This window comes from Streptomyces sp. OfavH-34-F (assembly GCF_022347745.1).
In the GTDB taxonomy this organism is placed as follows: domain Bacteria; phylum Actinomycetota; class Actinomycetes; order Streptomycetales; family Streptomycetaceae; genus Streptomyces.
Window position 1 is genome coordinate 1 of the sequence record NZ_JAKRGC010000015.1, and the last position, 50,234, is coordinate 50,234.

The following is a 50,234-nucleotide window of genomic DNA, read 5'->3' on the forward strand; positions in this document are numbered from 1 at the left end:
GTGGGCCCCGGCCCGCCGGGCCGCCAGCGCCGCCACGTACGGCGGGCCGGGGTACTCGCGCGAGCCGCCAATCACCATCACCAGCCCGCCATCACCCTTCACTCCCCCGCCGGCCACGGCAACGGCCCGCAGTGCCAACTGCCGCGCGCACGAACGCTCCACGCGCACAGCTCCGCCGCCGCCGGCCCCGCGAACCTGGCCGTATGACGCCGCGTCAGTCGCTAGGCTCGGAACAGACACCCGCGCCGACACCCGGCGCCGGGCCGCTTCGAGGGGAACCCCGTGACCGCACCCACCCGTACCTGGCCGCACCTGCTCGCCACCCTGCTGCGCGGCGAGGACCTCACAGCGGACGACACCAGGTGGGCGATGCGCGCAGTCATGGACGACGACCACGAACCGGTCGCCCTGGCCGGCTTCCTCGTCGCGCTGCGCGCCAAGGGCGAGAGCCCCGCCGAGCTCGGCGGCCTGCTCGACGCCCTCATGGAGCGCGTCGTCCCGCTGCCCGTCGACGGCACCGGGGTCCTCGACATCGTCGGCACCGGCGGCGACGGCGCGCACACCGTCAACATCTCCACCATGGCCGCGATCGTCACCGCCGCCGCCGGAGTCGCGGTGGTGAAGAATGGCGGCCGCTCCGTCTCCAGCAAGAGCGGCTCCGCCGACGTCCTGGAACAGCTCGGCGTGCCCCTCAACCTCAGCCCCGCCCAGGTCGCCCAGTGCGTCCACGACCTCGGCATCGGCTTCACCTTCGCCCCCGCCTTCCACCGCGGACTGCGCCACGCCTCCCCCGTGCGCCGCACCCTCGGCGTGCCCACCGCGATCAACTACATCGCCCCGCTGACCAACCCCGCCCGCCCCGGCACCGCTCTGGTCGGCTGCTCCAACCTCCAGCTCGCCCCCCACCTGGCCACCGTGCTCGCCAGCCGCGGAACCCGGGCACTGGTCGTCCGCGGACAGGACGGCCTGGACGAGATCACCACGGCCGCCTGCACCGACGTGTGGCATGCCGACGACAGCGGTGTGCACCGGACCACGTTCGACACCGCCCGCTTCGGCCTCGCCCGCCCCGGTGCGGACGCACTGCGCGGCGGGGACGCCGTCTACAACGCGGACGCCGTCCACACCGTGCTCTCCGGCGCCCCGGGAGCCGCCCGCGACGCCGTCCTCGCCAACACCGCCGGAGCCCTCGCCGCCCACAACACCACGGCCGACCTCGAGGACGCCTTCGCCGATGGCCTGGACCGCGCCCGCGTCGCGATCGACAGCGGAGCCGCCGCAGACCTGCTCGCCCGCTGGACCAAACTCGCCACCGCCCTCGCTCCCCCTCGCTGACCTCGTCACCCCGCTCACCGCACTGCCCCACCCGTCAGCAGCGGAACCCGCCGCGACCACCGCTCCACCGCCTCCCACCGCCGACCGGTGCCCACCGCGGTGATGTCCCGTACGAGCTCCGCGAACGCCGCCCCCCGCTGCGCCGGCACCCGACCCGGAAGGCCGTCCACTGCGGCCCGTCCCTTCTCGGGATCCGGGTAGGCCGCCATGACCGCCGCGAGCGGGGCCTGCACGACCGACTTCGGTACGCTCGGGCTGGACGCGTGCGCGGATGCCACCAACGCGGCCCGTTCCCGCCAGGGCAGGAACACCGCGAGCTCCCGGACCACATCCAGCGGGTCGTCGCTGGTGTGCACCATGGTCAGCAGCCGGTTGGGGCTCCCCGCCACCGAGCGCAGCGTGTCCGCCCCCCGGCCGGCCGGGTCGTTCCCGCCCTTCAAGCGCGTCAGCCGTCGCGCGGCGTCACCGCCGGGGTGGCGGTACAGCACCAGCAGCCCCGGCCCCAGCCCCACCACGGTGTCCAGCAGAAGCAGCCGCTCCGCGGTCGCGCGACGGAGCTGCCACCACCACAACACCCGGACTCCGGACCGCTCCAGCCGTACGACGCTCGCGCCCACCGGTGTGAAGCCGGCGGCCTCCACCCTCGCCAGCACGTCCGCCGCCGCGCCGACCGCCATGGCATCCGGCCGTACCCACAGCAGTGCGGTCTCGGAGACGAACCGCTCCGCCCCGGCCTCTCCGAGTACACCCACCAGCGTCGCCCACCCCTCCCGCACCAGCGGGTCAAGGGCATAGTGCTGCGCCTTCTCCGGCACCCGGGTCAGGCGGTCCGGGGCAGGGACGGGCATGTCCACCCACCCCTGCCCCATGGCCGCCTCCGCCCTGACTGATGTCGTCACCGCGATCCCTCCGCTCCTGCCGACTGTGTGCCTCGACCAGCACACCGCAGGAGGACGAACCACCACAGAGGTCAAGGTCGTGAACGCCGTGAACACCAGCCCGCCTGTGTGAATTCGCGTGAAACCAGAACCCGCACCAGAAAGGGCTGGACCCCGCGCAGCCGGTGACGCAGTGCGGGCCGAACAGAAGATGCGGGGCGAAGGCCAGGGCGCAACACGCCGAGCCGGCGCCCGTGACCACCACGGACACGCCGACTTCCAAGCAGACCGGCGCCTGACCACCCCCTGGGGCCGAGTGCGAAACCCAGCACGCCCGCGCGTACGGCTCCTGCAGACCCCGACAACCCCTGGCACGGCTGAACACCCGTCGAACCAGCCGACCGAGCAGCAGCGGCGGCCGCCCGCGCGCGGCCGCCCCGCTCCGACTACGTGAGGGAAGACCATGACCGCGGTACCGAGGACCGCGTGAAGCACGGAAGACCAAAGCGCGCTCTCGTCCAAACCGCTGCACTGGGCCAGCCTCGCGCGCAGACCGCTCTCTCCCACTGAAGTAGAGGCCCGGCACGATGGTCTCCTCGCTCGTCCGCGCCTGGCCAAGGCGGAGTGAGGGCCCGGATACCGCCACCGTACGAAGGCCGGAAGGAGCCGCGCTGTCCGCGGGCGGAGCGAGACTGAAGCGATCTCACACATTCGAAGGGTCCGTCTCGGCCCGGCGCCCGGCCATCAGCTCGTGCGGAACCCCCGGGAACTGTGGCCCCGGGAAACGTCCGACTTCCACCCGTGGCTGATCGAGAATCTCGGTCTTCTCGGAGCGTGCATGGGTATCGGACGGCTGGAGTTCACCGGCCGCGAAGTCCTCGTCGGGGAGCAGTGGACCCATTCCGACCGCCACGGAACGCAGAGAGCGGTCGGCGGACTGCGGCTGGACATCAGCGCCCGGGACGAGCACGGACGTGCGGTGGTCGTCGAGGCGCAGTTCGGCCCGGCCGACCACGGCCATCTGGGCCAGCTCGTGACCTACGCCCACGCCTGCGAGGCGGCCGTCGCCGTGTGGGTGGTCGCGGACACCGACCCGCTGTTCTACACCGAACACCTCACGGCGCTCGCGGAACTCAACGAGCTCTTCGCGGGACGGCGGCAGTTCTTCGCGGTGGCGCTCACGCTGGAGTCGGAACCGCAGCCGGCGCCGGCACCGGACGGTTTCCTGCGCCCCCGGCTACGTCGTATCGACCTGAAGACGGGCCGGGGCGAAGACTAGGTCTTCGGGCCGTCTGGCCGATCATGCTGCACGGCGGGTGCTAGCGTGGGCCGGTGACACCGAATGGCGCTCCCGGAGCGGTAGTTGACCCGTCCCGGCTGGCGGACGGCTCGCACACGGCTAAGGCCCTCACCGAGCTGGGCTCCAACGGCGAGCGAGCACTGGACCACCTTCGCACCGCCGCGCAGATGCTTCAGGAACCCGAGCGCTGGCCCAGGCCGTTCGAGACCGTCCAGGCGTCCTGCCGGTCCGCTCTGGATGCGCTCCTCAAGGAAGCCGGGGAGGACTTCGAGGGTTCCCGCGATGCTCAGAAGCAGGTCAACGACGAGGTCGCGGGCCTCATCAAGCGGGCCGGGAAGCAGGGGCAGACCCCGCTGGGCACGTTGCTTACTGCTCTCGACGCCGCCGACGTGCCAGACGTCCTGGAGCCGAAGGCCGGCCTGGGCGCGCAAGTCGAGCGGCTGCTCCGCATCCCCGAGCCCTATCTGCCGGTTCTGCCCGACCCCCTGCCGGAGTACGAGACGGTCTGCGGGCTCCTTGACCTGGTCAAGGAGCTGCCGGCGCTTCCCCCCGAAGGGGATGCTGCCCATCAGCGAGTCGTCGAGACCCTGCGCCGCGTGCGCCAGGCCCGGCAGGAGTCCGGAGCGGCCGAAGCGGCCGCCCGGCCGGATGACCTCGACGGCCTGCGGAACGCCTGGGCCTACCACGAGCGCGAGAAGCAGAACGGCGGCGGCTTCCGGCGGCGCCAGCTGACGCACCTCCTCGTCCAGCGCAACGGCGACGTTCCGGGGGACGGGGAGGAGGAGGCGCTCCGGGCCTGGTCGAAGTTCTACCAGCGCACCTCCGGCACCCTTCACGGCGGAGGTACGGACGAGGCGAGCACCCGCCGTCTTTTCGCCGACCTTCTGGCCCATGTCGAGCAGCTCCTGCTCGACCTGCCCGCCCTGGCTCCGCTGCTGGTCCGGCTCGCCCGGACCGAAGCACCCACCGCCGAGGACGCCGCCGCCGTGGCTGCCTTCCACCAACCTCGCGCGATCAGATGGTTCTTCTCCAACGCCGTCAGCCCCGGCTGGCTCGGCCTTGTCAGTACGGCGCGGCTGCTGCCCCAGGCGGAGTACTGGTCGGCCCAGTCGTACCTGGAGCGCGTCGCCCGGGAGGATCCGCAGCGGGTCCTGGACTGGATCCAGCTGCACCAGGGCGCGTTCACCGGCGTGGACCCGGTCGTGCTGGGCGGTCTGCTGCGGGTGGCTCGTGCCATCGGCAAGGCCTCCGCCTCCGTGGTGCGCGCCGTCGTGGACCAGGACGACGCGGTGGAGGTGCTCTGGCGTCAGCTGGTGGTGTGGCTGGTCGACATCCCGGCCGGCGAGCGGGACGTCGACTGGGTGGAGACGGCCAAGCGGGTGCTGCTGCATGTGGCGGAGCACCCGGACGGGCAGTACTGGGAGCTCCAGGCGCTGCTGAGGGATCTCCAGTGCGCCGCGTACGGCCCGGACGGCGCCGGGGAGGCGGTCGTGGTGCGGGCCGTGCGCTCCGCGGTGAAGGCGGTCGTCGAGGCTGCCGTGACGTCCGGGGCGGAGCGGGCGGACCTTGACCTGGCGGACGACCTGCGCCAGGTCGTCGCGGCCGACGACTTCGGCGGTGCTTCCGCTACCCGGATCGCGGTCCGTGCCCGCCTCGACTTCGCCCGGACCGAGTTCCAGCACGGCGTCACCCTGGCCGAGCGCACCAGCGGATGGCCGAGTCTGCCGGGGCCTTCCCGGTGGGCGGACCGCGTGCTGGCCGCGCACCTGCTGGAGGCCCTCCCCCCGCAGCACGACGACTCCGAGGCGTCCCAGAGCTGGCTCGCGGCCGCCCGCGGTCTCCTGACTCGCGTGGGTGACGTCAAGATGGTCGGCGCCGACATCTTCGACCTGGTCGCCACCTCCCTTGACCGTTGCCCGCCCGCTGCCCTGCCGGAGCTGGAAGAAGATCTCGCGGCCGCGTTCGGCCCGGCCCCGACCGGGGCCGCCCTCGACGCGGGCCGCAGCGCTCTGGCCGACGGGACTGTGCCGGCCCCGGCGCGCTGGTACGTGGTGTGGTCGCTGTCCCCGCTACTGCCCGCCTCGGTGCTTGCCCCGTGGCGGCCCGCCGTCGACGCGGTGACCTCCCTGCTCGGGCCCGCTCCGGCCAAGCCGGAGCCGCGCTTTCGGATCGTCCCCTACCTCGACACCCTCACCGCCGCGGGACAGGAACTCGCGGCCTCGGCCACCAGCCAGGGCGCGCCGGCGGCCGCCGCGCTCCTGCTACAGCGGCAGCAGACCGGTTCCCTGTCCCCGGACTACGCCCGGAACGTCCTGGGCCGGCTCGTCGCCACCGACGCGGCCCTGTGGGCCGCCGACGTCCCCGCGGTCACCGCGGCCCTCGTGGACCACACTCTGCAGCACGCCTACCTGGCCGCGCTACGCCCCCTGCTGGACGCCGACCCGTGCCCGCTCCCGGACCGCGAGGCCACCACGAGGGCGGTCATCGCGGCGCTGTGGGACCTGTTCGGAGCCCCCGGCGTCGAGGCCTCGGTCATGCTGCAGGCGCAGCAGACCCTGTGCATGGCGCTGAGTAAGGCGTGGACGCACCACGTCGACCTCGGGGACATGTCGGTTGCGCTCACCGGCTGGCTCGAAACGGCCGTCGCCGCCTGGACCGAGCCGACCACTCCGGCGGACGGCCCGCTGTCGGTCGCGCTCTGGGAGACCGGCGGCCTCGCGCTCGACGCCCTCATCCGATACGGCCTCACGTTCGCCGTGGCCCCGGCCGAACTCACGGTGGCCGTCGAGACCCTGCTCGACGGCATCCTCGCCGAGGGAACCGACGGCCGCGCCCTGGCCGTCGTCGGCCAACACCTCCCCGCTCTGATCCAGCACGCGCCCCGCTGGACCGACCGGCACCAGGCAGATCTCTTCGACCTCGACAAGACGTTCGTGCCTGCCGTCTTCGGGCTCAACTCCCGGCGGCCCCTCGATGCGGCCGGCATGCGAATCCTGCAGCGCCTCGACCCGGTCAAGCTCGCCGCCTACCTGGCCCGCACCAACGGCGACGACCCGACACCCACGCCGCTCTGGGCGTACTGCGCGGCCCTGCTCCTGGCCAGGCCGGCCGACCTCGGAGGCCGTTCCGAGTTCCTCGCCGTCCTCATGACCTGCGACGGCGGCCCTCCGGCGATCTCCCGGCTGCTGGGCGACGCCGAGCGCCTCCTGCCCCGCACCGCCACTCCAGAGAGGGCGGCGGACGTCGAGCAGGGCGTTGAGCTGTGGCGCGGCATTCTCGCGCTCGACCTTCCCGGCTCGGCCGGCCACCTGCACGCCGCCGGGAACTTCGCCCACACCGCAGCGCTGGACAACGCGGTGTGGCTGGAGCTGACCGCCCAGACCCTTGAGCGCACCACGGACATCACCCGCATCACCGCCGTGGCACGGCGCGCGGCCCGGCATCCAGACCGCGAAGCCGCCCACCGGATCCTCGCGGCCCTCGTGGTCTGCGATGCCTCCGTCGGCTCCGTCACGGGATCGCTCCGCACCACGGAGATCAAGAACGCGGGCATCGCGTTGTGGCAGACCTCCCAGCCCGGCACACCGGGCCGTTCAGAGCTCGGCCAGGCCCTCGCCCGCCACTACGACTTCCTCGAGGGCGCCGCAGAGCAGTAGGCGGGGAAGCCACCGCTTGCCGGACCGCACGCGGCGGACGGGGGCTACCCGGGGCTTGAGGAACATCCTTGTCAGATCGTGCGCTAAACCCTTGCGGGCCGGCAGTGATCCGCCGCGAGCGCGCAGAGCTCTCGAGGGCTTCTCCATTCCGGTGCCCGGTGCACTTGCACGGGGAGCGGAAAGGTGATCTACCGATTTCACCCGTCAGAGTGGTTCGCAAGCTGGCGCAGGCTGCCTCCCGTCTTCCGCCGCAATACTTTCCTCTCGCTTTCCGTGCAGAATCGGCCGAAATCTGACGACGAGGGGACCGGATTGGCCTAAAGGTCGGCCCGCACCCGCGAGAAGCCGAACAAGATCATTCCACTTTCATGGACTTTCTCGAACTGGTGCGGTAACCGATGGCCGCCTACGGTATGTGTCGGGGAAACGCAAAAGGGCTTCGAGGCGGGCGGTCAACTCCCTCGAAGCCCTCACGCGTCTGCCCTGTTCCACCCCAGAGAAGGAGAACAGAGTGATTGAACGCGTAATCCAGAATCCCGTAGGCGGTTTTCTGGTGTGTCCTGACTTTACCATTCCGGTTTCCCACTCCGGTCAAACCTCGCTGGTGAATATTTTCCGCTTCACCCTGCGCTGGAGTTCCGTACTGCTCAGTTCCCTGGCGGTCGGCACCGCGCTGAGTGGCGAGGCGCCGTCGTACGCGGCCCTTGCGGTCCTCGGGCCTCTGGTCTGGGCCGACCGGACGAGCTTCACCTGGGTGAGGAGTCGTCGCTCCTGACCGACGGCGGGGGCGGGCCGTCCGGCTCGCCCCCGCCTGTTCGGTGCAGTCGAGCAGTTGGTGTTGATCACAGACGGAGGGGCGATGGAGTGGCACGCAGAAGGCACGCTAGGTGCGGGGATGGTGGTGCGCAGGTGTGCGCTGTCGGAGTGCGGACGGCAGATCACTGACCGGCAGGCAACGGGCCGGCCGCGGCGCTACTGCCAGGTGAGCTGCCGGCGCCGCGCGCAGTACTTGCGCGACCTGGCCAGAAAGGCCGAACGCTCAGGCCCGGCGCGTCCTTCGCGCGCCGAGGGACGAGCGGAGGTGAGCGAGGGCCGGCGGCCTTTCGGGCAGGCGCTCACCAACCTCTTCCGCGACAGCGGGCTGCCGGTGCGGGACGTCGCCAGGCTCACGCGGATCGTCACCGAAGCCGGCAGAGCGGCCGGAGAGGAATCCGCACCGCCTTGGCGCGGTGACGTCCAGGAGCAGACGGAGTTCCTGGACGACTGGGAACGGGTGAGCCAGCTCGTCGAACGATGCGGCGTGAGTGCTGAACGGTTTCGGCCATTGTGGGACATGGCCCGCCGCGCCGCCTTGCGCGACCTTGACCGCGACCACGTCGGTGAGGGCACAACGCCCGGGGCCTCATGAACACCAGTCCCCTCCAGAGCCCCTGCCGCACGCTGGAGCGGCATGTGCCCCACGCGCCGGTCCGCGAGGAGGTGCTGGAGCTGAGGCTGCCCGTCACGTTCACCGCGTTCTGCGTGAGGCGGCTGCCTGCCTACGTGCGCTTCGCGACGGCGTGCACGGGCTGCCACCGCACCGGCAGGAACTTGGCGCAGGACGCGCTCGGAGATCTGGCGACCATCTGGGAGCACGCCTTGCGCAGCGCGTCGCCTGCGGCGATCTCCTGGAACCTGATCAGCGAACGCGGCAGCAGTCATGCGCGGCTGCGCAGCAGCTCGGTGTACCGGGTGCTGTCCCGCCCGCACGCCGATGCGGTCGTCCTGCGCTACCGCCTGGGCATGACAGCGGCAGAGGTCGCAGAGCTCATGGGGATCGACGAAGCGGAACTCAAGGGCATGCTCCACTACGCGACGCGGCTGGCCGTCCGGTGAGTTTCCGTGCGCCGGCGGGCAGTGACCGAATTCAACTTATGCCTTCTGCATATGCCAGCCAACGAACAGTGACTCAAAGTAGCGGTTTCAGGCTGGTTTCGTCCCTCGGTGTAGTGAAGCTGCTGGTCATCTTGGAGAGAAACCCCGTAACATAGCCCCTCCCGAAAGGGAATCCGACGCTGCGCCGGGGGCGTGGCGCGGACGGGACGCGGGGAGAAATGTCATCCTGCCTGATTTCAGTACGCCCAGCGTGGCGCGAATGTATGACTTCTTACTTGGTGGACGCGACAATTATCCGGTCGATCGCGCTGCGTGCGAAGAGCTTTTGGAAATGGCTCCCAGTACGCGCGAACTGGCTCTGGTAAACCGGGCCTTCCTTGCCCGTGCGGTGCGTTACCTGGCCGAAGAATGTGGAATTACCCAGTACATCGATCACGGATCGGGCCTGCCGACGCCGCCGAATGTTCACCAGATTGTCCAGGAGATCCATCCAAGGAATACGCGGGTGGTGTACGTGGACAACGACCCGATCGTTCACGGTCACGGAAAGATGATGCTGGAGGAGAACACCGCGTCCACCGCGGTCATACTCCAGGACATGCGGGACACCAACGCCGTCTTCCGTAGCGATGAGGTGCGCCGGCTGATCGACCTCGGCAAGCCGGTCGCGTGCCTCTTCGTCTCCGTGCTGCACTGCCTGCCCGAGAAGGACGACCCGTGGAAGCTCGTACGGGACGTGGCGCGCCGGCTGCCGCCCGGCAGTTACATGGTGATCTCGCAGCTGGCGAGCGATGATGAACAACTGCGCTCCGACATCACGCAGTTCATGCACCGGATCACGGGCGGGAAGTGGGGCGAGGTCCGCTCTCTGGCCGAGGTGAACCGGTTCTTCGACGGGCTGGAGCTGGTGGAGGCGCCGGCACCGTGCGAGGTTTCGCTCTGGCGCCCGGCCGGTGACCTCGGCCCGAGGCAGCGGACGAAGGAGTGGGTGGAGTACGGGGGTGTCGCCCGCGTTCCCTAGTCCTTGCCGACGAGACGCTGGATGTGCTCGTCCAGGATGCGCAGCGTCTCGGTCTTGTCGGCAGCCCCCATGAACAGGGCGGTGAGCCGCTGGCGGTGCTGCTCGACGCTCTCCGGGTCTTTGAGGTACGTGCCGCTGACGTTGCTGGACTCGATGTAGACGAGGTCATCGCCCTGGCCCGGCTGCATCGTCAGCAGCGTGACCGACCCGTGCGCAGGTGCGAGATCCGCCGGGGCGTCGAAGGGAAGAACCCTGACGTGGATGCGTGCGCTGTTCTCCGCGACGCTCAGGAGATGGCGGAGCTGCGCACGCATCACAGGCGTCGAGAACTTCGTCCGGCGCAGGACATTCTCGTCCACGACGGCGTAGTAGGCCGGGGCTCCGGGCAGGGCCAGGTGCATCTGGCGCTCAAGGCGGAAGGCTATGCGCCGGCGCAGTCTCGCCAGGTCGGCTTCGCACAGCACGCCCTGGGCGGTGGTCACCGCCTCCGCCATGATGGCCTGCGCGTACTCCGGGGTCTGGAGCAGACCGGGGACGTGGTGGTTCTCGAACGTGCGGATCTCCTGGGCCGAACGCTCCTGGCTGAACAAAAGGTTGCTGTGGCCGGGGATGACGTCCTGGAACCCGGCGAACCATTCCTCTGCCGTCGCCTGGCGGGCCATGGCGAGGCAGGCTTCGAGGTCGCCGGGGTCGCCTTTGGTGTAGAGCTGCACCAGTTGCCGGACGTAGCGCTCCTGAACCGGCACCTTGGCCGTTTCGTACTTGCTGAGCATCGACTCCGAGCCGATCGCCCCGGCGGCCACCACGTCCCGCTGGAGCATGCCGGCGCTCTCGCGGAGCCGCCGCAGGTGCCTCCCCAGGAGGTCAGCCGCGACGGCCGGCGATCTGACGCCACCACCGACCGGAACTACATGCAGATCCGACATCACCACTCCTCCTACCGGCCCGGCGGCCAGTATTCCAGAGCGAAGAGTCAACGGTGGCGCGTCAGCGTTCGTCTATCTCGTTTTCAGACAGTCACCCGGTCGAACTCGCCGCCCTTCATGCCATCGGAGAAGGCGGCCCACTCGCCGGGGGTGAAGACCAGGGCGGGACCGTCCTTGTCGCGGGAGTTCCGGAAGGCCACGTGCCCTTCCGGCAGGGCTGCAACTTCGATGCAATTTCCTCCGATGCCGTCGCTCGCAGACGCCTTGAACCACTCGACGTCCTGGATCGACGTAGCCGGGATGCCGTTGCTGTACATGTGGACCACCTGCCCTTTCAGTCCTGACCTGCAGATTTGAAGCGGGTCGGGCCATACCCACAGGGTGGGAGGCCCGGCCAGACCCACACTTTCACACACCCATGAAATTTCACGGGCAAGCGAGGGATGACGGTGATCATATCCCTGGAAACGGATATCGAGCGTCACCCGAAAGAGCGCTCCTGCGGGATGAAAATATGAATGCTTTTCCCGTCGTCATCGTGTGCATGCCAGGCGCTGCTCCCGTTCGAAAGATTGGCCGACTTGAATACCGTGGCGAGCCCTGGCTAGGCATGGCGATACCGCTGGCAGATTCGCTGGGCCTTGCCGTAATGGCAGCGAAATGCCCAGGCCGCTCATGCCTGTGCTTTCCCGCCCGGTAGCGCCAAACTGGTGGGCATCAGCCATGAGCCGACCTCGCGAGCGCCCGTGCCCGGCTGCCCGGCCTGGTCGAAGCGTCCAGCTGTGCCGTGTCGGTGCTTCGATGCGGAGCCGACGTCCCGGGCCGCCGGCCCTGGCCTGGAGCTGTTCGTCCGGTGCAGGGCCGGAGGCGACGGCGAGCCGCGCGTCCGGTGCCGCTTCGGCGCGGAACGGCCGGCTGCGCAGGTTGTGACGGTGGCGGCCAGGTGATCGATCTGGCGGTCGGCAGGTCTCCCCGGGACGCCGTCCACACCGTGCTCTCCGGCGCCCCGGGGGCCGCCCGCGACGCCGTCCTCGCCAACACCGCCGGAGCCCTCGCCGCCCACAACACCACGGCCGACCTCGAGGACGCCTTCGCCGATGGCCTGGACCGGGCCCACGTCGCGAGCGACAGCGGAGCCGCCGCAGACCTGCTCGCCCGCTGGACCAAACTCGCCACCGCCCTCGCTCCCCCTCGCTGAGTTCGCCACCCCGCTCACCGCACTGCCCCACCCGTCAGCAGCGGAACCCGCCGCGACCACCGCTCCACCGCCTCCCACCGCCGACCAGCGCCCACCGCGGTGATATCCCGTACGAGCTCCCCGAACGCCGGCACCCGCTGCGCCGACACCAGACCCGGAAAGCTCTCCACTGCGGCCCGTCCATGTCCGCGTGCAATGAGGGCGGGTCTGACATCTCCGCTTGGCGGCAGGCCAACCTCGGCACGAAGACCGGCTACTCCGCGTCGGCCGTCAGCCGTCTCGAGACCGCAGAGTCCTGGGTCGGACGCGGCCGCGCCCCCGGTCCGCGCGCACGTGCAGCCCGCTCGCCCGTGCGGCGGCCAGCTGCACCGGCTTGTACTCGGCGCGCGCCATCGCGGTCGGGTGGTTCACCCACCGGCACTCCAGCGCGGACAGAACACCTCCGAGACCGCCTCGGGCCTGATATGCGGCGAACCTCTCCTCCGGACCGGACATCCCCTCGGGGAAGCGGAACGCCCCAGGGGCGCGGTAGTACACCGCGCCAACCTGGGACATCTCCACTATCCGGTGCTCGGTGATGAGTTCGCCCGTCCAGGAACGCCCCTGGTCGATGCGTCCGGCCAGGGTGAGGCGCTGCGCGAAGTCGGCGGTGTCCATGCGGAACACCTCGACGCCGCGGCGCTCCAGCTCGACGACCACCTTGTCGGTGGGCAGGTCGTCGGAGGCGGCGATGATCAGGACGGGCGGGGTCATCAGTCCTTCGCCCCCTCATCCAGCGGCGGCGGGTTGGTGGTGGTGCCGTCCGGGACCGTGGGGCTGTGCGTGCCCGCCATGACGGTCAGCATCCCTCCGTCGGATGCCATGCTGACCTGGAGGACCGGGTCGTAGGAGTGCGCCGGGATGACGGACGCGTTGGTGGAGTCGGGGACGCGGGCGAAGCGCAGCCCCCACGGCCGGGTCTCCGGCGCCGACGGCGCCTCGTCGCTGACCGGAGTGCGGCCACCGGCCGGCGCGAGGGGGAATGCCTCGCGGAGCAGCGTGCTGGTTGTCACGGTCTCTCCTTCTTGTCGAGCGGGATGAGGGTGGTGCAGCCCGGCGCGGGTCGGTGGTGCGCCCGTGCCGGGGGTTTATGGGAGCCTCAAGGGCTGTCGGGTGGTTGGCGGCACGTAGAACCCTTCGGCTGGCTGGTAGGCGAGGTGTCCTTCCCTGGCCAGGGGATCAAGCGCGGACCGTATGGTGGGCCCGCTGATTCCGTACTCCCTCTTGAGGGGGACGGAGATGCGCTGGCCGGGTTGGATCAGGCCCGTAGCGATGCGCGCTCGTACGATTTCCCGTATCTGCTCCTCTCCCAGCGCGGGCATGTAGATGCCGGTCTCCGGGTGCAGGGCCAGGTATCCGTCGACGATCAGGGGGGCGAGCGCGGACTGCACGGCCCGGCCGGAGACGCCGAATTCGCGCGTCAGGTCGTCGGAGAGGAACCGGCCGGGGTGGATCAGGCCCGTAGCGATGCGTGCCCACACGATCTCGCGGAGCTGCGCGTCCCCTATTACTGCGAGCATGCGGATGCCGTCTTGCGGATTCCACTCCAGGAACCCGTCGTTGATCAGGGGCAGGAGCATGGCCGGCAGCTTCCTTCCCCGGAGGCTGAACTCCCGCTCCGGCCCGGAGATGCGCTGGCCGGGCTTGATCGTGCCATTCACGATGCGCGCCCACACGATCCTCTGGAGTCGCGCTCCCGTCATCGGTTCTGGGCGGGGGGCCGAGGTCGCAGGCACGGTGATACCTCCGAGTCCGGCGACCAGAAGCCCTTCGGAAACCAGCGGGGCGAGCGCGAGCCGGGCCTTACGACCGGTGATGCGGTACTCAAGCACGAGCATTTCCGGCACCGGTTCGCCGGGCTTGATGCTGCTGTCCTTGATGCGTGCGCGTACCTCGGCGGTGAGATCCTCAATGCTCGGGCCCGTGTAACGCTCCGGCGGGCCTTCGCCGGACGGCAGGTAGATGCCGAACCCCGGCATATTGACGAGCAGCCCCTCCTGGACCAGGAGCTTGAGCCCCTGCCTGGTCCTGTGCTCCCCCACGCCGCACTCCCGCGACAGGATCGGTACGAGGGCGACATCGCGCGGGAGCGTGCCGGCCTCGATGCGGGCACGGGCGACAGCGGCGACGCGGTCCCGCAGCAACGGCCTCACGCGCACGCCGCTGGGAAGGCGGTCCGGAGCCGACACAGCATCCGGCAGGCGGTTGGCGGACAAGCTCGGCGAGTCGCCGGGCAGCTCTGCCGGGCGGCCCGGCCGGTTTCCCGTATCGGACGTCAGGGACGTGTCGCTGCGCGGCAGGTAGGTGCCCCAGCCCGTCCGGGCGACGAGCAACTTCTCGCGGACCAGAGGCGCGAGCCCCATCCTGACCCGACCGTCGGTGGTGTAGAACTCCTCCGCGAGGAGCGCTACGAGGGGGATGCCGCGCGGGAGGGTGCCGGCCTCGATGCGGGCCCGGACAACCGCGGTGATGTAGTCCCTGACCGGCACTCCGGGGGGCACGCGGTGGTTTCCCGTACCGGACGTCGGGGACGTGTCGCTGCGCGGCAGGTAAACACCCCGGCCAGACCGGGAGACGAGTACGCCTTCACTGATCAGGGGTCGTAGCCATCTATAGACGCATGTCTTGCTGGCGCCGAACTCCTGCATCAGGAGCGGTACGAGGGACACGTCGTGCGGGAGTGCGCCGGCCTCGATACGGGCGCGGAGGACTGCGGTCATCCGTTCTTGGGCCGTGAGGGCACGCGGTACGACGGGGAGAGGGTGGTCGGGGTCCAGGATCAGAGTCGCCTGGGATTTATGCATGCGGACGCGCCCCTCCTCGTGCAGCACGCGCAGGGCTATTTGCACCTCCCACCCGGTGACCTCGAACATTTCGGCCAGCTTCGGGACGGAGGGAAGCCTCGTGCCCGGCGGATACCGGTCGCAATGGTGGTCGAGCAGGAAGACCAACCCGTCGTAGGCCATCTTCGGCTTGCGGCCTAACCGCGGCGGTGTACTCATGCGGGCTCCGGCGGGGTGCTCGGTGCGACGGCTGCGGCGAGAGCTGGGGCCGTGTGCGCGCTCAGCGCGCCGAGCTCGGCGGCCGGGGCCGCAGTGGCGTGCGCGCACAGGCCCGGCGTACGGTCCTCCGGCCGGGGCGGGACAACAGCCTCGACGGTGACCAGGCGCAGCTCCCGTACGGCGTGCTGTGCCACGACGTACCGGGCGTCGGGCGAGTCGTAGCGGACCGCGACGTCGTCCTCGGGCGGGCCCGGCTCTCCGGTGCGCGGGTAGAGGGTGCCGCGCACCCCGATCATCGGTGCCTCGCGCACCCGCAGCCGGACGTACCCGTCCCGCAGCCACGGGCACTGCAGCGTCACCCGGTCCGCGCACTCCTCGCAGGAGGGCGGCACGGTGGTCTGCACGTCCTCCCACGACGTGCCCTCGGCCGGCGGGCCGTCGAGCAGCGGGAGCAGCCACAGCATGCCCTCGGCGGTCCGGCCCGCCGACCGGCCGCACGTCGCGCACAGCAGCAGCCGCATCGCCCGGTGCTGACGGTCGGGCTGCAGCCGGGTGTAGATGCGGGCCCCGGTCTGCCTACCGCCCCACGCCTCCCACAGCACGCCGTCGTCATCGCGGTGCGCCCGGTCCACGTCGGGGTCGACGTAGGACACGCCGTCGTGGTCAGTTCTCAGCGTCGCGGGCAGTACGGTTTCGCCCGCCCACGGCAAGACGAACGGAGGGGTTCTCATCGGATCGGGACTTCCTGTGGATCGGTGACGACGGATATGAGGCGGGGGTCGGGCCGGCGCGCCCCGCGCCCCCGCACGGAACGCGGCCGGGGCGCGGTCCCGCGCCGCCCCAGGCATCTCCGGAACGCAGTCGCCCGTCGGGCGACTCCGGGGCCCTCGGATCTGGGTGGGCACGCCGCGCTCGCGCGGGCGGTCAGGCGGCCGCCGGCTCCTCTTCACCCAGCGGCAGCCGCACGGCGAAGGCTGAGTAGGCGTCGGCCAGGGCTTCGTTGACGGCCGTGAGCCGTCGGTGACCTCGGACGGCCTCCGCCTGCCGGCGGGCGGCGAAGTGCTCCCAGTACCGGCGCACAGGAGCCATCTGCATCAGCTCGAACGCGCAGTGCCGCATCTGCTGCTTCGAATCCAGGCCGTGCCGGTAGCGGGCCGCGAGCGAGCACAGCAACGAGTTGGCGCCCATCAGCTCGGCGTACTGCTCGCCGGTCATCCCCTCGGGCGCCCACACCTCGGCGATGTCCGGACGGGTCATCATCAGGGTCAGCCACCGCTCCTGACGGTCCTCGAACCGCGCGCTGATGATCTGGCGCTGGTGCCGCTCCTTCTGCACGAGGTGGGCCCCGGCCAGCACAGTGAGCGCGAGGAGGGCCAGGCGCGGAGTGGTCTTCGTCATCGATAGGTTCCCTTCGAAGCGGTGCTCGGCTGCATGGCCGGTGACAGGTAGCTGAGGAATCCGCAGGAGCGGTCGAGCCGGCGCAGGATGTGTTCGTAGGTGTCGCTGCTGGCGGGTATGTCGTGGCGGCTGGTCGCGAGGATGCCGTCGGCCAGTCCGAGCTTGACGTTCGCGCAGGCCCGCTCCAGCTCCGGCCGTGGCTCCGCCTCGGCTCCGGTGACGGGGTACTCGGTGAAGTGGGCGCGGCAGACCCTCCACCCCCGCTTCTTGGCGAGCTCGGCGAGCCGGGCATGCGCGGCCTGCGGGGCGACGCCCGGCGTCACCAGGACGTACGTCACGACGCGGACCGGCCCGGCGCGCGTCGCGAGACGGGCGAAGGCGTCCGCGGCGTAGGTCCAGCGCAGGTGCGCGAGCCGGCTCTCGCTGGTCTGCCGCGTCCGAGGGGGACGGGGTGGGCCGTAGCACGGACCGAATGGCCAGTCGTCCTCGATCTCGTCGGGGGGCATGATCTCCAGCACGGGGATCCTCCAGCAGGGCAGGCCCCTGGTACCGGGGCCGAGGCGGCAGCCCGGCACCAGGGGGTCGAGCCGTGCCCGCCGACGGGCGCAGGGAGGGGGCGTCCTGGTGGACGCGCCGTCGGCGAGCACGGAGTTCAGGGGGATGAGGGGGATGTACGGGTGAGGTGGGCGGCGAGGGCCGCGTGGGGGGCCGGTTCGGGCCGGGTCTGTATCAGCACCTCCCGCAGTGGACCGGCCGGCACCAGTCGGTCAGCGCCCTTCGGCCGCAGCCAGTACGGGCCCGGAGGCGCGTGCCGGGTCAGGGGCGGCAGCGTGATCGTGTGCGGCCCGCCGACGCACTCCGCGTACGGGTGCCGTTCCCACCGGCTGCGGGTGCCCGGCGGGACCAGCCAGTACAGCCAGCCGGCCTCCGGGTCCTCGATGACCGGCCCGCACCCGCCCTGCTGCTCATCCATCCACTCCACCGCCGCGAGAGCCTGCACGCTGGAGCTGGTGACGACGACCTCGAACCCGTTACCGCCCAGCCGCACTCGCGCCGGGCGTTCGGCCTCGATGTCGAGCACGGCCCGGACAAGCACGGCCAGGTCCACCATGTCGGCGACGGGCTGGCGGTCCGGGCCGGCCGCCGTGTCCAGGCGCTCGACGATCTCGCCGGACGTCGGCGCCTTGAGGAGGGTGAGGGCGCTCACGGTGCTACCGGGGCCGGGCGCAGAGTGGCGCGGACGATCTTGCCACGGCCGGTCCACCCGGCAGGCCGGGGCCAGCCTTCAACGCGAGCGACTGCCAGCGCGACGTAGTTGGCCAGCAGTGCAAAGCGCGTCTCACGTAGGACAGCAACGAGTTCCATCATGAGGCCCTTCGAACAGGGACAGGAGGAGAAGCTTCGCCGCCGGGGCCGCGAACCGCTCGTGCAACTAGCCTGCTTCACAAGGCAATTAGGATTCAACGGAATCCCCCTGGAATCCTCCGCGAGGACTAAAGTGGCAAGTGCCAGAGCGTGCAGATGGCCCGGTGCGCCGGTCAGATGGCCCCTAGTGCCGATCGCATGACGCGAACGGCCGATCACATGGCCCACTGAACCGAGCAGATGGGCTGGTCTGCCGAGCAGATGAGCTGCGACACTCAGCGCATGCCACATGAGGCGCGCGCCTTCGCCAAGGAGGTAGGCACATTGGCCGGTCCAACACGACCGACTGCACGCAAGATTGCGCTCGGTCAGGAACTGCGACGGCTCCGCGTCTTGAGCGGCATGAGGATCGAGGACGCTGCCGTCCGCGTGGGCTTTTCGGAAGCCATGCTCCAGCGCATCGAAACGGGGCTCTCGGCTCCCCGCCTGGCCCAGCACCTCACAGCCCTCCTGGAGGTCTACGGGATCGAGGAGCCGAACCCTCTTGTCGAAGAACTACTTGCCATCCAGCGCGAGGCGTCCAGCCAGGAGTGGATCTCCGAGTTCAAGGACGGCATGACGCCCACCCAGATGCCGAAGTTCGTCGGCATCGAGGAGGTGGCGAAGACAATCCGCGCCTACCACCCGTTGTTGCCGTGGGGCAGCCTCCAGACAGAACCCTTCGCTCGCGCTCTGTTCGCCATGCAGCAGCCGGTACTGGAAGCCCCGTCCGAATCCGTGGAGAAGGCCGTACAACTGCGGATGCGCCGACGAGGGTTCATCACCCGCGCGGAGGACCCCGTCGCGCTCGTTGCCATCATCGGGGAATCCGCGCTTCGGCAGGTCATCGGCGACATAGACGTGATGCAGGAGCAGTGCGCCGAGCTGATCAAGCTGTCAAAGCTCGACAACGTCACCATCCAGATTCTTCCGACGACCGGAAAGCGATATCGCTTCACGGCCGACTTCAGCATCCTGGACATGGGGGACGAGCTGCCCCCGCAAGTCCAGGCCGACAACGCGTGGGGAGCCCTGGCCATGTCCGGGAAGCCCCGCGATGTAGGGGTCTTCACCAGACGGTTCGAGAGGCTTACCGCCTCCGCACTACCCCCGGAGGAGACCGAAGAATATGTCCGCAATCTAGCGCGAGAGATCAAATGACCAACACCAATGACCGACTCTCCGTTCCCGAGAACCCCCAGTGGTTCAAGTCCTCCTACAGCGAGGGCAGCGGGAACGCCTGCGTGGAGGTCGCACTTCACCCCCACGCAGTCCGCATCCGCGACTCCAAGGACGTGTCCCTCCCTCACCTCCATCTGTCCGCCTCGTCGTGGTCGGCGTTCCTGAACCACACCACGCACTAACCTGCACCGCGATGCGATGGGCCCCCCTCTGGGAAGAAGAGGGGGGCCCATCGGCGTTCAGCATCATCGCCATTCGAACACAGCGAATCATCTTCGTGCACTCAAGACCAGCCCGTGTCAGACCCTGGCACTACTGGGTAAAGGGCGGATGCTTTCTCTCGCCACACAACACGCAAGGGACACCAGTGGTGCCAGAGCCGAGAACGGACTCGACTTAGAAACGCGCAGCCGGCCGCCCCACCAGGTTCACCTGCCCTGGCCCTGGCCTAGGGTCTGTCGTTTGAATCATCGTGCGGACCGGGGGAAGGGTGGGCTCCGCCGTGTCGGGGGGACGGCAGCGGGACGCAAGCGGGACGGTAGCCGGGCGTGAGCGGCGGACGAGATGCTTCACATGTCAGCAGGTCAAGCGGGGTAGCGGCACCCTGCGTGTTCCGGGCCGAGGCTGCACCTCCGTACTCGACCGCCACACATCCGGGGAATTCACATGCGTACGACGTTCCACTTCCGCAGGCGCACCGCCACCATCGGCGCGGCGCTCACCGCCGTCCTCACCCTCGCCCTCACCGCCTGCAACGGCGACGGCACCGCGCTGGGCGGCGGGCAGGCCGGCTCCACCGCGTCGGCGGACAAGGCGGGCGGCACCGGCGGCTCCGGCGGGGCGGGCAAGACGGATCAGAACTCCAGCACCGGCGGAAGCAGTCAGGGCACCGGCTCCGGCACCGGCGGGAGCGGCCAGGACACCGACCCCGACGACATCGGCAAGGGCATGGCCGACGTGTGCCGCTCCGTCGTGCTCGACGCCTCCGCCGTCGACAACACCTCGGACGAGACGATCGGCATCGTCACCGTGACCTTCAAGAACTTCGGCAGCGCCGGCTGCCGCATCAACGGCTTCCCGGGCGTCGACATCAAGACGTCCCTGGGCGACACCTTCTCCGTGGACCGCAACGGCGAGCAGGCCGCGCCGCAGGTCCTCCAGGAGGGCGAGACCGCCGCCTTCAACATCACGTACCCGGTCAACAACACCGGCGGCACCGGCGTGAAGCTGACCGACCTCGTGGTGACGCCCCCGAACGAGGTCGAGTCCTTCACCCTGAAGTGGCCGGCGGGCACGATCCCCGTCACCTCCTCCGTCCAAGGCGAGAGCGACGGCGGCGTGAAGATGGAGGTCAGCCCGGTGCGCAGGGTCAGCTGACCCCGCCCCGCGATCCGGTCCGGAACCCCAAAGAGCCGATGTCGATGGCGGCCGTCACCGGTCACCCCGAAGGATGCCGCGCTGGTGACCGCGACAGGTTGATCTTGACGAGCTCCCGGGCCTCACGCCGGGTTAAGCCGGCCTTGCGGTGGGCGGGGCGCGCCGGTAGAAGGGCGGCACTGGGCACGCGTGGCATGCGGTTGGAGACCTACCACCTTCGAGTGACCTGCGTTCACGCCGGGCAGGGCGAGGGGGCCGATCGTGAGGTGATCAGGCGAGCCGGGGGACTCCAGCTCGGCAGCGAACCAGAGCCGGTGCTCGGGCGGCCAGAAGGTCAGCGTGCGCGGCATTCCCTCGCTGCCGTAGATGGTGCCCTGACGACGGCTGTTTGCGCGCGAGCGAAGGGCTGTCGATGCGCGTGTTTGGCGGCAGCGGCCGGGCATACGGTGTCCACTACGGGGAGATCCCTGTTTCTGTGGAGGGTGTGCCATGTCGTCGGTGGGCCGCAGGCTGTTCGATCTGGAGGCGTACGAGGCCAGGGCCCGTACGGGGCCGTGCTTCGTGTGCGCGTTCTTGAAGGGTGAGCCCGGCTACGAGCACGAGCTGGTCTATGAGGACGCGGATCATGTGGCGTTCCTGGACCGGTGGCCGACGCTGCCGGGCAAGCTTCTCGTCGCGCCCAAGGCGCATGTGGAGGATGTGGTCAGCGGGTTCTCTGACGAGGGCTACATGCGGATGATGCAGGCCGTGCGCCGCGTGGCGCTCGCGGTCGAGGAGGTGCTGGCGCCGGAGCGGGTCTATCTGCTGTCTCTGGGCTCGCGGCAGGGAAATCCGCATGTGCACTGGCACGTCGCCGGCCTGCCGCCCGGCACCCCGTACGAGCAGCAGCAGTTCCGCGCGCTCATGGCGGAGAACGGGGTTGCCGATGTGGCGCCGGCCGAGACCGCGAGGATCGCGGCGGAGTTGCGCCAGCGCCTTGTCTGATGTCCGGCCCTCGGGGTCAGTGGCCTTGCCGGCGGGCCGTGATCGCGCTCTGGGCCGCAAACGCGGCGGTGAGGTTGCGGGCGGAGTCGGTTTCGGTCGCGATGCGGATGGCGTCGGCGGCGTGGCGGGCCGCTTGGTCGAGGTCGGCGGAATCTTCCAGCTCACCACCGACCGGCCCCCGCGGCCGAGCCCAGCCTGAAGGCGCTCATGGCCGCCGCCCGTACAGCCGGCCCCGTACGCCCCTCCACCCTCTCCGGCATCAGCCAGCACCGTCCCTGGCTGGATCAACACCGTCGACGAACGAGCGCAGGAGGCCGGGACCGCCTGACAACGGCCCTCCTGCGTCAGTGTCACTCGATCGGGTCGTCTCCTAGGCTTTTTGCGGCGAAGGGCTGGACGCCACGGCACAATTCGGCTTCTAGTCCGTCTTCGGTGCAAGAGGGCCGCGTTTTCAGGGGAGTTCATGGGTGTGGGTCGCTACCGCTTGATCGACTATGCGGCGGTGTTCGACCCTGCCGATCCTCCGCGGGCGGGTCGGATGGTGTTCTTTCGGCCCGTGGCGTCGATGGGGGTGCCCGAGAAGGTGACCGTTCCTGATGGTGCCGTGCTCGGGGAGCGGGAGACAACGGTGTTGCGGGCGGGCCGCAACGGGGTCCGCTCCGCCCGGGCACCGTACTGGTGGATGCCTGTGGACGCCGCGCTGCCGGTGCTCGCGCGCAGCCGTCTGGACGGTGACGGTGAGGAGAGCTGCCGGTTCTGGGGGGCGGCCGCGTTGTTCGCCCTCCAGTTGCTGGCGCGCGGCCGACTGCGCGCGGATGTCACGGCTGCGGGCTTCGACACCTGGCGCAGTGCCGCTGAGCTTCCGGATGAGGAGGAGTACTTGGGTGTGCTCGCCAAGGCGATGCCTCCGCAGGCCCGTGCTCTGCCGTTCGGTACGACGGGCTATCCGCCTGCGGTTCCCGAGCGCTCGTTCCTGCTCAGAAGTTTCCTCGACGCGGCTGCCGACTCCTTCAGCCGCGTCGAGGGCGGCTCCGGTCCGTACGCGGCACTTCCTCCGCAGCATGTCCCGCATCTGGTGTTGGGAGCAGGAGGGCAGGGGCGGTCTGCGGGGGCCCCGGTCAGTGTGCAGATCTCGTTGCGGCTGGAGATCGAGGACGTCAGCGACACCGGTGTGCGGGCCGTCGTCCAGGTGCAGGACGTCGACCCGCCCCAGGACCTGGTGGATGCCGGCGCGCTGTGGCGTCGCCCGGCGCCGCCGGGATCGTCGGACCTGGCGCGGCAGGAGGGCACGATGGTTGCGCTGCGCGGTGCCGCGCGTGCGTGGCCGCCGCTGCAGCGCCTCCTGGACGCGCCGGTGCCGGACGCTCTGGAGGTGTCCGGTGAGGAGGTCGACGATCTCTTCGGCGACGCGGTCGATGCTCTGGTCACGGCGGGCTGTGCGGTGCACTGGCCCCGCGATCTGGTTCGCTCGCTGACGATGCGGGCCGTCCTGGGCCCGAAGCAGGCGGGCGCCGCACCGTCGGGCCGGCTGAGTCCGGACGCGCTGCTGGATTTCCGCTGGCAGGCGGCGCTCGGCAAGGACGGGGATCTCACCGAGGGCGAGATGGACCGGCTGGCGGAGGCCAAGCGTCCCTTCGTCAGGCTGCGTGACCGGTGGGTCCGTGTCGACGCGGCGGTGCTGCGCAAGGCCCGTCACCGGAAGCTGGCCGACCTCACCGCCTTCGACGCGGTCGCGGCGGCGCTGACCGGTCAGGTCGACGTGGACGGCGAGGTGATCGCCGTGGAGCCGGCCGGGTGGCTGGCGACGCTGCGCACCGTCCTCACCACCCCGGTCCCCGACACGGCCCCTCCCAGGGCCCTGGCCGGGACGCTGCGCCCCTACCAGCGGCACGGCCTGTCGTGGATGCGGCAGCTCACCTCGCACGGGCTGGGCTGCTGTCTCGCCGACGACATGGGCCTGGGCAAGACGATCACCTTGATCGCGCTGCACTTGATCCGGCAGGAGAGCGAGGCGACCGGCGGGCCGACGCTCGTCGTCTGCCCGGCCAGCCTTCTGGGCAGCTGGGAGCGGGAGATCGGCCGGTTCGCGCCGTCGACGGGCGTGCGCCGCTTCCACGGCCCGGGCCGCACCCTGGAGGGTCGCGACCAGGCCGGTTTCGTCCTGACCACCTACGGCACTGCCCGGCTCGCCTCCGAGCAGCTCGGCGGGGTGGACTGGTCGCTGGTCGTCCTGGACGAGGCGCAGCACGTCAAGAACGCTTCCTCGTCCACTGCCCGCGCCCTGCGGACGATCCCCTCCCGCGGTCGCGTCGCGCTCACCGGCACGCCGGTCGAGAACGACCTCTCGGAGCTGTGGTCGGTGCTGGACTGGGCCACCCCCGGGCTCCTCGGCCCGCTCAAGACGTTCCGTACCCGCTTCGCCCGGGCGATCGAGACCCACCGCGATCCGGTCGCCACCGCGCAACTCTCCACGCTGATCCGGCCGTTCGTGCTGCGCCGGCGCAAGTCCGATCCCGGGATCGCGCCGGAGCTGCCGCCGAAGACGGAGACGTCCCAGTTCGCGTGCCTGACGCGTGAGCAGGCGGTGCTGTACGAGGCGGTGGTCCGCGAGACGATGACCAAGATCGAGGCAGCCGAGGGCATCGCGCGCCGCGGCCTGGTCCTCAAGCTGCTCAATGCGTTACGGCAGATCTGCAACCACCCCGCCCAGTACCTGAAGGAGGCGAACTCCCCGCGGCTGGCCGGCCGCTCGGGGAAGCTCGACCTCTTCGACGAGCTGCTGAGCGTCATGCTCGCCGAGCAGCAGGCGGTGCTGGTGTTCACGCAGTACGTCGAGATGGCCAAGCTCGTCTCTGCCCGCCTGGCCCAGCGGCACGTCGATCACCGCCTCCTGCACGGCGGCACGCCGGTCGCGAGCCGTCCCGCCCTGGTCGACTCCTTCCAGGGCGGTGACTTCCCGGTGTTCGTGCTGTCGCTGCGGGCCGCTGGAACGGGCCTGACCCTGACCCGGGCCCAGCACGTGGTCTTCCTGGATCAGTGGTGGAACCCGGCGGTGATGGGGCAGGCCGCCGACCGCGCCTACCGGATCGGCACCCGTCACCCCGTCCAGGTCCACACCCTGATCAGCGAGGGCACCGTCGAGGAGCGGATCGCCGAGCTCCTGGCCTCGAAGAAGGACCTCGCCGACGTGAGCGAGGGGTTGACCGAGCTGGACGACGAGCGGCTCTTCGACCTGATCGCGCTCCGGAGCAGCTGATGCCCCTCACCGACAACACCCCCGCCCGGATGCGGTTCACCCCCTTCGCCCCGCTCCCGGACGGCGAACTGTGCGAGCGGGCCGGGGGCCGGCTGTGGCTGGACGCGCTCGCGCCCCGCGCCAAGAACACGAAGGGTCCGTTCACCCGCGCCCGCGCGTACGCGCGGACCGCCGCAGTGAGCCACCTCGTGATCGAGCCCGGCACCGTCCGGTGCCTGATCGACGAAACCAGCGGCTCCGCCCCGTCCTCGCGCAGCTACGCGACGCAGCCCCACCCGACGCTCCACGTTCCGGTGCTGGACGAGGGGCAGTGGCGCGACCTCACCGTCATCACCCGCCACCTCGCCGGCCGGTTCGCACGGCTGCCCGCCGAGGCCGTCCTGGAGGAGGTCGCCGCCACGGGCGCCCGCAACGGCATCCACCTGCTGCCAACCTTCGACCAGTGCCGCACCTCGTGCGGCTGCTCCAGTCGCAGCGACCTGTGCAAGCACATCGTCACAGTCGTTCTCCAGGCGGCCCGCTGCCTCGACGAGATGCCTCTCGCCCTGCTCCTGCTGCGCGGCCGCTCTCCCGTCGCCTTCTTCTCCGGGCTCCAGGACTCCGACCACCCCAGCCTCCTTGGCGGGCCGAGCCGGCTGCCGGATCCGCCGGCGGCCTCCGCCCAGACCGTCTACGACCGGTGGCAGCACGCCGCCCGGCCCCTGCCCCCGGTCCCCGATGCTCCCGAACAGCCGGCCGTACCGGTGCTCCCCGCCGGTGTATTCGAACCGGGGGTTCTGGCAGGGCTCGCTGCCGGGACCGTCCAGCGGGCCCACTCCCTCCTGCAGTCCCTGACCGGAGCCGAACCCGCGGCAGCGACTCTGCCGGCGGGGCGACCCGAAGAACCCAGCCGCGCCGACGCCGCACCGGCCCCTCTCCAGCGCGCTGAGATCCCCCTTCAGCAGCGTCTTGCGGAGCTCCAGCAGGCCACGGGCCTGACCAGGGCGCAGCTCGCCGAGGCGGTGCGGGACTGGGGTCTCAGCGACTGACCGGTGCTCCTGGCTGTCCCGGGCCGTTCCAGCCGGGCAGGGGGTCGCCCGGCGCGGCCAGAATGGCAGCCAGGTGATCGGCGGTGGTGTAGGCGACCTGGGGGTCGGCGAGGAATGCGGCCGTTTCGACGGTACGGGTGACGATGAGTGGAACGGCCCTCCAGGCGAGGCGGCTGTCGGCGCCGCACAGGTCTGCGGCGGCGGCCGCGTTGTCGCGGATGACGGCGGTTTTGGCGAGGAGTTTGTCGATGTAGGGCCCGAACCGCTGGATGCGTTGGAGGAGGTGGTGGATGGCCGTGCCCTGTTCGGGGTTCTTCGCCTCGATGATCCACAGGCGGGCGGTGGCGGGGTCGGCGATGAGGAGGTCGATCTCTCCGGGAAGGTGGTGGATGCCGTGCTGTGCGGCAGTCTTCTCCAGCAGCCGGGCGCGGTGGGGCAGGCCGGCGGCGCGGGCGACGTCTTCGATGTCGATTTCGAGCTGCTGGTCGAGAACTCGGCGGTGGCGGCGCAGGGCGTCGCGGACCGGCGCGGGCAGGTCGGGATGGGGGAGTCGGCCGTTGTCGAGGTAGGAGCCGTACAGCTCGGCCGAGGTGGTCAGCAGCCAGGGCAGGAGCAGGAGACGGCCGTCGTGCTCGATGAGCGGATGGGTCATGGTGCGGGCGCGGCGTTCGACCTCGGTGTAGGGGTGGGGTCGGTCTGTGTCGGCGTTACCCGGGTGAAGGCGTAGTCGGTCGACGGCGGCGGCGAGTTCGGCCTTGGGCAGCTGGGACCACACCGCCGCTTCGGTGGTCAGCTCGGCCGGAGTGACGGTCGCGGTGCCGTCGGGACCGGTGGGCCAGTCTGCGGCGGTGGAGAGAACGGCACGCAGTGCTGCGAGGCCGAATCCCCAGTGCTGGTGGAGGAGTTGGTCGGCTCGGTGCAGAGGGCTGCCGGTGATCAGGGTCGGCGCGCTGTACGGCAGCGTTGTGCGCCGGCCGGCGGGGGCGAGCGCGTCAGGTGCGACCGGGTCTGCGGGGGTGTCGCCGCGGGCGCGGACGCGGGCGAGGAAGTCGGCGTCCCGTGCACGGCCGTGGGCGTCGGCGTCGAAGCCGAGATGAATCAGCACGTCCGCATCGTGCTGGGTGGGCGCATCGTCCCCCTGGCCGCCATGGTTCTCGTCAGCGGTGAGGGTGACGATGCCGGTGGGGTGGATGGTCAGGTGGAGGTCGTGGAGGCGGCGGGCCGCGGCGACTGCGGTGATGCCGCAGCGAAGGACGAGCTCGGCGAGCGCAACCAGGTCGGCCACGGCCAGGGTGTCAGGCGGCCGGTTGCCGTTCGGTGGGTGAGCAGTCGCGTGTTGGAGGAGCAGTTGGAGCGCGGTGGTGACCGTGGCGTACTCGTACTGGCGGCGTCCGGTCTCCTGATCCCAGTTCTCGTCCCAGGGCAGAGCGAGGTTCACCACGGCCTCGTGCCTGCGGCGGGTTCGCTGTGCGAGGGCGGCGTTCAGCTGCCGGGCGAGTTCGGGGACGAGGTCGGGCCGGTGGCTGCGGATCTGCTGGTCGAGCAGGGTCTCCAGAGTGTGCAGGAGCTGGTCGCCGGGGCCGCCGGCCCGGTAGGCGTCGGGGCCGTGCCAGGTGCCGGCGGCAATCCGGGCGTCGCGGACGGCGCCGGCCACGATCCGAAGGGCGCGTACGTGCACGTGAGGCGAGCGCGGCAGACCGAAGGCCGGTGTGGCGGGAGGCTGGGTGGTGGGGCCGGTGAACAGCCGCAGCACGGGCAGGGCCGCATCCCAGGCGGTGGTGAACTCCAGCCGGCCGATGCCGGGCGGGGCTGAGCGACCGGCGCGGACGGTGGTGGTGAGGTGATGCAGCAGTTGGCCGAGAAGCTGGTGGCCCGGGCGCCCGTCGCCGGTGAACCCGGCGATCAGCACACGGTCGAGCACAAGGCCTATCCGGGCGGTGTCCGCATCGGCGCAGACGTGCACCGGCCACCGCTCCCCCGCACCGCTCCCCCCGTCCTCGGGGCCCGGCCCCTGAGCGGGCCCGGCTGGTTCGGCCCACTCGTAGGAGGGCGGGGTCTCGGTGATCTGGATGGTCAGCGGGGCTCCGTCGGGAAGGGTGGTGTGGGCTGCCAGGACCGGATGTGGGGCAAGGGTGGAACGGATGCTGTCGGCGAGCGCGGCCATGGATGGCGCGTCCAGGAGGGTGCCCGGCTCGGGGCAGGGGGCGGCCTGGACCACCAGAGGCGGTGCAGTGCTGACCCGGACCAGCATCCCCCCGCCCCCGGCAGAGGTGTCGCCGGGCTCCAGCAGGTCTGCGTACGGGCCGGCCGCCCCAGGATCGGGTTCGGTCAGCCGTGCGAAGCGCCAGTCCAGGGATGTGGGGAGCCCGGCGGCGGCCAGCACATCATCGACCCGTGCCCAGTCGGCGGCGCGCTGCCAGGACATGTCGTGTCCGGCAGCCGGGACGACGGCCACCTCGGGGCGGTACGGGCCGGGGAGCAGGAGGGTGCCGTCGCGGTGCCACTTCTTCCAGGCGTCGAGCGGCTCGTGACAGGCGATCGCGTCCACGCCCGGGTGCGCGGTCAGCTCTGCGACGAACAGGGCCAGCAGAGACGGGTCGCCTTGGGCATCGGCCAGGACCTCGGCGAGTTCCTCGACGTGCAGGTAGGCGGTGTCGGTGATCACCTCGGGCCCCAGAGTCTCCGGCCCGCCGTAAACGACCAGCCGGCCCCTGCCCTCTCCGGCCGGGGGCAGGATGGTGCGGGCCTCCTCGATCCGGACCGGCAGACCGCCGGGAAGCCCGGATACGACCGCGGTGTCGTAGCGGAGGCTGTCGGAACCGATCACTTCGACCGGCTCGGGGTGCACCGGGGCGTGGGTGAGACCGAGCAGTTGGGCGGCGCGGTCGACGGTGAGCTTGTGCAACAGCTGCTGCGCGGCGCCCGCGTCGGGCAGGTCAGTGGTCAGTCCGGCGGCGGCCGCGGCGAGGGTGTCCAGTGCGGCGGAGACCGGGACGAGACGGTGGCGGCCGTATGCGCGGACGGCGAGGACCGGTCCGAGCAGCGGGGTGCCCGGGTGGTAGCGCAGCGGCATCCGGTGCAGGTCGGCGGTCAGCCAGGCAAGGGCCCGCCGGGCTCGTTCCGGTTCCCGGCATCGGCCGGCCAGAACTTCTGGGTCCAAGTCGGCGAGCGCTCGTGCCGCGGCCACCTCGGCGGGCAGGACGCCGCACGCGAAGCCGTCCGCGCGTTGGTCGCCTTCGGGCCGGGGCCACGCCGGAGCGAGCGCTTGGACGACGTGGTCGGTGTAGTGCAGTACCAGCTCCAGTACGTCGGTGAGGGTGAACCCGCGGATCGCGGCGAGCTGGTCGTCGACGGCGAGCGCGGTTGTACGGATCTGCCGCAGCACGATCAGGGGGTGGTCGAGCTCGCCGGGGTGGACCAGCAGTCTCCGGCCGGCGACCTCGAAGCGCACCAGGGCGCGCGGGTCGCGCGGCTCTGCCTCGGTCATAGTCATCCGCCCCGGTGCCGCGCGCATGGCGGCCTCGACCAGCCTCGGCAGGTCCTGAGCGTCGGCCTCGATTCCTGGATGCGCCGTCCCGCGCAGCACCCGTGTCCACAGCAGGAGCAGGTGGTCGTGGAAGCGGGCGCAGTTTGGGGAGGCGAGCGCCGCGTCCAGCAGAGTCAGCAGCGAGGTGGTCGAGTACCGTCGCAGCACCTGGTCGACGGGCTTCCACCGCACCGCCCGCAGCTGCCCGGACGTGGGCCGCTCCACCGTCGTCATCGCATCCCCTCACATTCAAGGCTGGTCTGGTGCTGATCGTGGCAGGAACAAGGTCCGGGCGTCGGACGTTTCGGGCGACAGCGCCTACCCGGGTCCATGCACCTCCTCGTCCCCGTCGTTCTGCTCCCGCGCGCCCGATGTGAGGTGGCCGGTGAGAATCAGCAGGTGCGCCTGTCCCCTCCTCTGGAACCGATGCTCGCCCGGTCCGTCACCGCACTGCCGGCGGCCGGGTCCGAGGGCCGCTGGGAGCACGCCGCGGACCAGCGCGAGAAAGAGGAAGCCGCGGCGTTCGACCGGCGGCAGACCCATCTGGACGGCGTTCCCCCGGCGAGCCGGAAAGTCCGGCGGAGGCCGACCTCACCTCGGCCGAGGCCGCCACGGACGAACCCAGCGTCGACCCGGATGCCGCGGCCGGCCCGGCGCGCGCACGTGAACACCGTCCTGGACTGGGCGTCAGGGCCCGCGACAACCGTCCCACCGTGCGGACCCGTAACTGTTCGGGGCGCTGTGTGACTTCTTCACCCGGGCCATCGATCTCCCGGCCAGATGGACCCCGGCGACGGACAGCGCCACGCCAGCGACCCCTCACGGGCACTGTCCACCTGCTTGTCCAGCACTTGGAGGAGGCCTGGACCTGGAGGACCTGCCCGAGCTGGAGTTGCCGCAGACGTGGGTGGCGCCGGTCGGTGACGCGGTGGCCGAGTGCGTCGCCCAGGCGCTGCGCTCCAGCCGCTGGTTCACGGCCGCCGCCTCCATACCGGGCCCGGTCGGTCGGCAGGTCGGGTTCCTCACTGTGTTCGGCGGGAGAGGCTCTCCGCCTGGGTGACGTGTCCGGGGACGGCGCGCAGGGGTAGGGGCTGAAGGGACTCAGTGCGGCAACTTCCGCAGTGCGCATCCGGCGCCTGGAGACCCGGTTCGGCGGTCGGACCGTCCGCTACTGGTCGTAGACCCACCCGTGGCCGATCCGTCGGCACCGGCGTGTAGAGCCGGCCGTTCGGATGGTCGATCTCTTGGTGGATCAGCCGGGCGAGGCTGCGCTCGTGTACTTCACGGTGACCGGCCTCGATGCCACCGAGGTACTGCCGGCCGCGGTCGCGGGGCAGGTGCGCGGCCAGCGAGGCGGTGACCGCGTTCGCAGTCAAGTGGCGAAGCCGTCGCCCCGCCGCCCGGCCTCAGGCCGGGCGGCGCTGGCCGACCTTCTTGCCGGGGTGCGCCACGGGGTCCTGAGCGGGGCCTGACCTGCCGGAACCGGTTGATCCCGTGGCCGGTGCAAGGCCGGCCGGGCCAGCACGACGCTCGCGGTGACGCCCCCGGCCCGCCGTGACGCTGCCGGACGCCCCTGTGTCATGCTGCCCCACCCCGGCGCTGACGTGCAGTTTCCTCCCTCAGCTCCTGACCGTGCGTACGCTGGTGACGCTCCGATGCCCCATCTCTCCGGTCCTTCTCTTTTTCTTCCCTCTTCTCGTTTCAGAGAGATGAGGCTTGAGAGCGTCATTGCGTCATTGCTATGCCGGGATAGTGCGAAAGATGCAGGTCATTGCGGGTGCTGGCGGGAGTCGCGGTGCGTCATGGGCAGCGTCAGAACTGCGTCACCGGCAGCGCCGCCGCCTGCCGTTGGGCCAGGGCTGGAACCGTCGGTTCGAGGCGGCCGATTCGGTCCGGGAGTTCCGCTGGGCCAAGGGCGGGGAGGGTTTCGCCGGTCTGTACTACTCGGTCACGGTGGGCGCCCATGTGGGCTACAACTCGTGGCTGGAGCGGATCGGCTGATCCTGCTGGGCCGCGATCCCGAAGTGGTCGGGAACGCGTCGCAGCCGTTCTGGCTGCACTGGCACGACGGGAAGCGGCGGCGCCGGCATGCGCCCGACTTGTTCGTGCGGCTGTCAAACGGCCGGGGCCGGGTCGTGGACGTGCGGGCCGGCGACCAGATCGACCGGGGCGGCCGCCGAGACCTTCACCGCACGCCTCGCGTGCGGTGAATTGCCTCGAGCCCTTCTACCTGCGTGCCTACTTCTGCGACCCTCCCATGACGGCCGGCCCCGTCAGCTGGTCCCGCCTCGCCGCCGCGACCGGACGGGACCTCTTCGAACTCCAGGGCGTCCTCGGACGCAGACCACCGCCGCCAGACCTCCCGCTCTGCGAGTCCTGCGGCCGCCCGCCCCGGGCGAACGTCGAGGCCGGCCCGCGGTCAGCCCACGTAGTGCCTGTTCACCCCGCTGCCACGGCCGGAACGTTCGTGCACAACAAGCCGAGCTGGCCCTCTATGAGAACCCGGACGCGATCGAGGACGACGTTCCCGAAGCGCACCACAACGCGGCATTGACAGCATGACGCTGTGTCTCGATTCTTCGGGCTATGACGAATCCTCAGCACGCCCGCGCGGTTCCCGGTGTCCTTGGTGACGACCAGGCCGCCGCGCTGGCCCGCCTGCTCGACCGCCATGGCGCCACACTCGACGACGAGCGCCGACACCGGGCGAATGCGAGCATCCCCGTCGCCCTGCAAGCGGTCATCACTGCCCAGGCCCGCCACATCCTGCAGCGAGAACCGGTCCACCGCGCCGATGAGTCCGATGTCCTTGACGCCCTGTCCCTCATCCGCGCAGCGCGCGAGGACATCGACCAGGCCGAGGCCGCACTCCTTCTCGCCGCCCGGACAGAAGCCGCCGACGGCAAGCCCCTGCTGACCTTCCGCAGGATCGCCACTGCACTCGACCTGGAGTCCGAACAAGCCGCCCAGGGTCGTTACCTACGCCGAGTTGGCCGGCCGAACGCCTCCGCCGCCCGACTCGGCGAACCCTCCTGACACACGGGCGGTCTCAAGCGAGGCGGTCGACCTCACCTGGCAAACGGTCAAGATCACCTGTCAGAGGTCAACCACCCACCGTTCCGGGCGGGCAGCGGTGGGTGGTGATCGGCGCGTGCGCCGCCAGCGGCGGCGCGGACGTGTCGGAGTGGTGGCGCGCCGCGCGGTCCGTTCCCGGACCGGTTGTGAGCGTCACGGTTCGGCCGCTTCTCACCGGTGTCCCGACGGAAGAGGGGATCGCACCGGCCCGTGTGACGTCTGGTGCGCTGTGTCCGGGCGTGGTGGCGGCCCGCGCGTCAGGGGCGGGTTCGGCAGCGGTGTGGGGTCTGGGCGGCGCAGGCCGGGGCGGTCAGGGGGCGTGGGTCAGGCAGGTGGTCCGGAGCCGGGGTGTCGGGTGATGAGGAAGCCGCGGGCGATGCTGGTGCGTTGCAACTTGCGGATGTCGATCCCGTGTTGGCGCAGGACCGGTGCGAGGGAGGTGAGGCGGGCGGAGAGCCGGGCGGTGGTCTTGGGCCAGTTGTCCGGGATCGCGCCGGGTGGTCGGAGCGCCTCGTCGATCTGGGCGGCCGTCGCCTGCCACTGGGTGGTGGTGGCGGTGGCGGACCAGCGGGTGAGGGCGGTGGCGACCGGGTCGGCGTCGATGACGTCGTCGGTGACCGAGTGCTGGGCGCGGGTGTAGGTGTCCAGGGTGTCCCAGCCGGTGACGGCGTCCAGCGCCCACAGCATCTCCGCCCAGTCGGCCATCCGCGGCTTTCGGGTGAGCTGTTCGGCGGCGTCGGGCAGGCGGGCCCACACCGCGGCCGCCAGGTCGACCAGGCCGCCGAGGATGCGGCCGTGGGCGGCGCGGTAGCGGCGCCACAGGTCGTGTTCGCTGCGCCGGGCCTTGGGGTCGATGGCCTCCATGGTGAAGGGGAGCAGGCGGTCGCCGAGGTCGGCCTGGAGGGCTCCGACATCAATGGCGGTGAGCAGGACGGGGCGCTTGTAGGCCCAGGAGGTGACGTCGCCGTCGGTGTACATTTCCCTCTTCGCGACGGCGGCCCCGGTGGAGGCCCGGCACAGGAAGTCCGACAGCCACTGGGGAATGCCGGCGAGATTGTCCAGGCCCATGGTCCATCCCGCGGAGGCGGTCACCATGGCGTCGTCCTCGCTGCGGGGGACGCTGCGGACCTCGGCGCGGATCCCGTCCAGGACGCGCAGCATCTGCCGGGCCGTCGTGGTCTTGGCGGTGCCGGGCTCGCCGTTGAGGTAGCCGGTGGGGCGCGGCATGTCGGGGCGCAGCCCGGCGAGCAGCCACGCGACGGCCATCCGCCAGGAAGGCTCGGTGAGCGCGGACAGCTCGCGCAGCAGCCCGAGCCCGGCCCGCCAGCCGCCCGGATCGCGTTCGGGAATCGGTAGTTCGCCGGTCAGGTTGGTACGCCGCCACAGAGGTCCCTCGCCGACGGGCGGGGTGGTCACCGACCAGGTGTCCGGCTCGATCAGCACGCTGAGCCCGTCGGAGCGGCCCAGGTCGAGCCAGGTCGCCTGCTCGTCGGCCGGGTCGGCGGCGATCCGCAGGCAGACCGGCCGTTCCTCGGCGTCCAGGGCGAGGGCGTCCATGGAGGCGATCGCGTCGGTCAGGCACCCCTGGGACGGAGCCCGGCCGGTCGCCAGCACGTACGAGCGGTTGAGGAGCTGTCGAAGGGAGCCGGTGCCGCTGAAGCCACCGTTAGCGCGCAGCGGGCGGGCGATCGGCGGTCCGGCGGCGGGGACGGCGTACGCGGTCTGGTCGTGGCGCACCAGGTGGTACTCGTCCATGCCCAGGTGCAGCAGGATGTCGGCCTGCGAGAGCTTCGGCCCGCGCTCGGCGCGCTGCTGCGGCTCGTCCGGCGCCGCGTCACCCGTCGGGGACGATTCCGCCGCTTCGCCGGTCCGCCGACCCGCGGGGCGGGGTTCGGTGGCCGGGAAGGGCGGCGGGAGACGGGTGGTGAAGGGGTGGTTCATGGCCGTGCTCCCGTGCTCGGGACGGTGCGCGGCGAGCGCATGCCCGCCTGAAGTGCGCGGCGGAGGGTGGACTGCGCTTTGGCCTCGCCGGGATCGACCCCGGCCTGCGCGGCGGCCTCGGTCAGCGCCTGGTGGACGTCGGCGAGGTCCAGCAGCCCGGCGCCGACCAACTGGCCGAGGCGGAAACCCGAACGGTTGAGCTGGTCGTTGCGGCCAGCGCGCGCCGAGGCCACAGCGTCGACTTCACCGCGCAGCGCCGCAGCGGCGTACGCGGACCCGTCTTGTGGCTGGTGGCGGGCGCCGGGGCGGGGAAGGCGGATCCGAGCCGGCGGCGCATCGTCGGGGTCGGGGGCCCGCAGGCCGACACGCGTGAGTTCGAGCGCGAGCCAGCGCGGCAACCGGGCCGGCTCGGTTGCCGGCCCGAACCGCTCGTAGCGGCCAGCCGCGGTAACGGTGCCGGGCGCGACGGCGGTGGACCAGCCGGCCCGCACGTCGACCTGCCAGCCCAGCCGGCTCGAGCCCTGCGTGAACCGCCCGCTGCTCCCGACCCGGTACCAAAGGTGCAGCCCGCCGGAGGGGGTGCGCACCGTCAACGTCGGCGGGGCGTGCAGCAGGCTCTCGGCTCGCCTCACCCGGCACAGCAACTCCAGCACGTCCACCCCGCTACGCACCGAACCAACTGCCGGGACGGCAGCCGGATCAAGGCCGGGCAGCAGCAGTGCGGCGTCCGGCGGCGGGTGGTGGTGGTCGTCCAGGTCGACAACCACGAGGCCGGACGGGCCGGTAGCCACACCGACGGCGAAGTCGCGGCCGCCGCGCCACCAGGACCGGATCAGCTCCGGATCCCGTGTCGCCGCCCGCACTCCGTGGCAATACCGCCCCGCGGACAGACAGCCGCAGCCGTCGGCGCCTTCGGGGAAGCCGCAGGCGGCCCGCTCCCCCGCCGCCGGCGGTCGGCACCGATGACAATTCCCAGGCGGGCGCTTGGAGTTGGGCAGCAGCGGATGCACCCACCACCCCCGGACCGCGCACCGCAAGGCCAGCTGACGACCAGCGTTCATGCCGCACTCACCGCCCCGGAACCCTCGGCCACCCGCGCCGACGGCACAGGGGCCTCGCCCTCCAGCGGCAGGTCCGCACACCGCGCCATCCGTTCCCGCCAGCCACCAGACCGTTCCCGGACCGGCCCCTGGACCGCGGCTCGGACCTCGCCGAGCCGATGCGCCAGCAGGGCCTCGGCGCACCGCCGGGCAGCCTCGCCGGCCGCAGCACGCACCTCGGGCTCCTCGCGCCGCCGCATCCGCTCGATCAATGCCACCCGTTCGCTCTCGACCCGGGCCTGCGGGCCGTCGAGCAGAACCTGAAGCGCTCGCGCCCGCTCCCGGCCGCAGATCTGCTCGGCCAGCTCCCTGACCTGCCAGGCCACCACCGCCTCCGGCAGTCCCTCACCGCGCAGTCGCCGTCCCGTCTGCCCGGCTTCGGCCTCCAGAAGTGCGAGGCATCCGGCCAGCCGGGCTGCTGCACCCGGAGCATCCACCGGGCCGACGGCCACGGTCGCGAACTGCGCGGCCTGCTCCAGGGACTGCCGCGCCGCGCGCCGCTGCGAGCACGTCAGGCACAGCCCACCGGCCTCCGGCACCCCGCATCCCGTACAGGCCCGAGCAGCCAACTCCGCTTCGGCCGCCGCGCGTTCCTCGCGACGACGGGCCCACGCCTCCTCGCGCCGGGCGCGTTCCCCGGCGGCCTGCTCCCACCGTACAGCGGCCGCGGCAGCCTGCCGGGCAACCTCCCGACCGAGCCGCGCTTCCACCTCCGCACGGAACGCCTCCGGCTCCAGACGCGGCAGCTCCTCGGTGACAGCCCGGGCGACCTGATGCCGCAGGGCCCGCCGGTCCTCGATCAGCAGCTCGCAGGACGGGCACACCAACCCCGTCTCCATCCGAACCCGGTCATCGCACCCCGTGGCGTAGCACTCCGCCCGCTGCGGCAACCCCCGTCCCAGCAGCCACCCGACCGGATCACGGACCGGTTGTCCGCACTGCGCAGCCAACCGCCGCTCCAACCGCTCCGCCAGCACCACCGGCGCCTGCTCCAGGCCCACGATCCCGCCCAGCCGCACTAGCTCAGCCCGCACCGCCGCCCGGACCCGGTGCCGTCCACCCGCATGCCCGATCCGCGCCCACTCCGACCACACCGGACTCAGCACCCGCTCCAGCCCACGCGGCAACGACCACCGCAGCGGCACTGTCGCACCCGCCACCGAAGCTTGTCTGCGCTGCCGACTGACGTCGAGATCCTGCTGAAGTTCCCCGCGAAGCGGGCCACCGGAACCACCCGACTCGCCCACCAGATCCATCGGAGCCGAACCGGACCGGTCCTCACGCTCGTACGCGCGTCCCGGCAACGGCGAGCACCCCGATACGGCTTCGCCGGAAAAGCGAGACGAAGCAGAAACAAACCCAGCCTGAGTAACCACCGACGCGTGGTCAGCGTGGAGCGCTGCACCATCAGCCCGACCGTCGACGACCTCCTCAGCCCCCCGTTCGCCCAGGTCAGAAGCACAATCCGGTGCAGCTACCGAAACCTCGGCAGCCTCCTGAACCCTGAATGCACCATCAACATCGAGCAGACCACCCTCCAGAACCAGAAAGAAGGCCGGCTGCTCCCACCCCTCCCCCGGGTTCGCCGGATCCTCGGCATCCACCCCAGACGCGCAGTGCACGCACACCATGCCCTGACCAACCGAGCCGTCATCGCCAGGTTCGACGTCCTCCTGCATCTCCTCCCGGACGACTCGCAAGCCTTCCGCGAAGCGGCCGTGCGCGGCGGCCACCGCAGGCACCACCACCTTCACCCGCGCGCCAGCCACGCCCCGGCCCGACACCTCGAGCAGCCCTTGGCCGACCAACCCGTCCACAACCCGGGCTGCCTCCTCCATCGAGCACCCGACCAGCTGCGCGACCGTCGCGTCCGCACGATCGAACCCAGCCTTCACGCCGCCGCCGACCAGCCGCACGCTGCCATCCGGCCGTGCCGCCAGCACCAACCGCAGTAGTCCCAGCCGCTCGGCCGCCGCCCCCCGGCCCCGACGCGCCGCCAGCAGACCAGGGGGCGTCTCCGGCTTACCCACCGGAGCCCACCCCGGACCGAACAGGGCCTCGCACACCGACAGCAGAACCGCAAGATCCCGCTTCTCCAGCGCCAACGGGTCGGCGTGCCGTGCCCGAGCAGCCGTCAACGGCAGCAACTCCCAGGACAACCCCGCTACACGGCGCACACCCTCCACCGATTTCGTCACCACCTCGGTCGCCACCGCGCCGCTCTCGCGCAGGCCGGGAAGGACGTGGTGGTGGACCCAGGACTTGGACACGCCAAGCCATCGAGCCAACTCAACAGCGGGGAGCTCGAGTCGTGACTTCTGTGCCGGCGACTTGGCCAGCAGGACTACCGCAGCCAGCGCATCCGAAGCCGACCGCGTCCGCAGGGACCGGTCGGACAACAGGGCGTCGAGCGCCGCGGAGAGACGCTCCCGCGTCCGCCGAAGCAACAGCAACGGGTCGACTGCTGGACGGTCGATAGATGGAGACGCCGATGTGTCGGACTGCCGACGGGAGGCACCTTCTCGCCAGAGCCAGACTGAGGGGCGTTTGTTGGTGTTTTGGGCGTAGTTCGAAGAAGACTTGGGAGAGTCTATTTTTGACAATACGAAGCTAGCCCTGCGGCTGGCAGGTATGATCTGCTCCTGTCGAGGGGTATGAGGGCAACATGCATCGCCGTCCGGCTAGCTTGGGGAAGCACAGAGGCCAGACGCGACATGTTCAGATGTAGCGGGCTTTACCTCCCTCCGTTGGGGTTGGGGGGCGCAGAACACCAGGTTCTGCGCCCCCCCAACCCTGTATGAGCGCACGATCAGCGCTGCCAAGTGGTCGTAACCTGCGAGGCCCGTGGAGTGGGCACGCGGCGAGGTACGACACAGCCTCTCGGCCACTAGGTGGTGTGGCCAGGGCACAGGCGCTTGGCATAGGAAGGGGAGCCGGCCGGGCGACGGCTCAGCAGCCCGATGGTGAGTTGCGCGCATAGTGGCCGAGCGCGGGAGCAGGTCGTGCGGACGCTTCTGCAAGGCAGGGCACGTACAGCCCCCTGCAAGCGCCGTCAACCTGGGGCAAGACGGCATGAGGTACCAGTTTCACAAGCGTGGCGATGGAGACACGTGTAGCCGAGGCTCCGATGGGTGGAGACGACTCGGCTGGGGGCTGGTAACCTCGAGGATGGCGAGAGGGGCTACCTAGCCTTGTCAGTCCGGCACCCACTCTGTTTGCGGCAGGTATGTGGGTGCCGTTCTCTTTTATGCGGCTGCCTTGGCGGCTCCTTCTTCGAGCTCGTCAGCAAGACGCTGCTGAAGTTCCTCGTGCCAGGTACCGATGGGCAGGACGTGGTACGGCAGCTTGTTCGCGAGAGCTTCCTCACTGAGCTGCAGCAGTTGGTAGTCCTGGTGCGCCAGAGCGACTGACTCGGGGAAGGCGACAAGGCGTGTTCGCGGGTGGATCTTGTCCTCCGAGTCCGGCTCGGAAGCGGCGACCAGTAGCTCCATGACTATCCGCACGGCATCCCAGTCGCGCTGGAACGCTGTCGTGGTGCGTTCGCCTTGTTGGGATTCCCGGTTCGTAGACCTGGTAGCGCCGAGCGCTGCGGCCACCTGAGCGAGCACAACGTCGTGTGGGCGCAGTTGATTGGCGTCCGGTAGCAGACCGATCCGTGCCAGGTTCTTGAGTGTTCCTGCACCTACTCCGGACCATTCGGACACGGTGCGCTGCGACATCGTTCCGTTTCTGCGTACGGATGAACGACGTGGCGGCACTTGGATCTCCCTCCGCTGGCGACTGGTAGGTGAGCGCGAGCCTATCGCGCCGTGTTGCGAATCATACGACCCTCGCGCATATCTGATGCAAGGCGGGGTTTTCAGCGTGTCGCCGGCCTGGCCAATTACGGCCATCAGTACTCGCTGGGATCCCTCAGATTGGCAAAAAGATGCAGGTGGGAGGGCACTTGGCGCCCAGGTGCATGTCGTGCTGAGCGTGCGGACCGGTCGAGAGTGGGGAGTTCCGCACGTTCAGAGGTGCGCGAGGGTCGCGCAGTTTCGGGGCTGACGTGCCTTCGGTCGATAGTGAACCACGGGGATGAGCAGGATTGTGAAGACCGACCCCTGGGCGCAGAGGGGTGCCCATCGGGGGTCCGCGTGTCCCCGTGTCCCATGCTGTGTCCCGGCATGTGTCCTAGCTTGCCCTTATGTGAATTCTGCTCACGAAGAAGGGCGAGCCACTGGATGCGGCTCGCCCTTCGAGGGTGCATGGGGCCACGACAACCTTGAGCCCGGGTCAGTCCGCTGCTGGGGCCTCAGCTCTCAACTGCTCAAGGAACGACTGGACGATCACATTGACCATGTGCCCGTGTAGGCCAGTGGTGTTCGCCAGAAGTAGCTCGTCCATCATGTCGTTCAGCCAGACATCGTTCTCGCGGCTGATGCTGTAGTGGTTGGGGGATGCTGAACCGCTTTCCTCCCCCAGGTGCCTGTCCCGGAACTCGTCGGCAGCCTTGATGAGATCGGCGACCGAGATGTCTCGTGCCAGGGTGATTGCAGCGTCCAGGTACTGACTTGGCTTCAGGTTCCTGAGTCCGAGCATGCGCTTGTCGCTGACCATCTGGCGGTTAACTGCGACTGCGACCTCGGTGTGAAGCCGGATGTTGCGCTTCGCAGGCTTAGTGCCGGTTCGTGTTGCCTGCGCTTGGCGATAGCTTCTCGCGAGCTCGATGTATGCGACCGGCAACCCCTGCACCTTCTCGGCGAGCTGCGGGGGAAGCGCGTTGAGCATCCGCTTCTCGGAGAAGCCGCTCGTAGCGGGGAAGTCGGGCCCTGAAGTGCTCCTGAGGGTGACCGCGCCCCGGGGCGGCGGTGAGTCCTGTCCTTCGAGCACCTCATGCCCGGAGAGGGGCAAGCGGGTGTCGGTGAGGCGTTGAGCGGAGAGACGTCGCGGCGGACCCTCAACTGGATTCTGTGCAGGGATCGGCGTCGCGTCCGAGGTGGCGTCCGGCCTCTCGGACGGGGTGCTCTCCGTCGCCATCAGTCCATCGATCGAGGGTGTCCCCGCGGACTCGCGTTCGGTTGGCGTGCTCGACGAATCCGCAGTTTCTTCACGAGCATTCCCAGGGTGCTGGGGTGTGTCGGTAGGTGTCAGGTGGGTCGGCGTACCGCCGGCGGCCGGGGAAGCCTGCACAGGCTCCCCCGGAGTGTTGTCTACCGACGACTCGTGAGCGTTCGTGAGCGTTTTCGCGGAAGACTTGCTGTCAGTTGCGGGCCCGGTGGTGTCGGGGGTGACTACAGGTGCCAGGTTGGTCGGCGTACCGCTGGCGGCCGGGGAAGCCTGCACAGGTTCGGCTGGCGCGGGTGAGGGCGTCGGCTCGCCGTTGATCTTGGAAAGTGCACCGGAAGCTGACAGTTGGTTCAGCTTCCCGAAAGCGGCACTGGCTTTCTGCGGCTTTCGCCGTCGAGGTGGAGTCTGACTTCCCCCCTTAGCTTCAGCCATCACTGCGCCTCCGCCTCGTTCGCAAGCCAGGCAGCTTCACGCTCGGCGATGACTGAGGCCGGGACTCCGAGGGCTTCGGCGAGTACCGATCCGAAGTGCATGAAATCATCCGGGATGGAACCCCAGGTGTCGGCGATTCCTTCAAGTAGAGGAACGGTGCTGTCCAGAAGCGCCACGCTTGGGAGGCCGTCCGGGTGGTCGGCGCTCTCGCCGTCGATCAAGCCCTGGATGTAGTCGCGGGCGTTGCTGAAGCTGCTGCGCTTGGGGAAGGACTTGGCGAGCATGACGAAGAGGTCGACGTGCTCGCCCATCTCCTTGAGGAGATCGAACGTAGTCGTCAACTGCACGACGTCGCCGACGTGCTGTTGGGTTGGAACGATCCCTCGCTTGGTCAACATCCAGGCAGTCTTCAGGACACCCTTGTCCGTGGGGCCAACGTCGATCACCAGGTGCTTGAAGCCTCGTGCCATGAGGTCCTTGACCTGCTTGGCCATGGCGGATCCTGTGTAGCCGACAACAGTTACGAGCGATGGCCAATCTTCTTCGGCCGCAGCCTGCCATTTGAGGCAGGTCTTGTTGGTGTCGTCGGCATCCACGAGGAGAACGGGTTCACCAGTGAGCGCCAGAATCAACGCGACGTAGACGGAGAGTGTTGTCTTCATCACGCCGCCCTTGGCGTTGCCCATGGTGATCTTCACGCCGTCAGGAGTGTTGAGGGCAGCGAGGACAGCCGTCCGCAAGGGCTCCGGGAGGCTGTAAATCAGTTCTCGGACTTCAGTGCTTACGTGAGAGGGCACTGTCAGAACGGGCGGCGTGATGTTCCCGGACAGGAACGTCGCGGGAACTGAACTGGCTTCGCTGGCAGGAGAGGGCACCAGGCCCTGTGCCGGCTCTGTGGCGAGTTGCTCAGGCATGAGAGTGGAGTACCTGCTTACTACTTGGCGAGTTGCTACGTGGCGGTCAGGCAAGCCAGTCAGCTGACGCGTTGGTGACCCTCAAATTGCGGTGAGCGCCGTACTGGTAGGGCTTCCCGATGGGGCAACGTGAAGCTTTGCATGCCTTCCATTGCCTGATCGCTAACCCCTGACGGCTGGTCGCTGCGGCGCCGAACTTGCTGAGTTGCTGACCGGTTGCCATCCAATCCACTGGATGGCGGGCTCACGCTAGCAGAGTTGGGGCTTCTTGCGGGTGTGTACGCGCTGAGGGATGCGTGCAAGGAAGATGGGTGTTCTGGCTGAACGTGCAGACCGTCATCCGCGCTCGGGGGTGCTTGCGTGCACCGCTGGAGCCTCTGTAGGTATCCGCAGAAGCTTCCCGCGTAGCTAGAAATCTGGAAGGTCTACGGAGCGATGGAGCTGGTCGTGTCCCTGTGTCCCATCCTGTGTCCCGCCCTGTGTCCTAGCTAGTGAACATGTGAAAGTGCAGGTCAGAGCCTGTTTTGAAGGTTTCTTTGCAATGCAGGCAAGTTGCTTCTGCGTGTCGCTGGGGTCTGATTCGCACTCCAGCTGACCCTCGGAACCGCTCGAAATTCCACATTGAATGCATATCAACCATTCGAGCAAAAAGGTAAATTCGGCCCGTGCGTACGCTGCACTTCGGTCGTTGAGGGACGCTTCGGCGGTAGCAGCGCGAGGCCCCGAACGCTGTCCGCTCCGGTAGCGGATGCTTGAACGGCGTGCGCATCGGGCGGCGTCACCAGGGTCACGAACGGGTGAACCGGCAGAGCGTCCGCAGCGCATCTCACCGGCTTTCACCTGCCGGGCGAGGCGTACCTGCATCTCCCTCGACACCGCTGTGCCGCTCGAGGCGCCGCGTGGCGCTCTCGACCCAACTCGTGGGTCACGTTGAGGGGTGGTCCGATGCTTGGGTTAGGTGCTCGCGGCGCAGAGAACGAGCGCCCCGATGATCATGTGCGGCCCGAAGGCTAGGTGGCTTCGCGCGGACACCCGTCTGATCAGGAGTAGGAGGAAGCCGACGGCCGACGCCAGGAGGAACCCAGCGAATACTCCCCGGACGGCAACGGTCCAGCTCGACCAGCCGAGAAGCGCGCCGATGGCCGGTGCGAGTTTGACGTCACCCATTCCCATGCCGGTCACGACGAGGACGAGGTAGGCAGCCGTCACCACTCCCGCCGCGGCGAGGGCGCGCAAGAAGCTGCCCGGTTCTCCGGCGAGCGCTGCTCCTGCCAGCAGCAGGATCGTGCCGATGGAGGCGGGGAGGGTGAGGACGTCGGGAAGGCGGTGGACCTTGAGGTCGATGATGCTCAGGGCTGCGCCGCAGGCGGCCAGCCAGTACTGCGCGGCGCCGATCCAGCCGCCGGCTCCGGTAGCGGCGAGTGCTGCGAAGGCCGCTGCGGTAAGGGCCTCCGGGAGCCCGGCGGGCGGTCCGGTCTTCGCTCCGCAGGCGGGGCAGCGTCCCGTCACTGCCTGAAGGCGGCCGCGGAGTCCGGGGGCCGGGTAGTGCGTGGAGCAGGAGGTGCACGCGGTTCGGGCGGGTTCACCGCGGGGGACGGCGCGGGCGAAGATCAACGGTCGGGCGGCGGCTCCGGCGGCGAGGCCAGCGAGGAGCGCGACGACGATGGTGACCACGGGCATCGGGGCTCCCCAGACGATCAGTGAGAACAATTTCGGCCAGTCCGTGAACTGGCGCACTGAAGCGTAGCCAAGGCGTGGCGTTGCTCTCGCGGGCGGGGCAGATCGGATCTTCGGTACAAAATGCCAGGTGGGAGAGGGTAACGTGGGGAGAAGGGGGTGGTTCCTGGACTTCATCCCTCGTACCGTTCAGGGCCACCGGCGTGGCTTGAATGCGGTGGGAGGTCGGTCTGTGTCACACCGGGGGCGTTGATCGCGCCTCTATGTGCGATGCGCGCCTGCGCACAGATTGACGAGAGGGAAGTACATCCATGACCGCTGGGTCGAGCAGCACCGTCGTCCGGCCGGCTGTGCCGTCGAGCCCTGCTCCGAAGGGGGCTCGGGTGCGGTGGGGCAGAGGGCGCAAGGCGCTGTTCGGTGCCATCGGGTTGGGGTCGATCGCGATCGCGGGGGCCGGGTTCACCGGTTCCTACACCGCGGTGAGGGCCCTGGCGGAGGAGAAGGGGTTCGGCAGCTTCGCCCCGGCGTTCCCGCTCGCGGTCGACCTCGGTATCGCGGTCCTGCTCGCCCTCGACCTGGCGCTCACCTCGGTGAACCTGAAGTATCCGTTGCTTCGGTACATTGCGTGGCTGCTGACGGCGGCGACGATCACGTTCAACGCCGCTTCCTCGTGGCCGGACGTCTTGGGCTCGGCGATGCACGCGACGATCCCGCTGTTGTTCGTCGCGGTGACCGAGGCGATGCGCAACGCCATCGCCAAGGCGACGTCGATCGAGCTCGACGAGCACATGGACTCCGTGCGGCTGTCGCGCTGGTTCCTCGCGCCGGTGGCGACCTTCTCGATATGGCGGGACATGAAGCTGTGGGAGATACGGTCCTACGCGCTCGCGCTGGAGCGCTACCAGGAGAAGATGCTGCTGCGGCAGGACCTGAGGGCGAGGCACGGGCGCGGCTGGCGCAAGAAGGCGACGGCCGAGGAACTGCGGCCCCTGCGTCAGGCCCGGCTCGGTATCGCGGTGGGACGGGACGGGGGAGAGGCTGCTGCGCCGCCGGCGGGCGAGCGGCAGCTCGAGTCGGCGCCCGTCGCAGCGGAGCCGCCCGCCCGCCCGGTTGTGGCGTCCGCGTCCGCACCGTTGGAGCCCGTTCCCGCTGCGGCGAGCGCCGCAGCGGAGCCGGTCACCGTGCCCGCCGTGCCGCCGGCCGGCGCGGGCGGCGGAACAGCGGACCGGGCTGCTGGGGTCTCGGCGGCGGTGCCGGAGCCGGTGGCCCCGACTCCGGCCCCGGCTGAGCAGCCCCACGCAGATCCCAGCCCGGAGAGGGCATTCGATGGGGAATCCGAGCAGCGGGTGGAGGAGGCCGGTGCCTCTGCCGCGGAGGACGGGGCGCCACAGGGGGGAGCCGGGGACGCGGAGGACGACGAGGCGGCCGGCGGGGAGCCTGAGGAGCCGAAGGTCAAGCTCGGTGCCGCTCCGCCCAACGAGACGAAGGGCCAGCGCGCCGAGCGGATCTATCTGGCGCATCAGGAAGCGGGTGTGGAGTTGACCAGGCCCAACCTGGCCCGGTGGGCCGGTTACCAGCAGGAGGGGTCAGGTCGGACCCAGTACAACAAGCTGGAGAAGAAGCACGGGCCCATCGTCGTACGCGAGGGAGCCGATCAGCTCGACCTGGAGTGGCGCGAGCCCGCTGGAGACGGCGACGGACTCCAGTCCGCCGGGCCGGCGTCGTAGCCCGGGGGCGGATCAGATTTGGCCTTTCAGGGGCGGGAGGAAGGACGGGGAAGTCCGTGTCTCCGGCACTGGTGGGAGGGCCGTTCGCGCAGGGCAGTTCCCTCCTCGCCGGCAGGTCCGGGGCTGCGCTGGGGGTGGTCGGCGCCCCTGGACAGGCACCGCAGGGCCTCGCGGCCGTGCCCGCGCCGCACGGTGGTGCGTGCACGTTCGGCCAGGGCCTCGGCGGAGGTGTCGGTGCTCATGCGCTGGAGTGCGGTGATGCCGGGCAGCATCTGCGGAATGACCTTGATCAGCAGCTTGTCGGAGTAGGCACCGATCGCGTGCGCCGGAACAGGCGCACGACGAGGACGACACCGATCGTCCAGACGCCTTGTTCCGCCAGGCCCAGCGGCACGCCGCCCGGGCGCGGAATCTGGCTGGTGGACGTGAGGAGAGCCAGCGGTGCGAGGGCCCCGGCGATCACGGTCATTCACATGATCGGGCGGTCGAGCGGGAGCCGTCCACATGGGGTGGGGTCGGTCAGCTCGGCGCAGGCGATGGCGCAGAAGGACAGGGCGGCGAGCCAGCCGAGAGTGGTCGCTGTCACCGTCACCGCGTGCGCCGCTGTCTCTGTTTCCGTGTTGTGCCGCGTCAGGCTATCCGGACGGTACGCCAGCGCGGCCCGGCGACGGGACGGACCCCGGGGCGCCGAGGTCAGGGGAGCAGGGTGAGGGCGTCGTCCAGGCGCTCGCGCAGCCGGTTCGCGGTGGCCGTCAGCCTGGTCGTCTCCTCGGCCAGCCGGCCGAGAGTTTCGCGGTCGGCGCCGAGGGCCTGCGGGGCGCGGGCGTGCGCGGCGGCCTGGCGCAGCGCCTGGTTGTCGGGGCGCTCGCTGTAGCGGGTGGCGAGGGCGCGGACCACGGCCCACCAGCGGTTCCTGGCGGCATCCGGCACGGGCCGGACGAAGGGCTCCTCCGCTCGGGACGGGCGGGGGAGGGTCGGCGGGGAAGAGAGGGTGACGGGGTCGGCGCTGGAGTGGTCCCAGATTCCGCGCGGCCGGACGCCGTTGACGACCGGCTCGTCGTCGCGGTGTTGTACCGGCCTCGGTGGCGGTGCCGTACTGGACGTTGATGCCGGTGGGTACCGGGTCGTGGCTGTGCTACTTGTCCCGTGGCCCCGTACGCCCCACCGCGTACGGGGCCCACAGACGTTCCGAGGCCCGGTTCACCTGGCCCCCGAGCCGCGGGGTATCGGGTGCCCGAAAATCCGGGCCGGCTTCCGGCGGCGGCCACAATGGTGAACGTGTACGGCACCGGCGAGAACAAGGAGACCAACACGGCCCCCAGTCCGGGCGCCGTGGCGCTGCTCGACCGACGGGACGACCCACCGCCTGGCAGCTGCGCCCGGACTGGGGGCCGTGGCGCTGCTCGACCGACGGGACGACCCACCGCCTGGCGGCTGCGCCCGGCAGGATGCCGCCCCGTCCGATGTCCCAGCCGCAGCTCTTCCGATGCCGACCCCAAAACCCACCTCGTCTCCGCCCGCTCCCGCCCGCGGTGAGCGCCGCCCCGCGCGCAGCCGGGTGCGCCATGGCCAGCCGTCGTGCGCGGACTACGGCTGCACCCGCCCGGCCTGCCTGGTCGCTGCCCGCAAGGCGCGCCGGGAACGCGACCGGGAGCGGGCAGCCGGCCGCCGCGGCCGGGTCGACTCCGAGGCGGCGGCCCAGCACGCCCTGGCCCTGCGCGATTTCGGCATGTCCGCGCAGGACATCGCCGACGACTCCGGCGTCGCCGTCACCCTGATCCGCCGGCTCCTTCGACCGGCCGCGCGCCGACCGGTCCAGGTCTCCCGTGTCACCGCGGACGCGGTGCTGGGCATCCCGCTGCCGCCCGAACAACCCGCGACACCACGGGCGGGACGCGGTCAGGTTGATGCCGATCCCGCCGCCGCTCTTCTCACCGAACTCGCCGAGCGGGGCTGGCCGGCCGCCTGCCTGGCCGCCCGGCTCTGCATCAACGCCCGCACGGTCGCCGCGATCCGCGACGGGCGCCACGCGCGCATCAGCATCGCCGTCGACCAGCGCATCCGCACCCAGCACGCCCAGTTGCTCGCCCTCGACCCCATCGAAGCCGGCGTGCGACCGGGCGACGCCGCCCGTGTCCGCACCTGGGCAGCGCGTCGCGCTGAGACGTCTCGCCAGCGCGGCCCAGGGCGAAGCCGGCCCGGTTGTGAAAGGCCAGGCAACGTTACCGGAACCCCGTCTCCGGCATCGGCCGGACAGGCTCATGCCGGTCCGAGCCCGTCGACGGTACCCAATGCGGAATCCGCGGCAGGGCGGAGCAGGCCGATGCCCTGTGGGGGATGACGCGGCGCGAGGGAGGCCGGCGAGGGCACGGACAACGGCCGACCAACGGTTCTTGGTGGCGTTCAGCACGGGCTGGGAGAAGGCTGCCCCGGCCCGGGGCGGAGGGGCGGCAGGAACGATGGGTGACGGGGGCCATCCGGGAGTCCTCCCAGGCTCCGCACACACTGCGGGGACGAGCGGATCGTCCCCGCAGTAGGAGACCGCGCCTGGCGGCTGGCCCTCGTCTCGCGAACCAGCGCGCAGCCCATGGTCTGGCCCTTTTGGAGCGAGCAGACCTTCCGCCACGCTCCCGCGTTGACGTCGCCACCATGCACATACGCGGCATCGACAACACGGCCGCTGCCCCATCCGGCCCCGGGGCCAGGCGCACCGCGTTCGGCCTGGCCTTCACCCTGAGCGGCTCCGTCCACAACACCCTCTGGACGACAAGCATCACCATCACCGAGATCTTGCCGTCGCTACCGCCTTCATCACGGCCGCCCCCAACGCCGCCTCCTGACGCGAGCGTGAGCGGCGCTGTCAGTGGTGTACGCCAGGCTGAGCCCGTGACCGACACACCCCCACGCGAAGCCCCCGCCCAGAGCCCGCCGTTGCTGCTCCGCCACACCGGTGACCACACCGGTGCCGCCTACCATCCGCGCTACCGGCCGCCCGCCCGCGCCTACCGATGCGATCTGTGTCCGGACCCGGCCGCGTTCTGGGACCACTGCCACGACCACGGCCTGATCCGCGGCCCGCTGTGCCGCAGCTGCAACGGGAGCGAGGGCTTCTGGGTCCACACCCGGCATGGCGTCGAGCACCTCATGCGCTGCCCCGGCTGCCGGACGGCCGGGCACCCGCCGCTACGCAACCGCACCGCTCGGATCGTGCCGGCCATGCAACTGCTCCTGCAGCACTACGATCCCGCTCGTCACCTGGTGTCCGGCCATGCTGCATGGGCCGACGGGACCAGCATCTGGGAACGCGTGTTCGCCCAGCTGTCCGCCGGTCACGCGAGCGCCGAGGCGCAGTGCACGCATCGGGACTGCGGCAGCCGGTGGACGGTGTCCGTCGACCGGGCCCGCTTCGAGCGACTGGACCAACTGCGGCTGCTGGCCGGAATGAACCTGCCCGGACATGCCTATCCCTCCGGCAGTCGACGATGGCTGCCCGAACCGACGGAAGTGTTCTGGCTCGACAGCCCGGCCGAGGCGCCATCCACGCCAGAGCCTCCTGAAGTGGCGACCGTGGTTCTGCCCGGGGCCTACGCCCGTCGAATGGAGGAGGCCATTCCCGTCATTCTCGACAAGGTGGCACTCAGCCGCTGTTGGAAGCGCCGTGGCCGTGCGGAGTCCTTCGAGATCACCTCGGACAACATCGGCCTGATCACCCTGTCCACCGTGCTCTACCTGCCGTTTCGCAAAGACCCGCAGCAGCCCTGGACCCCGTCTGAACGAAGAGGGTTGTACCAGGCGAGTGACCGGATCCGGGACGCACTGCATGCACTCACCCGCAGTCACTGAGCACCTCGGCGTTGGTGCCCGGGCACCGGACCGGCACGTTCGTGAACGGCATCCGGACGACCCGCACCCGGGGATGCTGCAACCTGGCCGGTGGGCAGACCGGCGGCGTCGGCTCGATGAACCACCCCGGCGGTGAAAGCCAGTTCACTGGGCTCATGACCCAGAGGCCGCAGGTTCCCTGTCCCCGCTACATGTCCCGTGGCCCCGTACGCCCACCACATGCGGGGCCACGAGCGTTCTCGGCGTGCCGGCACCCGACCAGAGCCGACTCCCGGCGGGCGTAGCGCACGACTGCCCGAGAGGGGTGCCGTCCGCCATACTCAGGCACCGACCAGCTTGGACCGCGTTGCGCAGCACTCGGACCTGACCTCGGCGATCCACGCGGATACGGCGCCCACGGCCGGCTTCTCCCGCACGGGCGTGCCGTCTTCAGCGAACGGAACGGCCACGCCCCGCCCGGGAACACCTGGCCCACCGGGCGGCCTACAGATGCCGGGTGCGCTGGCGGGGCGCGGGCAGCGCCGCCGCGACGGCCAGGCTGCTCGCCACCCAGGCACCGACCCCGACCGCGACGGCGCCCGCAACGGACCCGTGGACCGAGGCAGCGGTCAGCGCGCACCCCACGGCCCCGCTGAACAGGCCCGCGGTGGCGGCGAGCTCTGCCTGCGCCCCGCCCCGGCGCAGCACCTGCTCGACCAGGGCCCGCACGCCGGCCGCGACCGCCACGATCACCGGCCCGGTGACCGTGCCGGCCAGCACCGCCGCCCACCAGGGCGCCGGGCTCCACACCAGCAGGGCGACCATCACGGCTGCGGCGATCAGCATGGCCGCGAACACCCCGACGACGCTCCCCTGCCCGTCCGGCTGATCACCGACGGCCGTCCGCGCCTCCATACGCGAGCCGGCTGTGACGCAGCCGCCGGCCAGCAGCCCCAGCAGACCGGCGAGGAGGCCGGGAACGGAGGTGAGCACCGCCAGCTGCCCGCCGACCAGGACACCGGTCAGCGCCCCGGCCCGCCAGGCCGCAGAGCGCCCCGGCCCGCCAGCCGCACTCCCCGTACCGGCGGAGGGCGCCGTCGGCGCCGGCGGGG

At 70.5% G+C, this 50,234-nt stretch carries 42 protein-coding genes and 1 pseudogene; 20 read left to right on the plus strand and 23 right to left on the minus strand.

The genetic code is table 11. The annotated features are described in order from the left end of the window. The first annotated feature begins 282 nt into the window (after nt 1-282). On the plus strand, nt 283-1,335 hold the full coding sequence (trpD, locus tag MHW47_RS05085; RefSeq protein ID WP_239221411.1) for an anthranilate phosphoribosyltransferase: 1,053 nt from the start codon (nt 283-285) through the stop codon (nt 1,333-1,335). Between the two features lie 14 nt (nt 1,336-1,349). On the opposite strand, the gene MHW47_RS05090 is transcribed toward trpD, so the two are convergent. After that, nucleotides 1,350-2,234, minus strand: a complete 885-nt coding sequence (locus MHW47_RS05090) for a nucleoside-diphosphate kinase (protein ID WP_308381422.1) — start codon at nt 2,232-2,234, stop codon at nt 1,350-1,352. A gap of 817 nt (nt 2,235-3,051) precedes the next feature. Here MHW47_RS05090 and MHW47_RS05095 point away from each other — a divergent pair. The 6 genes from MHW47_RS05095 (at nt 3,052) to MHW47_RS05120 (ending at nt 10,065) form a co-directional block, all read left to right on the plus strand. After that, the gene (locus MHW47_RS05095; RefSeq protein WP_239221412.1) at nt 3,052-3,492 is read left to right on the plus strand and encodes a hypothetical protein; all 441 of its coding nucleotides are present in this window, start codon (nt 3,052-3,054) and stop codon (nt 3,490-3,492) included. A gap of 53 nt (nt 3,493-3,545) precedes the next feature. Next, a complete protein-coding gene (locus tag MHW47_RS05100; RefSeq protein WP_239221413.1) occupies nt 3,546-7,169 on the plus strand; it encodes a hypothetical protein in 3,624 nt (1,207 codons plus the stop codon). Between the two features lie 511 nt (nt 7,170-7,680). Next, nucleotides 7,681-7,944: a hypothetical protein gene (locus tag MHW47_RS05105; protein WP_239221414.1), complete on the plus strand. Its 264-nt coding sequence runs from the start codon at nt 7,681-7,683 to the stop codon at nt 7,942-7,944. A gap of 84 nt (nt 7,945-8,028) precedes the next feature. Continuing rightward, nucleotides 8,029-8,577: a hypothetical protein gene (locus MHW47_RS05110; RefSeq protein WP_239221415.1), complete on the plus strand. Its 549-nt coding sequence runs from the start codon at nt 8,029-8,031 to the stop codon at nt 8,575-8,577. Further along, the gene (locus tag MHW47_RS05115) at nt 8,574-9,044 is read left to right on the plus strand and encodes a hypothetical protein (protein ID WP_239221416.1); all 471 of its coding nucleotides are present in this window, start codon (nt 8,574-8,576) and stop codon (nt 9,042-9,044) included. Before MHW47_RS05110 ends, MHW47_RS05115 begins: the two co-directional genes overlap by 4 nt. Nucleotides 9,045-9,303: 259 nt before the next feature. After that, nucleotides 9,304-10,065, plus strand: a complete 762-nt coding sequence (locus MHW47_RS05120) for an SAM-dependent methyltransferase (RefSeq protein WP_239221417.1) — start codon at nt 9,304-9,306, stop codon at nt 10,063-10,065. On the opposite strand, the gene MHW47_RS05125 is transcribed toward MHW47_RS05120, so the two are convergent. Continuing rightward, nucleotides 10,062-10,991, minus strand: a complete 930-nt coding sequence (locus MHW47_RS05125; protein WP_239221418.1) for a DUF5753 domain-containing protein — start codon at nt 10,989-10,991, stop codon at nt 10,062-10,064. The genes MHW47_RS05120 and MHW47_RS05125 overlap by 4 nt on opposite strands. 83 nt (nt 10,992-11,074) lie before the next feature. Beyond that, entirely contained in the window at nt 11,075-11,476 is a 402-nt protein-coding gene (locus MHW47_RS35895) for a DUF397 domain-containing protein (protein WP_308381425.1), read from the minus strand. Nucleotides 11,477-11,934: 458 nt separating this feature from the next. On the opposite strand from MHW47_RS35895, the gene MHW47_RS05135 reads away from it, so the two are divergent. Further along, the gene (locus MHW47_RS05135) at nt 11,935-12,189 is read left to right on the plus strand and encodes a hypothetical protein (protein ID WP_239221419.1); all 255 of its coding nucleotides are present in this window, start codon (nt 11,935-11,937) and stop codon (nt 12,187-12,189) included. Nucleotides 12,190-12,459: 270 nt separating this feature from the next. Here the strand turns inward: MHW47_RS05135 and MHW47_RS05140 are convergent, their stop codons facing one another. The 7 genes from MHW47_RS05140 to MHW47_RS05170 all read right to left on the minus strand — a co-directional run bounded on the left by MHW47_RS05140 (nt 12,460) and on the right by MHW47_RS05170 (nt 17,835). Further along, nucleotides 12,460-12,942 (minus strand): MvdC/MvdD family ATP grasp protein, encoded by a 483-nt coding sequence (locus tag MHW47_RS05140; protein WP_239221420.1) that lies wholly within the window; start codon nt 12,940-12,942, stop codon nt 12,460-12,462. Then, the gene (gene tgmA / locus MHW47_RS05145; protein ID WP_239221421.1) at nt 12,942-13,241 is read right to left on the minus strand and encodes a putative ATP-grasp-modified RiPP; all 300 of its coding nucleotides are present in this window, start codon (nt 13,239-13,241) and stop codon (nt 12,942-12,944) included. Before tgmA ends, MHW47_RS05140 begins: the two co-directional genes overlap by 1 nt. A gap of 75 nt (nt 13,242-13,316) precedes the next feature. Beyond that, complete coding sequence (locus tag MHW47_RS05150; RefSeq protein WP_239221422.1) at nt 13,317-15,230, minus strand: GntR family transcriptional regulator; 1,914 nt, start codon at nt 15,228-15,230, stop codon at nt 13,317-13,319. After that, nucleotides 15,227-15,961: a hypothetical protein gene (locus MHW47_RS05155; RefSeq protein WP_239221423.1), complete on the minus strand. Its 735-nt coding sequence runs from the start codon at nt 15,959-15,961 to the stop codon at nt 15,227-15,229. The genes MHW47_RS05150 and MHW47_RS05155 overlap by 4 nt, the downstream gene beginning before the upstream one ends. Nucleotides 15,962-16,154: 193 nt before the next feature. After that, the gene (locus tag MHW47_RS05160) at nt 16,155-16,628 is read right to left on the minus strand and encodes a DUF6082 family protein (RefSeq protein ID WP_239221424.1); all 474 of its coding nucleotides are present in this window, start codon (nt 16,626-16,628) and stop codon (nt 16,155-16,157) included. Next, the gene (locus MHW47_RS05165) at nt 16,625-17,146 is read right to left on the minus strand and encodes a hypothetical protein (RefSeq protein WP_239221425.1); all 522 of its coding nucleotides are present in this window, start codon (nt 17,144-17,146) and stop codon (nt 16,625-16,627) included. The genes MHW47_RS05160 and MHW47_RS05165 overlap by 4 nt, the downstream gene beginning before the upstream one ends. Nucleotides 17,147-17,280: 134 nt before the next feature. Then, entirely contained in the window at nt 17,281-17,835 is a 555-nt protein-coding gene (locus MHW47_RS05170; protein ID WP_239221426.1) for a hypothetical protein, read from the minus strand. A 440-nt stretch (nt 17,836-18,275) separates the two neighbouring features. On the opposite strand from MHW47_RS05170, the gene MHW47_RS05175 reads away from it, so the two are divergent. The 6 genes from MHW47_RS05175 to MHW47_RS05200 all read left to right on the plus strand — a co-directional run bounded on the left by MHW47_RS05175 (nt 18,276) and on the right by MHW47_RS05200 (nt 25,859). Next, nucleotides 18,276-19,193, plus strand: coding sequence for a helix-turn-helix transcriptional regulator (locus MHW47_RS05175; RefSeq protein WP_239221427.1), 918 nt, complete (start codon nt 18,276-18,278; stop codon nt 19,191-19,193). Beyond that, nucleotides 19,190-19,396: a DUF397 domain-containing protein gene (locus tag MHW47_RS05180; RefSeq protein WP_239221428.1), complete on the plus strand. Its 207-nt coding sequence runs from the start codon at nt 19,190-19,192 to the stop codon at nt 19,394-19,396. The genes MHW47_RS05175 and MHW47_RS05180 overlap by 4 nt, the downstream gene beginning before the upstream one ends. 484 nt (nt 19,397-19,880) lie before the next feature. Continuing rightward, nucleotides 19,881-20,591, plus strand: coding sequence for a DUF4232 domain-containing protein (locus MHW47_RS05185; protein WP_239221429.1), 711 nt, complete (start codon nt 19,881-19,883; stop codon nt 20,589-20,591). A gap of 489 nt (nt 20,592-21,080) precedes the next feature. Further along, a complete protein-coding gene (locus MHW47_RS05190) occupies nt 21,081-21,575 on the plus strand; it encodes an HIT family protein (RefSeq protein ID WP_239221430.1) in 495 nt (164 codons plus the stop codon). Nucleotides 21,576-22,257: 682 nt separating this feature from the next. Next, on the plus strand, nt 22,258-24,831 hold the full coding sequence (locus MHW47_RS05195) for a DEAD/DEAH box helicase (RefSeq protein ID WP_308381430.1): 2,574 nt from the start codon (nt 22,258-22,260) through the stop codon (nt 24,829-24,831). Continuing rightward, nucleotides 24,831-25,859, plus strand: a complete 1,029-nt coding sequence (locus MHW47_RS05200; RefSeq protein WP_239221432.1) for a hypothetical protein — start codon at nt 24,831-24,833, stop codon at nt 25,857-25,859. Before MHW47_RS05195 ends, MHW47_RS05200 begins: the two co-directional genes overlap by 1 nt. Here MHW47_RS05200 and MHW47_RS05205 read toward each other — a convergent pair. After that, the gene (locus MHW47_RS05205; protein WP_239221433.1) at nt 25,849-29,619 is read right to left on the minus strand and encodes a hypothetical protein; all 3,771 of its coding nucleotides are present in this window, start codon (nt 29,617-29,619) and stop codon (nt 25,849-25,851) included. The two genes, MHW47_RS05200 and MHW47_RS05205, sit on opposite strands and share 11 nt — an antisense overlap. 998 nt (nt 29,620-30,617) lie before the next feature. On the opposite strand from MHW47_RS05205, the gene MHW47_RS05210 reads away from it, so the two are divergent. From MHW47_RS05210 to MHW47_RS35905, 3 genes are all read left to right on the plus strand, one after another. Further along, nucleotides 30,618-30,857, plus strand: coding sequence for a hypothetical protein (locus MHW47_RS05210; protein ID WP_239221434.1), 240 nt, complete (start codon nt 30,618-30,620; stop codon nt 30,855-30,857). Nucleotides 30,858-31,146: 289 nt separating this feature from the next. Beyond that, nucleotides 31,147-31,386, plus strand: coding sequence for a hypothetical protein (locus MHW47_RS35900; protein WP_308381433.1), 240 nt, complete (start codon nt 31,147-31,149; stop codon nt 31,384-31,386). Next, nucleotides 31,365-31,595: a hypothetical protein gene (locus MHW47_RS35905; RefSeq protein WP_308381435.1), complete on the plus strand. Its 231-nt coding sequence runs from the start codon at nt 31,365-31,367 to the stop codon at nt 31,593-31,595. Before MHW47_RS35900 ends, MHW47_RS35905 begins: the two co-directional genes overlap by 22 nt. A 229-nt stretch (nt 31,596-31,824) precedes the next feature. Here the strand turns inward: MHW47_RS35905 and MHW47_RS05220 are convergent, their stop codons facing one another. The 8 genes from MHW47_RS05220 to MHW47_RS05255 form a co-directional block, all read right to left on the minus strand. Beyond that, on the minus strand, nt 31,825-32,346 hold the full coding sequence (locus MHW47_RS05220) for a hypothetical protein (protein WP_239221435.1): 522 nt from the start codon (nt 32,344-32,346) through the stop codon (nt 31,825-31,827). A gap of 438 nt (nt 32,347-32,784) precedes the next feature. After that, nucleotides 32,785-34,401, minus strand: coding sequence for a hypothetical protein (locus MHW47_RS05225; protein ID WP_239221436.1), 1,617 nt, complete (start codon nt 34,399-34,401; stop codon nt 32,785-32,787). After that, on the minus strand, nt 34,398-35,462 hold the full coding sequence (locus tag MHW47_RS05230; protein ID WP_239221437.1) for a bifunctional DNA primase/polymerase: 1,065 nt from the start codon (nt 35,460-35,462) through the stop codon (nt 34,398-34,400). The genes MHW47_RS05225 and MHW47_RS05230 overlap by 4 nt, the downstream gene beginning before the upstream one ends. After that, on the minus strand, nt 35,459-37,771 hold the full coding sequence (locus tag MHW47_RS05235; protein ID WP_239221438.1) for a hypothetical protein: 2,313 nt from the start codon (nt 37,769-37,771) through the stop codon (nt 35,459-35,461). Before MHW47_RS05235 ends, MHW47_RS05230 begins: the two co-directional genes overlap by 4 nt. A 975-nt stretch (nt 37,772-38,746) precedes the next feature. Beyond that, complete coding sequence (locus MHW47_RS05240; RefSeq protein ID WP_239221439.1) at nt 38,747-39,220, minus strand: hypothetical protein; 474 nt, start codon at nt 39,218-39,220, stop codon at nt 38,747-38,749. A 556-nt stretch (nt 39,221-39,776) separates the two neighbouring features. Then, complete coding sequence (locus MHW47_RS05245; protein ID WP_239221440.1) at nt 39,777-40,520, minus strand: hypothetical protein; 744 nt, start codon at nt 40,518-40,520, stop codon at nt 39,777-39,779. A 461-nt stretch (nt 40,521-40,981) separates the two neighbouring features. Beyond that, a complete protein-coding gene (locus MHW47_RS05250; RefSeq protein ID WP_239221441.1) occupies nt 40,982-41,896 on the minus strand; it encodes an AAA family ATPase in 915 nt (304 codons plus the stop codon). A gap of 954 nt (nt 41,897-42,850) precedes the next feature. Further along, nucleotides 42,851-43,576, minus strand: coding sequence for an A24 family peptidase (locus MHW47_RS05255; protein ID WP_239221442.1), 726 nt, complete (start codon nt 43,574-43,576; stop codon nt 42,851-42,853). A gap of 380 nt (nt 43,577-43,956) precedes the next feature. On the opposite strand from MHW47_RS05255, the gene MHW47_RS05260 reads away from it, so the two are divergent. Continuing rightward, on the plus strand, nt 43,957-45,300 hold the full coding sequence (locus MHW47_RS05260) for a DUF2637 domain-containing protein (RefSeq protein ID WP_239221443.1): 1,344 nt from the start codon (nt 43,957-43,959) through the stop codon (nt 45,298-45,300). 26 nt (nt 45,301-45,326) lie between these two features. Here MHW47_RS05260 and MHW47_RS05265 read toward each other — a convergent pair whose 3' ends face one another. The 3 genes from MHW47_RS05265 to MHW47_RS05275 form a co-directional block, all read right to left on the minus strand. Next, nucleotides 45,327-45,572 (minus strand): hypothetical protein, encoded by a 246-nt coding sequence (locus MHW47_RS05265; RefSeq protein ID WP_239221444.1) that lies wholly within the window; start codon nt 45,570-45,572, stop codon nt 45,327-45,329. A gap of 17 nt (nt 45,573-45,589) precedes the next feature. Then, complete coding sequence (locus MHW47_RS05270) at nt 45,590-45,769, minus strand: hypothetical protein (RefSeq protein ID WP_239221445.1); 180 nt, start codon at nt 45,767-45,769, stop codon at nt 45,590-45,592. A 224-nt stretch (nt 45,770-45,993) separates the two neighbouring features. Continuing rightward, nucleotides 45,994-46,230 (minus strand): hypothetical protein, encoded by a 237-nt coding sequence (locus MHW47_RS05275; protein ID WP_239221446.1) that lies wholly within the window; start codon nt 46,228-46,230, stop codon nt 45,994-45,996. A 463-nt stretch (nt 46,231-46,693) separates the two neighbouring features. Here MHW47_RS05275 and MHW47_RS05280 point away from each other — a divergent pair, with 463 nt between their 5' ends. Continuing rightward, entirely contained in the window at nt 46,694-47,641 is a 948-nt protein-coding gene (locus MHW47_RS05280; protein ID WP_239221447.1) for a hypothetical protein, read from the plus strand. 545 nt (nt 47,642-48,186) lie between these two features. Next, a complete protein-coding gene (locus tag MHW47_RS05285; protein WP_239221448.1) occupies nt 48,187-49,143 on the plus strand; it encodes an endonuclease domain-containing protein in 957 nt (318 codons plus the stop codon). Nucleotides 49,144-49,626: 483 nt separating this feature from the next. Here the strand turns inward: MHW47_RS05285 and MHW47_RS05290 are convergent. Continuing rightward, a pseudogene (locus MHW47_RS05290) lies at nt 49,627-50,234 on the minus strand (hypothetical protein); the annotation flags it as partial.

Excerpts from the sequence above, each read along its gene's own strand:
- MHW47_RS05230 (WP_239221437.1), bottom strand. The coding sequence starts at position 35,462 with ATGAACGCTGGTCGTCAGCTGGCCTTGCGGTGCGCGGTCCGGGGGTGG.
- MHW47_RS05110 (WP_239221415.1), top strand. The coding sequence starts at position 8,029 with ATGGAGTGGCACGCAGAAGGCACGCTAGGTGCGGGGATGGTGGTGCGC.
- MHW47_RS05240 (WP_239221439.1), bottom strand. The coding sequence starts at position 39,220 with ATGTCGCAGCGCACCGTGTCCGAATGGTCCGGAGTAGGTGCAGGAACA.
- MHW47_RS05255 (WP_239221442.1), bottom strand. The coding sequence starts at position 43,576 with ATGCCCGTGGTCACCATCGTCGTCGCGCTCCTCGCTGGCCTCGCCGCC.
- MHW47_RS05160 (WP_239221424.1), bottom strand. The coding sequence starts at position 16,628 with ATGACGAAGACCACTCCGCGCCTGGCCCTCCTCGCGCTCACTGTGCTG.
- MHW47_RS05175 (WP_239221427.1), top strand. The coding sequence starts at position 18,276 with ATGCCACATGAGGCGCGCGCCTTCGCCAAGGAGGTAGGCACATTGGCC.
- MHW47_RS05120 (WP_239221417.1), top strand. The coding sequence starts at position 9,304 with ATGTATGACTTCTTACTTGGTGGACGCGACAATTATCCGGTCGATCGC.
- MHW47_RS05140 (WP_239221420.1), bottom strand. The coding sequence starts at position 12,942 with ATGACCCCGCCCGTCCTGATCATCGCCGCCTCCGACGACCTGCCCACC.
- MHW47_RS05180 (WP_239221428.1), top strand. The coding sequence starts at position 19,190 with ATGACCAACACCAATGACCGACTCTCCGTTCCCGAGAACCCCCAGTGG.
- MHW47_RS05095 (WP_239221412.1), top strand. The coding sequence starts at position 3,052 with ATGGGTATCGGACGGCTGGAGTTCACCGGCCGCGAAGTCCTCGTCGGG.
- MHW47_RS05210 (WP_239221434.1), top strand. The coding sequence starts at position 30,618 with ATGGTCGATCTCTTGGTGGATCAGCCGGGCGAGGCTGCGCTCGTGTAC.
- MHW47_RS05245 (WP_239221440.1), bottom strand. The coding sequence starts at position 40,520 with ATGGCGACGGAGAGCACCCCGTCCGAGAGGCCGGACGCCACCTCGGAC.
- MHW47_RS05205 (WP_239221433.1), bottom strand. The coding sequence starts at position 29,619 with ATGACGACGGTGGAGCGGCCCACGTCCGGGCAGCTGCGGGCGGTGCGG.
- MHW47_RS05200 (WP_239221432.1), top strand. The coding sequence starts at position 24,831 with ATGCCCCTCACCGACAACACCCCCGCCCGGATGCGGTTCACCCCCTTC.
- MHW47_RS05195 (WP_308381430.1), top strand. The coding sequence starts at position 22,258 with ATGCCTGTGGACGCCGCGCTGCCGGTGCTCGCGCGCAGCCGTCTGGAC.
- MHW47_RS05185 (WP_239221429.1), top strand. The coding sequence starts at position 19,881 with ATGCGTACGACGTTCCACTTCCGCAGGCGCACCGCCACCATCGGCGCG.
- MHW47_RS05115 (WP_239221416.1), top strand. The coding sequence starts at position 8,574 with ATGAACACCAGTCCCCTCCAGAGCCCCTGCCGCACGCTGGAGCGGCAT.
- MHW47_RS05250 (WP_239221441.1), bottom strand. The coding sequence starts at position 41,896 with ATGCCTGAGCAACTCGCCACAGAGCCGGCACAGGGCCTGGTGCCCTCT.
- MHW47_RS35900 (WP_308381433.1), top strand. The coding sequence starts at position 31,147 with ATGCAGGTCATTGCGGGTGCTGGCGGGAGTCGCGGTGCGTCATGGGCA.
- MHW47_RS05155 (WP_239221423.1), bottom strand. The coding sequence starts at position 15,961 with ATGAGAACCCCTCCGTTCGTCTTGCCGTGGGCGGGCGAAACCGTACTG.
- MHW47_RS05265 (WP_239221444.1), bottom strand. The coding sequence starts at position 45,572 with ATGCTGCCCGGCATCACCGCACTCCAGCGCATGAGCACCGACACCTCC.
- MHW47_RS05270 (WP_239221445.1), bottom strand. The coding sequence starts at position 45,769 with ATGACCGTGATCGCCGGGGCCCTCGCACCGCTGGCTCTCCTCACGTCC.
- MHW47_RS05225 (WP_239221436.1), bottom strand. The coding sequence starts at position 34,401 with ATGAACCACCCCTTCACCACCCGTCTCCCGCCGCCCTTCCCGGCCACC.
- MHW47_RS05125 (WP_239221418.1), bottom strand. The coding sequence starts at position 10,991 with ATGTCGGATCTGCATGTAGTTCCGGTCGGTGGTGGCGTCAGATCGCCG.
- MHW47_RS05190 (WP_239221430.1), top strand. The coding sequence starts at position 21,081 with ATGTCGTCGGTGGGCCGCAGGCTGTTCGATCTGGAGGCGTACGAGGCC.
- MHW47_RS05150 (WP_239221422.1), bottom strand. The coding sequence starts at position 15,230 with ATGAGTACACCGCCGCGGTTAGGCCGCAAGCCGAAGATGGCCTACGAC.